This window comes from Dickeya sp. MK7 (assembly GCF_000406305.1).
Lineage (GTDB): Bacteria > Pseudomonadota > Gammaproteobacteria > Enterobacterales > Enterobacteriaceae > Dickeya > Dickeya fangzhongdai.
The window spans coordinates 526,059-573,669 of the sequence record NZ_CM001984.1 but is presented as its reverse complement, the minus strand read 5'-3'; the positions used below and the strand labels follow the sequence as shown (position 1 = coordinate 573,669).

General features: G+C 53.1%; 42 protein-coding genes and 2 pseudogenes (1 of these 44 running past the window's edge). 12 read left to right on the top strand and 32 right to left on the bottom strand.

Annotation, left to right across the window (positions count from 1 at the left end):
- Together DXXMK7_RS02685 and DXXMK7_RS02680 are read left to right on the top strand one after the other, a co-directional pair.
- On the top strand, window positions 1-206 hold a 206-nt coding region (locus DXXMK7_RS02685), incomplete at its 5' end, for a CcdB family protein (protein WP_038917754.1).
- Between the two features lie 90 nt (window positions 207-296).
- A pseudogene (locus tag DXXMK7_RS02680) lies at window positions 297-755 on the top strand (IS5 family transposase); the annotation flags it as partial.
- 382 nt (window positions 756-1,137) lie between these two features.
- On the opposite strand, the gene DXXMK7_RS02675 reads toward DXXMK7_RS02680, so the two are convergent.
- The 17 genes and pseudogenes from DXXMK7_RS02675 to DXXMK7_RS02595 form a co-directional block, all read right to left on the bottom strand.
- Window positions 1,138-3,018, bottom strand: coding sequence for a hypothetical protein (locus DXXMK7_RS02675; protein WP_038917752.1), 1,881 nt, complete (start codon window positions 3,016-3,018; stop codon window positions 1,138-1,140).
- Window positions 3,011-7,093 carry a hypothetical protein gene (locus DXXMK7_RS02670; protein ID WP_038917751.1) on the bottom strand — a complete coding sequence of 1,361 codons (4,083 nt, stop codon included), beginning with the start codon at window positions 7,091-7,093 and terminating at the stop codon, window positions 3,011-3,013. The genes DXXMK7_RS02675 and DXXMK7_RS02670 overlap by 8 nt, the downstream gene beginning before the upstream one ends.
- Window positions 7,094-7,099: 6 nt before the next feature.
- A pseudogene (locus DXXMK7_RS23225) lies at window positions 7,100-7,548 on the bottom strand (protein kinase).
- A gap of 158 nt (window positions 7,549-7,706) precedes the next feature.
- Window positions 7,707-8,198, bottom strand: coding sequence for a GNAT family N-acetyltransferase (locus DXXMK7_RS02660; RefSeq protein ID WP_038917749.1), 492 nt, complete (start codon window positions 8,196-8,198; stop codon window positions 7,707-7,709).
- Entirely contained in the window at window positions 8,195-8,488 is a 294-nt protein-coding gene (locus tag DXXMK7_RS02655; protein WP_038917748.1) for a DUF1778 domain-containing protein, read from the bottom strand. Before DXXMK7_RS02655 ends, DXXMK7_RS02660 begins: the two co-directional genes overlap by 4 nt.
- A 491-nt stretch (window positions 8,489-8,979) precedes the next feature.
- Window positions 8,980-9,480, bottom strand: coding sequence for a serine acetyltransferase (locus tag DXXMK7_RS02650; RefSeq protein WP_038917747.1), 501 nt, complete (start codon window positions 9,478-9,480; stop codon window positions 8,980-8,982).
- Window positions 9,481-9,506: 26 nt separating this feature from the next.
- Window positions 9,507-10,901 (bottom strand): DUF4832 domain-containing protein, encoded by a 1,395-nt coding sequence (locus DXXMK7_RS02645; protein WP_038917746.1) that lies wholly within the window; start codon window positions 10,899-10,901, stop codon window positions 9,507-9,509.
- Window positions 10,902-10,939: 38 nt separating this feature from the next.
- Window positions 10,940-11,347, bottom strand: coding sequence for a hypothetical protein (locus DXXMK7_RS02640; protein ID WP_038917744.1), 408 nt, complete (start codon window positions 11,345-11,347; stop codon window positions 10,940-10,942).
- Window positions 11,348-11,365: 18 nt separating this feature from the next.
- Window positions 11,366-12,478: a glycosyltransferase family 4 protein gene (locus tag DXXMK7_RS02635; protein WP_038917743.1), complete on the bottom strand. Its 1,113-nt coding sequence runs from the start codon at window positions 12,476-12,478 to the stop codon at window positions 11,366-11,368.
- Window position 12,479: 1 nt separating this feature from the next.
- The gene (locus DXXMK7_RS02630) at window positions 12,480-13,691 is read right to left on the bottom strand and encodes a glycosyltransferase family 4 protein (RefSeq protein ID WP_038920785.1); all 1,212 of its coding nucleotides are present in this window, start codon (window positions 13,689-13,691) and stop codon (window positions 12,480-12,482) included.
- Between the two features lie 9 nt (window positions 13,692-13,700).
- Complete coding sequence (locus DXXMK7_RS02625) at window positions 13,701-14,690, bottom strand: glycosyltransferase family A protein (protein ID WP_038917742.1); 990 nt, start codon at window positions 14,688-14,690, stop codon at window positions 13,701-13,703.
- On the bottom strand, window positions 14,683-16,065 hold the full coding sequence (locus DXXMK7_RS02620; protein ID WP_038917741.1) for a hypothetical protein: 1,383 nt from the start codon (window positions 16,063-16,065) through the stop codon (window positions 14,683-14,685). The genes DXXMK7_RS02625 and DXXMK7_RS02620 overlap by 8 nt, the downstream gene beginning before the upstream one ends.
- Entirely contained in the window at window positions 16,062-17,273 is a 1,212-nt protein-coding gene (locus DXXMK7_RS02615; protein ID WP_038917740.1) for a lipopolysaccharide biosynthesis protein, read from the bottom strand. The genes DXXMK7_RS02620 and DXXMK7_RS02615 overlap by 4 nt, the downstream gene beginning before the upstream one ends.
- A complete protein-coding gene (locus DXXMK7_RS02610) occupies window positions 17,270-19,402 on the bottom strand; it encodes a polysaccharide biosynthesis tyrosine autokinase (protein ID WP_038917739.1) in 2,133 nt (710 codons plus the stop codon). The genes DXXMK7_RS02615 and DXXMK7_RS02610 overlap by 4 nt, the downstream gene beginning before the upstream one ends.
- Window positions 19,403-19,404: 2 nt before the next feature.
- The gene (locus DXXMK7_RS02605; RefSeq protein ID WP_038917738.1) at window positions 19,405-19,962 is read right to left on the bottom strand and encodes a polysaccharide biosynthesis/export family protein; all 558 of its coding nucleotides are present in this window, start codon (window positions 19,960-19,962) and stop codon (window positions 19,405-19,407) included.
- Window position 19,963: 1 nt separating this feature from the next.
- Window positions 19,964-21,250 carry an outer membrane beta-barrel protein gene (locus DXXMK7_RS02600; RefSeq protein ID WP_038917737.1) on the bottom strand — a complete coding sequence of 429 codons (1,287 nt, stop codon included), beginning with the start codon at window positions 21,248-21,250 and terminating at the stop codon, window positions 19,964-19,966.
- The gene (locus DXXMK7_RS02595; protein WP_082170976.1) at window positions 21,240-22,646 is read right to left on the bottom strand and encodes an undecaprenyl-phosphate glucose phosphotransferase; all 1,407 of its coding nucleotides are present in this window, start codon (window positions 22,644-22,646) and stop codon (window positions 21,240-21,242) included. Before DXXMK7_RS02595 ends, DXXMK7_RS02600 begins: the two co-directional genes overlap by 11 nt.
- A 388-nt stretch (window positions 22,647-23,034) precedes the next feature.
- Here DXXMK7_RS02595 and DXXMK7_RS22465 point away from each other — a divergent pair, with 388 nt between their 5' ends.
- Window positions 23,035-23,220 carry a hypothetical protein gene (locus DXXMK7_RS22465; RefSeq protein ID WP_127353483.1) on the top strand — a complete coding sequence of 62 codons (186 nt, stop codon included), beginning with the start codon at window positions 23,035-23,037 and terminating at the stop codon, window positions 23,218-23,220.
- On the opposite strand, the gene DXXMK7_RS02590 is transcribed toward DXXMK7_RS22465, so the two are convergent.
- Window positions 23,208-24,407: an L-talarate/galactarate dehydratase gene (locus DXXMK7_RS02590; RefSeq protein WP_038668965.1), complete on the bottom strand. Its 1,200-nt coding sequence runs from the start codon at window positions 24,405-24,407 to the stop codon at window positions 23,208-23,210. The genes DXXMK7_RS22465 and DXXMK7_RS02590 overlap by 13 nt on opposite strands.
- 270 nt (window positions 24,408-24,677) lie before the next feature.
- Here DXXMK7_RS02590 and DXXMK7_RS02585 point away from each other — a divergent pair, with 270 nt between their 5' ends.
- Complete coding sequence (locus tag DXXMK7_RS02585; RefSeq protein WP_038917736.1) at window positions 24,678-25,700, top strand: LacI family DNA-binding transcriptional regulator; 1,023 nt, start codon at window positions 24,678-24,680, stop codon at window positions 25,698-25,700.
- A gap of 28 nt (window positions 25,701-25,728) precedes the next feature.
- Here DXXMK7_RS02585 and cadR read toward each other — a convergent pair whose 3' ends face one another.
- Window positions 25,729-26,160 carry a Cd(II)/Pb(II)-responsive transcriptional regulator gene (cadR, locus tag DXXMK7_RS02580; RefSeq protein ID WP_038662639.1) on the bottom strand — a complete coding sequence of 144 codons (432 nt, stop codon included), beginning with the start codon at window positions 26,158-26,160 and terminating at the stop codon, window positions 25,729-25,731.
- Window positions 26,161-26,230: 70 nt separating this feature from the next.
- Between cadR and DXXMK7_RS02575 the strand changes: the two genes are divergently transcribed.
- Complete coding sequence (locus DXXMK7_RS02575; RefSeq protein WP_038917735.1) at window positions 26,231-28,579, top strand: heavy metal translocating P-type ATPase; 2,349 nt, start codon at window positions 26,231-26,233, stop codon at window positions 28,577-28,579.
- 42 nt (window positions 28,580-28,621) lie between these two features.
- On the opposite strand, the gene hpxO is transcribed toward DXXMK7_RS02575, so the two are convergent.
- The 3 genes from hpxO to DXXMK7_RS02560 all read right to left on the bottom strand — a co-directional run bounded on the left by hpxO (window position 28,622) and on the right by DXXMK7_RS02560 (window position 31,973).
- Entirely contained in the window at window positions 28,622-29,776 is a 1,155-nt protein-coding gene (gene hpxO / locus DXXMK7_RS02570) for an FAD-dependent urate hydroxylase HpxO (protein WP_038917734.1), read from the bottom strand.
- Window positions 29,777-29,841: 65 nt separating this feature from the next.
- Window positions 29,842-30,840, bottom strand: coding sequence for a PDR/VanB family oxidoreductase (locus tag DXXMK7_RS02565; RefSeq protein ID WP_231348834.1), 999 nt, complete (start codon window positions 30,838-30,840; stop codon window positions 29,842-29,844).
- A gap of 98 nt (window positions 30,841-30,938) precedes the next feature.
- Window positions 30,939-31,973, bottom strand: coding sequence for an aromatic ring-hydroxylating dioxygenase subunit alpha (locus DXXMK7_RS02560; RefSeq protein WP_038917732.1), 1,035 nt, complete (start codon window positions 31,971-31,973; stop codon window positions 30,939-30,941).
- A 129-nt stretch (window positions 31,974-32,102) separates the two neighbouring features.
- On the opposite strand from DXXMK7_RS02560, the gene DXXMK7_RS02555 reads away from it, so the two are divergent.
- The 3 genes from DXXMK7_RS02555 (at window position 32,103) to uraH (ending at window position 34,111) form a co-directional block, all read left to right on the top strand.
- Window positions 32,103-33,041 carry a LysR family transcriptional regulator gene (locus tag DXXMK7_RS02555; RefSeq protein WP_038917730.1) on the top strand — a complete coding sequence of 313 codons (939 nt, stop codon included), beginning with the start codon at window positions 32,103-32,105 and terminating at the stop codon, window positions 33,039-33,041.
- A gap of 240 nt (window positions 33,042-33,281) precedes the next feature.
- Window positions 33,282-33,782, top strand: coding sequence for a 2-oxo-4-hydroxy-4-carboxy-5-ureidoimidazoline decarboxylase (gene uraD, locus DXXMK7_RS02550; RefSeq protein ID WP_038917729.1), 501 nt, complete (start codon window positions 33,282-33,284; stop codon window positions 33,780-33,782).
- The gene (gene uraH, locus DXXMK7_RS02545) at window positions 33,779-34,111 is read left to right on the top strand and encodes a hydroxyisourate hydrolase (protein WP_038917728.1); all 333 of its coding nucleotides are present in this window, start codon (window positions 33,779-33,781) and stop codon (window positions 34,109-34,111) included. Before uraD ends, uraH begins: the two co-directional genes overlap by 4 nt.
- On the opposite strand, the gene DXXMK7_RS02540 is transcribed toward uraH, so the two are convergent.
- Complete coding sequence (locus tag DXXMK7_RS02540) at window positions 34,096-34,776, bottom strand: DapH/DapD/GlmU-related protein (protein WP_038917726.1); 681 nt, start codon at window positions 34,774-34,776, stop codon at window positions 34,096-34,098. The genes uraH and DXXMK7_RS02540 overlap by 16 nt on opposite strands.
- 296 nt (window positions 34,777-35,072) lie before the next feature.
- On the opposite strand from DXXMK7_RS02540, the gene DXXMK7_RS02535 reads away from it, so the two are divergent.
- Window positions 35,073-35,903, top strand: a complete 831-nt coding sequence (locus DXXMK7_RS02535; RefSeq protein ID WP_038917725.1) for a DUF1868 domain-containing protein — start codon at window positions 35,073-35,075, stop codon at window positions 35,901-35,903.
- A 204-nt stretch (window positions 35,904-36,107) separates the two neighbouring features.
- Here the strand turns inward: DXXMK7_RS02535 and ahpF are convergent, their stop codons facing one another.
- The 5 genes from ahpF to DXXMK7_RS02510 form a co-directional block, all read right to left on the bottom strand.
- The gene (ahpF, locus tag DXXMK7_RS02530) at window positions 36,108-37,670 is read right to left on the bottom strand and encodes an alkyl hydroperoxide reductase subunit F (RefSeq protein WP_038917723.1); all 1,563 of its coding nucleotides are present in this window, start codon (window positions 37,668-37,670) and stop codon (window positions 36,108-36,110) included.
- A 73-nt stretch (window positions 37,671-37,743) separates the two neighbouring features.
- Window positions 37,744-38,307, bottom strand: coding sequence for an alkyl hydroperoxide reductase subunit C (gene ahpC / locus DXXMK7_RS02525; RefSeq protein WP_038917722.1), 564 nt, complete (start codon window positions 38,305-38,307; stop codon window positions 37,744-37,746).
- 103 nt (window positions 38,308-38,410) lie between these two features.
- Window positions 38,411-39,409 carry an iron ABC transporter permease gene (locus DXXMK7_RS02520; RefSeq protein ID WP_038917721.1) on the bottom strand — a complete coding sequence of 333 codons (999 nt, stop codon included), beginning with the start codon at window positions 39,407-39,409 and terminating at the stop codon, window positions 38,411-38,413.
- On the bottom strand, window positions 39,406-40,320 hold the full coding sequence (locus DXXMK7_RS02515; protein WP_231348869.1) for an ABC transporter substrate-binding protein: 915 nt from the start codon (window positions 40,318-40,320) through the stop codon (window positions 39,406-39,408). The genes DXXMK7_RS02520 and DXXMK7_RS02515 overlap by 4 nt, the downstream gene beginning before the upstream one ends.
- Before the next feature lie 74 nt (window positions 40,321-40,394).
- Window positions 40,395-41,234, bottom strand: a complete 840-nt coding sequence (locus tag DXXMK7_RS02510; RefSeq protein ID WP_038917720.1) for an ABC transporter ATP-binding protein — start codon at window positions 41,232-41,234, stop codon at window positions 40,395-40,397.
- A gap of 244 nt (window positions 41,235-41,478) precedes the next feature.
- Between DXXMK7_RS02510 and DXXMK7_RS02505 the strand changes: the two genes are divergently transcribed.
- On the top strand, window positions 41,479-41,721 hold the full coding sequence (locus tag DXXMK7_RS02505) for a hypothetical protein (protein WP_038662710.1): 243 nt from the start codon (window positions 41,479-41,481) through the stop codon (window positions 41,719-41,721).
- A gap of 74 nt (window positions 41,722-41,795) precedes the next feature.
- On the opposite strand, the gene DXXMK7_RS02500 is transcribed toward DXXMK7_RS02505, so the two are convergent.
- From DXXMK7_RS02500 to DXXMK7_RS02490, 3 genes are all read right to left on the bottom strand, one after another.
- Window positions 41,796-42,968 carry a M20 aminoacylase family protein gene (locus DXXMK7_RS02500; RefSeq protein WP_038917719.1) on the bottom strand — a complete coding sequence of 391 codons (1,173 nt, stop codon included), beginning with the start codon at window positions 42,966-42,968 and terminating at the stop codon, window positions 41,796-41,798.
- 352 nt (window positions 42,969-43,320) lie between these two features.
- Window positions 43,321-43,560 (bottom strand): hypothetical protein, encoded by a 240-nt coding sequence (locus DXXMK7_RS22975; protein ID WP_038917718.1) that lies wholly within the window; start codon window positions 43,558-43,560, stop codon window positions 43,321-43,323.
- Window positions 43,557-44,180, bottom strand: a complete 624-nt coding sequence (locus tag DXXMK7_RS02490) for an HD domain-containing protein (protein WP_038917717.1) — start codon at window positions 44,178-44,180, stop codon at window positions 43,557-43,559. Before DXXMK7_RS02490 ends, DXXMK7_RS22975 begins: the two co-directional genes overlap by 4 nt.
- Before the next feature lie 722 nt (window positions 44,181-44,902).
- Here DXXMK7_RS02490 and DXXMK7_RS02485 point away from each other — a divergent pair.
- Window positions 44,903-45,325, top strand: coding sequence for a flagellar protein FlhE (locus tag DXXMK7_RS02485; protein WP_038662723.1), 423 nt, complete (start codon window positions 44,903-44,905; stop codon window positions 45,323-45,325).
- 357 nt (window positions 45,326-45,682) lie between these two features.
- Window positions 45,683-46,204, top strand: a complete 522-nt coding sequence (locus tag DXXMK7_RS02480) for an acireductone dioxygenase (RefSeq protein ID WP_038917715.1) — start codon at window positions 45,683-45,685, stop codon at window positions 46,202-46,204.
- Between the two features lie 51 nt (window positions 46,205-46,255).
- Here the strand turns inward: DXXMK7_RS02480 and DXXMK7_RS02475 are convergent, their stop codons facing one another.
- Window positions 46,256-47,611, bottom strand: the 3' portion of a protein-coding gene (locus tag DXXMK7_RS02475; protein WP_038917714.1) for a methyl-accepting chemotaxis protein. Its footprint extends 363 nt past the window's final position; the window shows 1,356 of its 1,719 coding nt (coding positions 364-1,719); the start codon falls outside the window, past its right edge — the gene reads right to left on this strand; its stop codon occupies window positions 46,256-46,258.

The window sequence follows — 47,611 nt, the reverse complement described above, 5'->3', positions numbered from 1 at the left end:
TCCCGCTTATCGAATCGCATCACCTGTCTGAGAAAGTGAATAAAACGCTGTTCCCTCAGATCCGCATCGACGGCGAAGATTATCGGCTGATGACCACAGAGCTATCGAGCGTTCCCGTTGAGGTGATTGGTGAGACTATCGCGGATCTTGGTGAGTATGCGTATGAGATCAAGGATGCGATTAATCTTATGTTTTGGGGGATTTGAATGGGAATTCAATGCATTCACATTGAGCCTGATTTATCGCGTTATGTACAAGTATGCTGAAAATTTCTTAAAATGAATGGCTTTGTTTGACGGGATACTGACAGTTTTGGCACCAAAATCCATCTGGCGACAGACGCAGGCGGTCTCCCGCTAAACATTGTGCTGAGTCCCGGACAGGCTCACGAAAGCCAGTTCGCATTACGCCTGCTGGATGGGATTGGTGTTCAGCGTCAGAACGGCAGCATGAAGCGCCGTGGTTATGCGGTTCTGGCTGACAAAGCTTACTCAGGGCATGTGCTTCGTAACGAACTGAAACGAAAAGGGATAAAAGCGGTAATCCCCCGAAAATCTAATGAAAAAATGGCTTCTGACGGACGCTCACGGTTCGCCAGTGAAGTTTACCGCCGCCGCAACGTAGTGGAGAGATGTTTTGGCCGGTTAAAAGAGTACCGGCGTATTGCCACACGCTACGACAAAACGGCGAGAAATTATTTGTCGATGGTGAAACTGGGCTGCATCCGGCCTTTTTACAAGAAGTTATGCAATTAAGGGACACTGCCTAGTGTTGTGCGCTTTCTGTGCAGCTATCTTGGAAGTATTAGCAGCTAAGTGTAAAGACAAAATCTTGACACTTTTAGCTACAGAGTCCGCACAACTCAGGCTTCGCCAATACCCAACACTAAAAAATCTGGTATTGGAAAGCCGGTTATTTCTATCGAGAAGTTGATCTCATTTTTGCAAGATCTCAGTGAAGTAAAGTGCGTTTTCTTACTTCCAACTCTATCTCAAATCCGAATATTTCAACCCAACTGCAAGTCGTTTTCTGCTAGAATCCACTCACACCAAGGCCAAAAAAGAAAATGGCCCATTTTTTGAGGCAACTCTTTCATTTAGTAGCCCTCTCCCTCAAGAGGAAAACTAACAATGCGAATTACTTTCTACTCAGCATCTTAAATATGTCGAGGGCTTTTGAACAAGTGTAATATAAATAAGGTTCCAAGATGCAAAGCCTTTCAAGCATAGCCTCTATCCTCATAATTGCGTCTTCACTAATTGGCAGATATGCTAACTCTGTACACCATTGCCCTATAAATTCTGCCCAGCCATCTTTATCATCAAAAGCAGCTCCTGCCACAACACCTAATGCCAGATAGTTTTCTGGCTCAGAATCAACATCAATATAGTCCCGATATAAGCGGCTTAAAATTGTCACCGAGGCAGCAAGTTTTCTACTTCTGGTCATACAAGAAACCTGTGCTAACCCGTTTAATACCTGATAGACAGAGTCTTTGTCGTTTACCTCTGCCAACTTATGTTGTGCACTTTCGAGTAGAGAAACTGTACGTTCCAAATATTTATCATCAATTTTCCAGAAAGGCGTTGAATTCATCAAAACTCTGAAAGATTCTAGTGAAGCCTCACTACTAATATGCTTAGCAAGCAAACTCGCAATTTCATCCGGTACAACTGCTGGAATAGAATTACCTTCCAGTGGTCCAGGCAAGAACGAATTCATATTCAGTCGCGAACCAGACATAAGTTCCTTTTGAAGAAATTCAACAACCTCGCCTTTACCAGCCTCTTGACATGCATTGTTTACCCGCCCATAAAGCTCATTAATAAATTGCTCTGCTGTTAAGTATGTTGGTAACCATCTAGGCTCTTCTATTAGATCAATAAAACTTTGGCAGAAAAAATAAAGCCCCCTTTGCTGAGCAGCCCACTGCTCTACTTTGTCAAAGGCAATACTTTCATCCAGTATTACTTTAACAATTAAGGCTGATTGGGCAAATGAGGCAAGGCGCCGGTAGAATGCTGGCATGCCTCTGAATATCTGTAATCGCGCGAGTTCTCCATCAACAAAAATCGCCATAGAGCAAAATAGGCGTAGATTTTCTAATGTTTTTACAGAAGATATACATTCAAAGAGAGCCTTGATAGTCTTATCTGATGAATCAGCGAATTTCAAAACACCGATTTCAAGGCAAGATATCAAAAATATTGGATGGCAGGTTTCAATTGCTCGGTGTGCTATTGGTTGATACAAGGCCTCGTCAATGAGATCAATAGAAACGACTTTTGATATTGACTTATACATACAAAGCAATAAATCATTTTCAGTCATTCCATTTTCTATTCTTTTGTCGAAAAACTGCTTCAATTCATCATTACAATATTCCTCAATATTTATGCTCCCACAGTATTCACCTACAAGCCGTTCATAATAGAGGATATTGGTTGGAACCAGTGTAGAAACGTTATTTTCTGGGCTTTTAAACTCTTGCTTTAACAATTTCTCAATGTGACTTGGTGAGCAATCAAAATCAAGTAACAAGTCTGACACATCATCGTCACTAACTGCTTCTTTTGAAAGAACTACCTTCCAGTGCTCCAATTCCTCTTTCGAAAGTCGTCTATTTTTTGCTTCTGCCTCAAACATGTCTAATCGTATGTCGATATCTTCACAAAGTGGCCAAAAACTGCTATTAATTATTTGTGTGTTTCCATTGGTTAAAGAAAAGGTTGAATGCTCTCCCAAACGATTGCGTAAAGACCAAGTTTTACTACTAATATCGTCTACAAAGAATTCTTCCTCGACATTTTTAAAAGCACTTCGAATAGTCTTAAAGAGAGCTCTTCTGGAAAAGGCTATATTCTTATTACCAAAGCTGACCGTTGCATCTGTCGCTAGCTCTAGCCCTAGCTCTTCCAACAATTTAGTATCAGATGATAGTTCCGCTTTTATCAAATTGGGGAATAAATTGATAAAGTGTGAAGCTATATAAGCACGCGCCGAATCTGAGTTAGTCATCCAATTCTTCCTCCAATATTGATTTCTGAGAGATACTTTTAGCATGCTGCTTCATCGAATCGATCACATTCTTAAAGCTCCACGGATCACTATCTTTCAGCGGTGCCAAAACGAACTCATTCAACCATGCGTTGTAGTATTCCTTTCTCTCATCAGATAAAGACTCTGGAGCAATCAACATGGAATTCACCTTAAGAACTTCTCCTAAGTATGCCATTCCTTCATCCCCCCTTATTTGATGGGCTTGAGCCCACTCCCGATAGCCCATAAGCTCATAAAGCCAGCAAGATCTGGCACAGCTTAGTTCGAGCGGAATATCAGTCGACCACTGAGCCCTTATTGTATTTGCAATCGTTTTCATCGTCTCATTTAGCCACTGGGCATCTCTTGGGAGTTGGACTAGGCCGCTAATCCTTATCAAAAGTAGATTTTCCCTTAACAACCCCAACTGCCTTGTAGGTTTAAATTCACCATCTAACATAACGGATTGATTTATATGATACTCAAGCTCTTCATAGGAAATACTAACAAACTCAATCCCTAACTCCCGAAGCGATGTCCTGACATCAAGCTTCTGCTCTTTAGAAATATGTCCTTTATAGTGCAGGGTTTCAATAAAATCTAATGATGTAAAAATTGGCACAGCTCTTTCGTCAAATGTGATTGCCATATGCCGGTTCATAAATCGATCATCTATCAAAGCCGCATCACATACTTTAATCGCTTCAAAAATCTCTTCTGTAGGATTAGCAGCTACTCGCTCTTTATTGAGCGGAGTTTCAGCAAGAACCACTTTTCCGGACATAAGCGCACTGGAAAATAACCTTCTTATATTTTCTATTTTTAAATTTGCTTGCTCGATGGTTGAATCGTAGTTTATCAAAGACCTATATCTATCTCGTTCCCCCTTAAATACATACACTTCGAACCCTGCCTCACTGAGTTTGTCGAGCATATCAACGATCATTAAATAGGTAATCGATAATGAATCAAGATATAATTTTGCTCCGACTACCACCTTTAGATCGGCAGGCCACTCTTTCTCATGTTGGCGTAGATAGCTTAGGGCCTTATGACACTGAGCTTCGGTTATTACAGCCATGTCTCTTAGCCTTTTAACCAGCTGCGAGCATGAAATCAGATTGTGATGAAATGAAGACAGATCAACTTCTATCTCCCTGAAAGAGCCGCCGACCCTATACACAGGATAGGAACACACTACTAATGCCTGTGATTCATTTGCAGGATTCGCATGCACCTCTTCAAGCATAAACGCAAGTTCTTCACCTATATCCAGTACTAATTCAGGATTATTGATTTTCTTAGGATGAAAAACGGAAATCCTGCCGTCATAGACCAGTCGTTCAAAATATTTTGCTTTCTCAATTTGGCTCGGCTGGTGAAAGGCAACTTTTTGCTTTTCTTCAAATAACCAATGCATGAAAGAATGAGGAATAACAATTCTCTCAAAACAGTTAAACAAATGAGGCAGCAGCTCAACATTTTCCGCAACCAAAGCACTGGAGGCGTCTAAGGCAATAGTCTCTCCAGTAATAATCTGTGCAATTCTTGTACTATGAAATATTGGAACTAAGTTTTTCCGCCGTATATCCTTCGTCTTTTTGTTTTCAAGGGACTGAATAAGGTAAAAATCCGACGTGGTTCTGTTTAACAGCTCCGCCACTGTAAAAATTGGCGCATCACCGTCAAGATAGGCCTTATAAATCCTTTCATTTTTTTCCTTAGTTTCATACATTATCTCTTTTAAGTCTTCAAATGAAACCTTATGTAAGGGGCCATCATCATTGGAAAGAACAATCGCCTTACTGAGCCATTCTGATGTTTCTTGACTGTCCTCCCAACCCATTGTAGTTGCTGTAAAGTATGATGAAGCGAACACTTCGGGATCTTCCGGAAATTGACCTGTACAGTACTCTAGTATTTGCCTTGCTCGTTGAGGAGAAACTGCTTTAGCTAACTGGGCCGCCTGTAAAAGTTCGTTGGCCTTCAATTCCTCTCGACTATTCCAGCTATCTTCCACAAAAACACTAAGAGATTCCCAGTCACCTCCAAATATAGACAAGTTAATTTCAAGAGTTTTTAGGTCAGACTGCTGTGATTTAGATTTTTTTAATAGCGCAACTTGTTCATGGGCTCCACTTAAATCTCCCTTTCTAAATAATGACCATGCCCAGTGAGTTTGAAGACCTTCGCTTCTCTTGACGATGTCCATTCTATCAGCCAGAAATTGATGAAGCTCAGAAAACTTTCCAAGTGAAGAGGCCGCATTACAGACTCTGATAGCATCAGATTCTTGACCAGTATGATCAAAAAGCTCCCGGCAATATAAATAGTATTTGTCCCAGAGATTTCCTCTTTCTAGCAGATTAACCAAATGGGAAAGATCACTTGTAGACTTACTTTTTTGATATTGACTTATAGCCAACGCAATTGGATCTTTACCCTTAGCTGACTCAATTATATTTTTTAGATTTCTTATTTCAGTATCTGATGCGCCAGAATTTTCTACCTTTCTCAGAAGCAGTTCTGCATCATCCACCAATCCTGATCTTGCCAAAACTTCTATTTCAAGCATACTAATGGCAATAAAACTAATGGAACTTTCCATCTGTACTCTATGATCTGCAATATATTCAATTACTGCTGTTACTGGTTTTTTTGTCTGTGCTAATATAAACCTAGCTAGGCCAAGAACCCCATCATTATCATTCCTTAATGCCGTTTGTTTATTAACCTCATTTTCAATCGAATTAAAATCGATATCGATTTTAAATGAAAATGCTAAAGGGAAATACTCCAGTGTTTTTTGCGTGTAATTAACGAAATAACTCTGAAGCTCTATCTTTGCCTGCTCATGTTTTTCACTATCCCTAAGCTCTAACCACATCGCATATTTATCAGATGTATTCACTATATCCATAGCACCGAGATGCTGTGCCAGCCTGGAACATATTTTGAATAACTCTATGGCTCGATTTCTAAAAGCTATAGATCGAGTATCATCTGCAAGTGGAAATTTATCTGCAACCAAAGGAATATGAATTTTTATACTTTCACGCAACTCAACGGCTTTAACTGAATTTCCCAAGAACGTAAATGCAGCTAGTTGGGCCAATGCTGGCGACGTAGATATGGAATCATTGTTTATTTCATTAATAATATCTAACGCTTTTTCCCATTGGTGCTCTGAAAGAAATGCAGAAATTAAAGCAACCTTTCCATCATCATCAAATCTCTGAATGTTTAACGCCGTATTTTTAAACCAGTCCAACGCAGATCTGCTGCCTTCAACTTTATTTTTAACCATAAAGAAGGCTGCATAACTTGAGGGACTACTTATGTTAAGTAAAGCTGAAGCATCATCTACATTATTTGATCCGATTGCCTCAATAAATGCTCGAGCTATTTTCGCTTCTTCTGTTTGATGTAGCTTTAAAGAGTTTGATAACCATTTTTTCGCTTGCTCGGCTTTTTCCCCTACGCACAAGTATCTTGCAATTAGCGCTAGCGCCCTTGCTTTTGCTTGAGAGGTACCGCCGGACAAATCTCCATCAATAATTCTTTCTGCTAAAGCAGTCGCTTTTTCTTCCTTAGGGAACGAACCAAAAAATCGCAGCAAGGAAATTTCGTGGGTAAGTTTTTCTATTTTTTCATCTTGAAGGGGTTGAGCAGTAAAACCTGTGCTACGAATTTTATTGATGACCAGAGCAGCTGTTTGTTCTGGATGATCTTTAACGGTATCCAGTAGTTTTCTCTCACTGTCTTGGCGCATCGATTTAACTTGAAACCAAACCTCAATCAAGTAGATAAAAATGCTTAAAGCAATTAGTATCCACCCGAATACATCCTTTTGCGCGGAAATTGGCCCTGTAAATTGAGGAAGGAATTCTTGCTTACTCAAGATAAAATTTACGAAGTCCAGCCATATAGGTGGATTAAGGATACCTATTCCTGCCAACAGTAGCGGAACACTTAACGCTTTTGCTAATGAAGGTCTAATAAGTGCAACCAAAAATTTTATGTTTTTTCGCGCAATATCCCAATCAATATTCATGGTGTTCTAAACTCTCCCTGAAGGTGGAATTTCTTTGTCAAACGGCCGGAGGATTTTCGCAGTTTCAGTATTAGAAGGCAGCTCAGCTCTCTCTTGCGGGGCTTTATCAACGTTCGTCATTTGTATACCTTTCTGCCTCACGTGGAAGGCGATTTACTGCCAGCGGCGTAACCATTGAGCTTCTTTTCGCTTGTAGGCTTCTAGCTCCGCTTTTAGGCGGTCCACGAAGCCTGCGCTTTGGTTTTCACGAGACCACCCGACAGTGCTTGTTTGGCATTGTCATAAGCGGCTTTAATTTCAGACTTGGCTTGGAGTGACTGACGACTAAAGCCAAAACGTTCTTCGAGCACAGCCCAGCCGAGTTTTGAACCAAGCTCGCCGAGCGCCCAACGGTCCAAATCGGCAACGATTGTAGTGATGTCACTGTCGGACATGCGCCTGAAGCGCTTAACCATGCTCTACCTCGTTTAAATATTGTTCGGGATCTATGTATAAACGCACAGATCCTTTGCTTCAAATTTTTCCGTTTTATAAACCATCGTCTGAGAAAATTGTATGTGTGCCGATTTAAATCCACGCGTTGTTTGAGATATCTTCACTGTAAAGTGATATTTCAAATTACAGATCCCACCAAATCCCCCAACGTCACCATAAGCATCATCGGATCAATCGGAGAAGGCTCAAATCCCACCCGCAGGTAAAACTCCCGCGCTTCATCAGACAGCGCATGAACCAACATCCCGCGAATACCGATAGTATCCGCCACCTGAATCACCCGCAGCCCGGCATCGCGCACCAGCGCTCGGCCAACGCCTTGACCATGTAATGATTTATCTACCGCCAGACGACCCAGTACCACGACCGGAATAGGGTCGGGCATATTGCGGCGAAAACGTCCGGGAGCGGCATTCGTTGCCACAACACTGGAAGCCAATGAGTAATACGCCAACACTTTTGAATCATTGCAACTAACGAAAGTTCGTGATGCTCCAGTGACCTGATTTTTCATCGCCCGTTGTTTCAACCAGTTGTCCATAGACTCCACGCCGCAACAGAATGAAGATAGTACATGTTCGGCGCGGAGTGGCTCAGGGGCGGAAATCATTTTTTCTGTTCCCACGGTGCAGGTGTTTGCATGGTTTTACGCAGAGCGGCATTCGGTGAAGGAGCCTGATCTAGACGGGCAAGGAATTCCTGATAAGCATCGGGATCTGCCATGATGATGCGCTGATCTATCAACGCTTCCTCTGCGGCGGCACGCGCAGCCTCAAGGACAAAATCAGTACGATTTTTTCCTCTGGCCTTCGCAGCACGATCAATCAGATCGCGTTCGGCAGGCTTGATGCGTAAATTCAATGTTTCTCGTTTAACAGAAACGCTGTTCGTCGCTGGCATGATGTTATCCTCCGGTCTACTTTCTGGATATTAATCATACAGCAAACGTAACGCTAATGTCATTACGATTTATCGGCATCAATGGGGAATCGAACCAAAGGAACAAACCGAGAATTTTTTATCATCTGTGCCCCATCATTCTGATCTATCTATGAAAATACGGGTCAACCTACGGGTCTTGACAAGATACACGATTAAAATTTATGCTACATTTCAACTTAATAGAAAGCTGAATGATCCCGAGTCCGGGCACCACTAATTTAAAGAACCCGCCCGCAAGGCGGGTTTTTGCTTTTCAGCTTGCGGACACTCCATCGAACTGCGTTCGATAGCTCGCTTCTACGAAGCTCGCCCTACGGGCCAGCGCGATAACTGCGCTGTTCAACGCCTGCGGCGTTAGTCCGAGTCCGTCATCATTATTTAGCCCATAGACGATCACTACCGTCTGTAACCTTCCGTCTCATTACACCCGCACAAAAATAAGCACTCTCTCAATTCAATTCCCTGACCCCATACCCCACGACTATTTTATCCGCAGCAAGACTTTTGGTTACCACGGTTCCGGCGCCAACTTTTACGTTATCGCCTAATGTAATGTCGCCAAGCAGAATGGCATTGGCGCCAAGCTCCACCTGATTGCCCAGCACCGGACTTTTAGTGACCTGACCTTCACGGTTTATCACGCTGCCAATGGTCACCCCCTGCCGTAATATGCAGTTCGTCCCGATGATGACGTCGGAATTCACCACAATGCAGTGCGGATGATATATTTTCAGCCCAAAGCCGATTTGGGTTCTGTGCGGGATTTCCACACAAAACAGCCATTCATTAATCACTTTATTCAGAATCACAAAAGGAATGCTGATAATTTTCAGCAGCGCATTTGATGACTGGTAGAGGGTAGCAAGGCGAAACAGCAGTATTACCAGTTTGGCTTTAACACTGCCCGCCGTTTTTACTTCACGCCATACATGGCCGATATTGTTCAGCATATGAATATCTATTCTTAATTCCGTGCTCAGTGCACCGTTACCGTGGAAACCCGATACCAACCGTCGGCCTGTTTGCCCTCGTTGGCGAGATTAATTCGCGATACTCCCTTTGTGTCCAGTATCGCCACGTCAATATTATACAGCCCGGCTGGCAGTGCTTCCGGCATCGTCAGTTGGTAGACGGACGTATGCTGCCCCGGCAGCCAGGTGCGAATGTCATCCGCAGTTTTTCCCATACTCATCGCGCTGTTGTCATTATTCACCACGCGATAGGCCAAATCATATTTCAGATAAATAGGCGCTACGCCGTCATTAACCCACTGATTATTTAGTATCAGACTCTGCCCTTGCGCCAATTCGGACTCATGAGTTAAAGAAGCCAGGCGGAAACGATAGCCGAGTTTGGTCAACGCGTTATCCACGATGTCCCGATACTCCGTCGGCACGCTGCGCGATTTTAAATTAATGGTGCTGGCGTGTTGTGCCAGCGCCCAGTCAAAGGTCGCCTGCACTTGCTCACGCGTATAATGCTGAATGCTCTGCCACTCCGACATATAGCCACAGATTTCCAGACTCACCGGCGCACGTTGCCACACCGTACTAAAGTTTGGATAAAGCGCCGCCGCGTTTTGCAGCCGCTGCGGATAATCATCTTGCATGTGACTCCACGTCGTCGAAAAATTATGCCAGTCGCCCAAGCAGTCGGCGCGCCATCCCGCACCTTGTTTCACGGCGCTTGCCAGAGTGTCGCCGCCGTTAATCAGCATGATTTTTGGGCAGTTGGGAAACGCGGCAAAATACATTTTTACGTACTTATCTAACTGGGCTGAGGTATAACGCTCAAGCAGCGGCTTAATGGTCGGGAAATTACTGTTGTGCCACTCTCCCCATGACCCCACCAACCCAATATCGATATAAGCCAGATTCAAATTACCGTCATAGCGCTGACCAAAAGCGTTAAGCAAACGCTGGCTATATTCGATAAACAACGGATCGTCCAGATCCGGCACAAAGGTTTTTTTGTCCGGCGTCCACTCGCCCTTGATCCCTTTTTGGATCAACCAGTCAGGAATCTTCGAGCCGCTGGCAGGCTCATCAAGCGCCATAAAGCGCAGCCCCACGTTCATCGCCGGTTGATGCTGGCTAGCCAGTTCGAAAATAGTATCCACAAGTTGAAAGTTATACTGGCCTTCGACCGGCTCCAGTTCACTCCAGTACAGGCGATCATATTCAATACCGGTGTCGGGATAATCAGCCAGCGATAGCGTAGCGCCATTACCCTTGTTAAAGCTGGCAACGCCATTGCCCGGATTCGTTAACGGGCCATTTAGCCCTTTGGGAGTGACGGTCGTCATCGTGCCTCCAGCCACACCCACTATAGAAAATAACAAACCTCCTACCGCAATCATTTTAAGATTCATCTAAGACTCCTTATTTCCACGTCAGTAGAAACCGGAGGTCAGTGATCCTTCAGTCTGAGCCACCAATCCCAAATCCCTAAGTGGAAATGTGGGAAAATATCAATACCCAAGGCAGACTTAATCATGTACAGCGTCAATAGCGCCGCAAGCGTACAGAACAGGCAGGTAAACAGGATCAACGCGGTCAGCAGTATGCAAAACAGCGTTGATTCTTTACGGGGACGTTTACGGTGATCCTGGCCAAATAAAAAGACGAAATAATAGCGTCGGCTAAAAAAAGGGAAACTCTTACGCACGTCGACCCAGTGCATTGAAGCCGCTGTGATCGACAACACCGCCTGTTCAACGGCCTGCCGTTGTTCCAGGGTAAGTTCTGCGTCAATGTTCCCATCAAGGGCTTCATAGAAGCGTTCAATGACTAACGGACGTTGATTCGATTCGTTCACTATTTACCTATTGATTTATTAACTCATTGGCCTATTGACTGAGGTATAAACCGCCATCGTTTGTTGCGCGATTTTTTTCCAATTATACCTTTGTAAATATTCAGAGTAATCAACAGCAAACGATTTAGAGCGCTGTGTAATCTTTTCGGATAAATCCGCCACGTCTCCAACATTAAAATAGGTGTCTGGCGCTAATTTCACCTCCAGATTAGCGGGAATATTGCTAACCACGACAGGCAATGAAAACGACATGGCCTCCAGCAGCGCAATGGGTAACCCTTCATGATATGAAGGCATCACAAAGAGTTTAGCCTGTGAAAAGACAGTTTGCAGTTCATGACCTTTTAAAAATCCGGTCAGGACCACATTAGGGGTGTCATGGGCTAACTGTTTTAAGCGCATACTATACGCAGTGGGGTGATCGGCATCGCCAACCAAAACCAATGGCATCGTGATACCTGATTGCTTATAGGCGGTGATGAGATCGTGCAAACCTTTTTCTTCCACAAAACGGCCAACCGCAACCAAATAGTTTTGTGGCTGAAGAGAAAAACGCGCCAACGTTTGATTGATAACTTCCGGTGTTAATTGCTGAGATAAGTTCACGCCGTTATAGATAAGATGAGCATCATTTCGTCCATATTTCTGCTTGATCATATTATTAATAACTTCGGAGATTACAATCACTTCATTGGCATATTTCACGGCCACCTTTTCACCCAGCAACAAAACTTTTTTTGCCAGGAACCCCCACTTCTGGCGGTCATAGTCCGGGCCATGATGAGTAAAAACCACTTTTTTACCCAGCAGACGCAGAAGCGGCACCACCAGCCCTGGGCCAATAGCGTGGACATGTACTACCGTGGACTGATCAAAGCAGGTGATAAATGCCGCCAGTACCGAATGGACTATTGCTTCTAATGAACGTTTTTTCGGCGCTAATAAAGCGCGAGTCGTTACTCCCTGATACTGTGATTCTTTATAATTAACATAAGGTGAACGTGCGAGAACGCAAATATCCACATCAAATTGCTGTTTAATAGTCGGGTATAAATTTTGACAATGTGTTTCCACACCGCCTAACACGTTTGGAATGCCACGTGTTCCCAGAACGGTAATTTTCGTAGTCATATTATTTATCGTTTAATAATTCCTGATAAAGCGCCAATAAAGATTCTGTGTGTTTACGTAATGAATATTTTTCGCTAAGACGCTGACGCGCATTCAATCCCATTTCTCTGGCTTTTTGCGGATTCAACGCCAGGTCATCCAGCACATCGGCTAATGCCTGTACATTACCTGGTTCGAATAAAACGCCGTCTACATTATCGCGAATTTGTTCGGGAATGCCGCCAATACGCCCGCCCACTACCGGTTTGGCGAACGCCATCGATTCCAGCACCGACATTGAACAGTTTTCATAATATTCGGAAGGAACCACCACCGCGCGCGCATATTTAATAAGCTGGTTAAGTTCTTCGCCCTGCTGTTTATAGCCCAGGAATTCCGCATTCGGAAATTGCGCGACCAGATCGTCATACAGCGGCCCGCTGCCTGCGATTTTTAACGGAATTTTATTGCGCATTTGCTGATGCGCTCTGGCCAGCGTAGCCACGCCCTTTTCCCGACTCAGGCGGCCAATAAAAAGGAAATAGCCGTCGTCTTCAACATCCTCCACCGGCAGGCTGTCATTAATGCCGTTCACAATCACGTCAATACGGGAATTCGGCAGCTTGCGAATTAATTGACTACGTAGAAATTCGCTGGGCGAAACAATCGCGTCCAACGCCTGATAATTTTTGGCAATATTCTGCCAGGCGCCTTCTAACGAAAGCAGCAGGCTTTTCGAAGCGGAGCCTTGCTGGCAACGATATTTAAAGGCGTTAAATACCGAGCCGGTTAAACAGGCATCACAGACTTTGCCATCGCGCAACATGGTGTACGACGGGCAGATAATCTTGTAGTCATGGGCCGTTAATACTGTTTTACACCCAAACTGACGGGCAATTTTAATCAACGACGGCGTGAGCTGATGATAGATATTATGGAAATGAACAATATCCGGCTTTTCTTTACGCAATAACACCAGCAACTTCTTACATGCCTCAGCGTTATGAATAAAGTTCACGGCCGTTTTAACTGCTCCGATCACGCCGCTGCGCTGATGATAATCCACATTATCAACAAAATAGGGAGAGTAATCTGACGGGAAGTTATTTTCATGCTGCATTGAGAAAGCGATAACCTCAACGCCAGCCTTTTTCAGCATATCGCTTTCCTGAAAATAAACCGTTTCCGCGCCGCCCTTGATATAGAAGAATTTATTGACTAATAAAACTTTCATCATACCTGCCTATTCATGAATAACCTTGCTGTCTGGCGGCGTCATGGGATCGCGCACGGGTCTGGTTAACCCTTTGACCAATCCGGCAGAAAATACAGCCAGGTTCATCACGCTTTGTAGTCCGTTCAGCAGTGAACGGTTTTTCATCGTTTTTAAGGCAATAAAAGCGAGTAGCGGCAGCAACGCCACGCCAATAATATCGGCGTTAAACGTCAACAAACTCATCAACAGCGCCAGCAGATAAACCGCAAAGACCGCCTCGTTTTTAACGATGTGTAACGCCTCGCGGAAATAAGGCATGCCCCATGCACTGCGTAAAAGTTCGCCCGGCGCCCAGAGAAAACCGCTCGTCCAACGGTATTGCAGCATTTTATATGTTGGCATGGTGTATGACGTGTGGCGGAAATAAGGTACGTTAAGGCGATGTAATTTATATTTGGCATAGCGCAGACGAATGCCTAATTCCGCCTCCTCATAACCATGTAAGCTACGGTTGGTGAGATAGCCTATTTTTTCAATTGCCGAACGGCGATATAAGCCCCCGCCGCCTAAATGCCCACAGTCGCCCAGCGGATATATTTTATGAAGACGTTGTTTGCGCGATTTAAACTCATAGTTCGCCGCGCCATCCATCTCTACCGTTCCAGCTACGCCGGCGTAGTCTGGATGCGCCGCTAAAAATGCGATGCCCTGCTCAATAAAGCCATCTTCCAGCACCATATCGCCGTCCATCAGCAGGAGATAATCCCCCTGACTGTACAGATAGCCAAGCTGATGCCCCACGCCGCAGCAGCGTTCAGACGGCTCAGTCAGCGACACCACGGTTACCCCTTTGGCGCTGGCAAGCTGCTGAGTGTTATCGGTCGATAAGCTATCGGCAACAATAATTTTATGGGGATAATCCGCAATATGGCGACGAATACTGTCGATGGTTTGCTCGATGCATTCCGCCTCATTAAATGTCTTAATACTCACTGAAATAAAAGGTTTCTCACTCATACAATTTTCCGGTATAACGGCAGACAGAATGGCGAATCACCAGACTTGAGCCCAGAGACAAATAAAACAGGAATTGCAGCATGGGAATAATCATCAGGATCTGGCTATAAGGCAGACTCAGCAGGCACCCAACCGCAAAAACATTAAAGGCCGGAGAAAAACTCAGCAATTGCAGATCCTGTTGGTCTACTTCATTACGCTCCAGCATCGGCTTTGGTCGCGCAATAATTAAGATATAAATAATTAACCCGATAAAAAATAACGACCCAATGACGCCCACTTCCCATAGCAGCACACTTAGCGAAGTCGAATCGATAATCAGGTTGTAGATAATATTTAAAAAGCCAGGAGAAACGGCGCTTCCGCTATTCGTCGCATTTAAACCGTAGCCAAATAACGTACCGGAAAGCCCCCACATATCGTGATTTTTTAGCCAGAAGAATATCGTCGTAAGACGGCCAAGCTCACCTGATTCCATAATATAGTTGGTATCAAAAATATAGCCCAGCGAATCCATAAATACGCTTAACGCACTTTTCGTCGGGTCACCGCCAAACGCCGAGGAATAACCCGAGGCCAAAATGGTAATCGCGACGGTAATGAGTAACGCCATGCCGCTAAAGATCAGCAAAATCGCTTTCAGGTTTACGTTATTCATGCCTTTGATGTAGCTCGGCATTAACCAAACCCAGGCCAGCAATAACGGCGAAACCAGAATCACGAATTTCACTTCTCCCAGAATACACAGGCCAAACCCCAAAACGATATGCACCGCCATGGATTTAAACGACGTTAAACCATGTTTAAATTCCGAGACTTTCAGCAGCATAATCAGCAGACAGAACAGCCCCATCGCCGCGGTATTGCCCCCGCCCATCGGGTCGCCGCCAAACGTGCCGACCACGGAGTCCCATTTTTCATCTTCGCCACGAAGCGCCACACGCCGCGGCAACACAAACAACACCTGATAAATCACGACAGGAAACTGCGCGTAGAACACCCAATACAAACTGCGGGTCACGCGGTAAATTTGTGATTCACGACAAAACCCCAGCAGCAGGCAAAACATCATCAACGACAAGGCAATCTCGTTTTTAAAACCAACGATCGTGACCGTTATTCCGCCCTGCAATAGGGTAGACACTCCCGCCATCGCCAGAAAAGAGAGATACAGCGTGAGCACCACCAACTCCTGCGTATCCAAATGCAACGCATCGTAGCGGGTCTGCATAATCAGCAACCCCACCATGATTAAAGCCAAAATAAAAGGCAACCACAGCACCGCCAGCAGGCCGGTGAAATACTGCGTCAGCCCGCAGAATACCAGCGTAATGACGACATAAATCTGCAGGTAAAGCCCGGTATTCAAAATCATGACGCTATCATCATGCTTTTCAGCAAATTGGCGCGTTTATTGACCTTGAGATAAATAAACGTGTAGCGTACAAACGTCAGCACGGAAAACAGAATCATGGACGTGGCATAGTGATTATAAAAATAAGGCACAATCACAAAAGCGACTAATACAACCGCCAACTGTTCTAACTGAATACGCAGAAAGTAGCGATGAGAACCAAATATTAGCTCAATCACCGTCAGCGGACACACCGCCAGCGCAGGGAATAAATAAGGTAGCATATAGCGAGACGTTGGAATGGAGTTAATCCACTCTTCGCTAAAAAACAGGTGCATCACCAGCGGATAGAAAATAAATACCCCCAGCGTGCAGACAACCCCACACATCAATAATACCAGGCGAACTTTTTTGAATTCCTCATAGTTGAAGCGCTTATTTCTGAAGTCGACAGACCACGTTGAAAAAATAGAGTTACGCACCGCATTACCGATGATCACCACCGGAGCCAGACAAAAGCGGCTCACCACCGAGAAATAACCCGCCGTCAACGCGGAGAACCAAAAATTAATCAGCATCACAGGCAAATTACTATTGACCATCGCCAGCACTTCGGCGCTGCCAACCCGGGTGAGATGGTGAACATGCTGATGAAAGAAAGCCACATTACGCTGCGGGCTAAAATTTCTGAGCGTAACGGTGTGAATATTGAACGAGTACACTATACAACCGCTAATAAGCGTCATCATGGCGCAGGCCCAGGACCAATAAAATGCGGCGGCATGTGACGTGAACACCACCGAAAGCACCACCACCGCCGAGACGGCGAGTCGCTGAAAGGCCAGAAAACGATAGTTACCCTCGCGCAACGATAAATTCTCCGCGATCAGCACCCACGCATAGGCCAGTGTCAGCAGGTAGAGAAAGAACACATTTCGCTGGAACAGCCATGCGGTCAGCATCGCGTAAGGCACCGCGGTAAGCAGACTTTGCAGCACGCTGAACACCACGCTCTGCGCCAGTTCACTGTCTTGCTGTTTTGGAATCAGCAGTTGCGATGCAAAGGTACAGACTTGCGCTCCCACCAACACGATGCTGTAACTCAGCGCGTAGATTCCCACCTCGGCCATGTCGTATTTATGTGAAATCAGCCAGATAGACAGCGCGCCAATCAGTTGTGAAAGCACCGACGACCCCGCAATGGTAGAAACGCTTTTTAATAAACTCATAGGTGGCCCGTACTGTTGATTAGCGCATTCATGTGTTGATTCAGGGAGCGAACGCCCTCTTTGGTTTCGAGGTTCTTATCCGCCACCCGATTTATTACCGCGCCAATCAGCACCGCGCGGTGGTGCTTCACTTTCTCAATGGCATTAAGCACATCGCCCGCACGCCACGCGCCGGCTTTCAGCACAAAAACCACCCCGTCTATCACCCGGCTAATCAATTGAATATCCTGCGTTTGATTCACCGCGGCCACGTCAACGATAATTCGCTGATAGCGCGTTTTCAGTTCAGTCATCAACGTCACAAAATGCTCGGACGACAGCATCAGTAAAGAAGACGTCGAGGCATTACCACGCGGCAGGAAGCTTAAATGTTCATTGATTGTCACCAGCGCGGCATCCAGCGGTGATTGACCTTGCAGTAGCTCCGCCACGCCAACCGCGGCAGGATGCGCCAACTCTTGCGTCAGCCCGCCGTCGTTAAAGAAATCCAGATCGATAAGCAGCGTTTTTTGATCAGCGCTGAAGGATGTCGCCAGCAAATGCGCCAGCAACGATCGTCCTTCGCCATGCTCTGTCGAGCTGACGGCAAGGGTTTGGCAGGAGGGATGCGATAGCAAAATGTGGGTTCGCATGCTGTGGACAATATCGACATCCAGCGGCGATTCGGTGATCAAACGCACCACCTGCGAGCGCCTCACTCCATTGGCAAAAGTGCGAATTTCACCCACCGGCGCCACATTCAGGCGCTTTTTCATCTGGCTAATGCTGTTGATTGAATTATCCAGCGCGGCTCTCACGATGAAGTAAACCACGGAGAAAATCAGGGTTAGCATGACAACCATCACCAGCAGCATCGCTTTATTGGGCTTCGACGGATGGTCAGCCGGCACCGCCGGGTCATAAAGTATCGCGTCCGGCTCTAAATAGTTACCCGCGAGCGTCTGCTCCTTCGTGCGCTGATAGAGCGCCTTATACAGTTCTTTGGTTTTATCCAGCGCCGTGGTCAGGTTGTTGTATTCATCACGTTTAGACGCCAGCGTTTGAAAATCCGCTTTCTGTTGATTCAACAGCTGCTGATAGTATTTTTCATCCTTCAACGCCGCCTGATACTGCTTATTCAGCCCGGCTTCCAGTTCGAATAACACGGTGTGGGTCTGTTCCTCAATCGCCTGAACCTGGGCTTCGGCTTCCAGGATTTTGGTATGTTTCAGCCCATAGCGTTTACGTAAATCATATAAAGAGCGCCGGGCCTGAATCAGCGCGATGCGCAAATCCTGAATCTGGGCATGATTAGAAATATCGGGCAGAGAAATCACGTTTTCCAGCGACTTACCCGCGTTCAAACGCACGCTGTTGTAATTCGTTTCCGCCCTGATGCGACGCTGGGTAGCATCAGCCAACTTAGTGGTGACGATCCCCAACTGTTCAGTCTCAAAGCCATCCACGCCACGGAACGTGAGCAACCCTTCTTTCTTCAGAAACTGGTCGATGGCAGCCTGTTGCTCAACGACTTGCTGCCATATCTCTTCCATCTGTTTTTGGTTCAACGCCTTGGCTTTCAGCGTCTTGAGGTGCTTTTGCTTAGCCGTATAGTCAATAAACGCCTGCGCCACGCCGTTAGCGATGTCGGCCGAAAGCGCAGGCGATGCCGATTCGTAGGAGATAGTGGCGAGGTGTGTGGTGCGAACGCCGTTGATAGTGAGGTTTTTCACTATCGCATTCAGCGCGTTATCGACCCGCTGTTGCTCATCGGCGCGTTTATCCGCGCTTTTGTCGGCATCGCCGTTAAACGCGGGGTTTTGGTCCAGCCTGATGTCCCGCACGGCTTGTTCCAGCACAATACGTGACTGCATCAACGCATACTGGGTTTCGTAATAGCCGCTGCGGGTGGAATCATAGCCATCGACCTGCGGCAACGGCGAAACGTTATCCTGTTGCGCTTTCAGCAGTACCGTTGCCGTCGAAACATATTTGGGTGTGATCATGCTGATCAGCGGGTAAGCCACTACCGCGCTAATCAGGCCTGCCAGGATGATCTTCCAACCGTTCTGTTTGATCTTTTGGGCAAATCTGGAGAAATCGATCGTGCTTTCCAGTTTTCTGCCATTTTCCACTATAGATAGACTCATGGTCAGAAAAAGCTCATACCGACAACCACGGTGTCGCCTGGGTGAACAGCGCGTCTTACATCAACATTTTCAATCAGTTGATTGCTATTCGACAGGCGAAGACTCACATCCTTGCGGTCTGCGCGATCGGTAAATCCGCCGGCCAGCGCCAGCGCTTTTTCAACGGTTAAGCCCGGCTCGTAGGCATACCCGTTCGGCTTCTCAACTTCACCGGTGATATAGAATTTCCGGAACTCGGCGATGCTGACCGTCACCATCGGGTTTTGCAGATAATCACCGCGCAGGCGATGGGCCAGTTCCTCGCCTACCTGCCCCGGCGTTTTCCCTTTCAACACCAGTTGACCGATGTAGGGGAAGTTAATCGCGCCGCTTTTATCCAACATAAATGTCATCGTCATCTCCGGCTCGCCGTATACCAGAATATTGACAGCATCGCCTTCGTCTAACTGATAACCGGTTGTTTCATTCTCAGTTTTGTCCAGCTGTTGTGGGCTTGATGAGGTGCATCCCGCCAACCAGACGCTTAGGCACAGAAAAATGCACAGTTTTATTATTTTCACGTTAGATCTGTACCTTAGCTGTAAACATAATCAGGGAGTTATCGCGGCCCAACATTCTGACGACCTGGCGATCGCCGTCAGGGCCAATAAAGAAAGAATCGGTATCTTGATTGGAACGCAGCGTATTCAGTTGATACTTTAATTCAACGTTAATCGAGGGCCTGAAGTTATAACTCATAGCGAAGGTGAACACCCTATTTCTGTCTTTGCGATCCTTCGGGTAATTCTTGTAACCCTCGGCCAGGTATGAATAGTCAAACGTGGTGGAGAAACGATCGGCTAGCCAAAAATGCTGATAGGAGATGCCGTATTTAGAAGCCATGATATAGCCGCCGACTTCCGACGGATCCTTGATATGCTGCGACGTATGTACGGTAAAAACGGATTGTTCGAGCGGTTTCCACTCGGCCTGAATATCCCAGTTTACCCCGCTAAAATCCCTGGCGTTTGGGTTATTATCGAATGTCTTATATAGCCAGGCCACGTTCGCATCCACGCGGGTTTTGCCCGTAAGCTGCGATTTAATACCGTATTCCAGGTAATACTCATCATTGTCTTTTTGCGAATCGACCTCATAACGACGCTGATTGTTAATAAAGCGGTAGCGAAAGCGTGTTGTCCGTGAGTATTGGTCAGATAATTCGGCGATCAAACCGTTCTCGTGCCATTCCTGCCCACGAACATAGTTATAAAAATCAATATCGGTATTTTTAATATCGTCCACATGGCCTAAACGCAACTTTTTAAACAGCAGAGCGACTTCGGCTTTACCGCGCCCTTTCGGAGCGCCATAGCTGTAACGTAATTCGCTGTTAAACAGTTCGCTGCTCAGCGGCGAATTAATACCGAAATCGCTGAACTGTTGTGGTCGAAAACCTTCGGAAATACCACGCCCGCGCGCCTCGTGCCCGAGAGAATCTTCAAGACTGAGCGTTAACCCATGCTTTAGCCCGTAGCGCCATGCGCCATTAAAGCGAAAGAAATGATCGGTGTAATTATCCGCCGAATCGCGGTCGTAACGACGATAATCACCGGAATACATCAACAGATATTGGTCCTGATAACGCGCGCCAATGGCTTTAATCATCGGCCTGACGCTCTGAAAATCAGAACTCACCGCGTCTTGATCATAAGCCTGATAGGTCACGTTATTCTCATGCCCATAATCCAGACCAACCTGGCTTTGAAAATCAATACCCGCAATGCCGATATGCGATTTCGGCGTCAGGTCAGCCCAGGAGGGATGCGGCATAATCATTCCAGCGGCGATGATCAATTTAGTACGCATTTTCACCGATAAAACCTTTGAAAATGGTTCTAAAGATAATCTTGATATCCAGCCAAAGCGACCAGCTCTGAATATAGGCAATATCGTAGTGAACCCGTTTTTCCATTTTATCGAGGGTATCCACTTCGCCACGATAACCATTAACCTGCGCCAATCCTGAAATACCAGGCTTCACTTTATGGCGAATCATGTAGTTTTCGACCAGTTGCCGATACTGCTCGTTATGCACCACGGCATGAGGACGCGGGCCAATAATCGACATCGTGCCTTGCAATACATTGAAAAATTGCGGCAGTTCATCCAGCGAAGTACGGCGTAAAAATGCGCCAAAACGCGTAACGCGCGGATCGTTTTTAGTCGCCTGCGTCACAACGCCGGCGTTTTCCATCACGTGCATCGAGCGGAATTTCCACACTTTGATTTTGTTGCCGCTCAGACCGTAGCGATCCTGCTTGAATAACACCGGTCCACGCGACGTCAGCTTGATACCAATCGCAATCAACAGCAGCAACGGCGAAATCATCAGCGTAATCACGCCGCCAATCACTAAATCCTCAACGCGCTTAATAAAAGAACCAATACCATCAAACGGCGATCTGAAAATACTGATGGTCTGAATGTTATTGATGGAACGAAACTGCGATACATATGAGCTGTAGGAATAAAGGTCAGGAATGATGTAGGTATCAACCGTAGTATCAGACATCATCGACAGAAAATAGCGAATGCGTTTCAGCGCAATCATCGGCAGTGCAATATAAATCTCATCCACCCTGCCCGCTTTGGCTTCTTCAACCAGCGCACTCACATTGCCTTTAAACGGGCTCTTAGTCAGATAACCGCAACGGGATGGGCTGCGATCGTCGTAGAAAGCCAATTCCAACTGCATATTGGCATACTCTTTGAGCAATGCTTTTTCCGCCGCTAACCCACCGGGCGTTAAGCCCACAATAGCAATCCGAATCCGTTTTTTAGCCGTACATTTAAACGTAATAAAACGCGTGAGATAGAGGCCGCATAACGAAAGAGTATACCAATACAGCGTCGCGGAAAAATATATGTTATCGAGATGATGTAATAGCCCTAGCGAATACAGCGTGCCGGCATATTCCCTGACCACCTCAACAAACATGACGGACAACAATGCGGAACCCCACAGTTTTCTCTGCCCGCGAAATTGCATATTCTTAAGCCCATTATGATATAAGCCGGTATATTCTCCAATAAGTAAAAAAGAGGTGGAAAATAGCAAACTAATCATAATGACATCATCGAAAGCGCCCATTAAAAATAGCCTGGCGCTGACTATTAATGTTAAATTAATTGATAAGAAATCCATCAATTTAATAACAAAAAAGTCATTCCCATAGGAAATCTTTATCTGATTACTAGACACTTTTTAATCATAATCCATTAAGTTTTTATTATTGACGCCTCTCCGAGACGGATAATATATCACCTAAACGAAATTTAAAATGACAATCAGAAGAATCTCAAAAAAAATTTATTAAAATACAAAAAATCTCAGTATTTTCCACAATGATTATTAATTTATAAAATATAAATGTTCACGTTAGTAATTTAACTGCAATTATTTATTATATTATTATTTATATAATAATATTTATAATTAATAATTATTTTTACGTGATCGATAAAGAATAAAATTTCACCAATCATGCTGCGGTAGCCAGGAGGTGCAGAAAATGATTCGGGTCTGGTCATATCTGTAATCTGCACGCGCCACTCGAATTATTTGGGGTATAGCCGCTCAGATACAAGTGATGGATAAACGCTACATTCGTCTCGATATTCATGATGCCATCGCCGGTTTTCTTCCCTATCCAGCGAATCAGGAAAGAAAACCGCAGGAATACGCATCGTTTCGTTCGTCTGCCGCCCCCCGGTTGCTATGTGTCGGCGGCACATCAAACGTCGCCGGCAACAGCGCCATACGTTACCCGGCATAGTTGCCGAATTCACAGCTCAGTTGCGTCCATTTGCGAGCCTGCTCGCTCAGGGTGAAGCCCAGACCGTGACGATCCGACACCCACATGCGCCCGTCGCGCAGTTCAAGCTGCTCGTTAAACAGTGGGTTGAGCCATTCAAAATGTTCCAGCCAGGGTTCCAGCGGGTAGGCGGCGGCCAGATGCAAATGCACCTCCATCGCAAAATGCGGCGCCAGCTTACGGCCGTGTTTCGCCGCCAGATCCATGATTTTCAGGAACGGCGAAATCCCGCCCACGCGCGGCGCGTCCGGCTGCACAAAATCGCTGGCGTTGCCCAAAATCAACTGCTCATGTTCCCGGAAACTGGTGAGCATTTCCCCGGTGGCGATCGGTGTGTCGAGGGCCGCAGCCAGCTGCGCGTGGCCTTCCACGTCGTAGGCGTCCAGCGGCTCTTCAATCCAGATCAGGTTGAAAGCCTCCATTTTGCGCCCCATGCGGATCGCGGTTTCACGATCCCACTGCTGGTTGGCATCCACCATTAACGGGAAATCATCGCCCAGCGCCTCGCGGACCGCGGTCAGACGGCGGATATCCTCCGCGGTGTTGGGCTGTCCGACTTTCAGCTTGATGCCGCCGATGCCGCTCTCCCGCGAGAAAGCCACGTTCTTCAGCACCTGTTCCAGCGGGGTATGCAGAAAGCCGCCGGAGGTGTTGTAGCACTGAACGGAATCCCGGTGCGCGCCCAGTAATTTCGCCAGCGGCAGCCCCGCGCGCTTGGCTTTCATGTCCCAAAGCGCAATGTCGATAGGAGAAATGGCCTGCACGGCCATGCCGCTGCGCCCCACCGAGGCGCCGGCCCACAGCAGTTTGCTGTAGATTTTATCGATATCGTTCGGGTCTTCCCCCAGCAGATTATCGGCAATCTCTTTCGCATGCGCATAAATCCCCTGGCCGCCCGCACGCTTGGAGTAACTGAACCCGACCCCTTCAAACCCATCGCGGGAACGAATCTCCGCGATGATAATCGCCACTTCGGTCAGGGGCTTCTGGCGCCCGGTAAGCACCTTGGCGTCGCTCACCGGCGTCGCCAGCGGCAGCAACGCCAGCGACAATTTAACCCACTCAATACGGTCGCCGGTTTCCGCCGCGGTTTTGACGCCGGTAACGCTGGCATAGGAAACGGCATCTGAATTTGCGCTTAACGACATGGCATGGCCCTCATCAGGTAAAATGTTTGCGCTAACATCAATAGCGAAGATACCGATAAAGCACCACTGCATTGAATCTATTTTGTACAAACGATCACAATCCGGATATTTATGGCAAGTTGCACAATAAAATGATAGCGCCAACACCAAGCCTTGCCGCGTAATATCAGGTGCGGGCGCGTGCCGCCGCGCCGCGCTGGAAAAAGCACACGGCTTCACCAATAATCCACGAAACGGACGCCACCGAATAACACAAGGGTCAGGCTCACTGTGAGTACCAAAAAAACACCCCGACATGCCGCCGCAACGCGCGCGCCAACGCTGGATGACGTCGCCCGGGCGGCGGGGCTCTCTTCCATGACGGTCAGCCGCGCGCTCAACACCCCGGCGCTGGTGCGCGCCAAAACCATCGAAAAGGTGCAGGAAGCGGTGCGCGCCACCGGGTATATTCCGAACGCGCTGGCGGGCGGGCTGGCCTCCCGGCGCAGCAAACTGATCGCCGTTGTGGTGCCGCAAATCAATAACAACATGTTTGTCGATACCATTCAGGCCATCAGCGACGAGCTGGCGCAGCGTGGTTATCACATGCTGCTTTGTGTGGCGGGATACACGCAACAGGCCGAGGAGGAACTGGTGGCGACGCTGCTGTCGCGCCGCCCTGACGGCGTGGTGCTGACCGGCATCCATCACTCGCCTGCGCTCAGGAAAATCATGCTGAACGCCGCGGTTCCGGTGGTGGAAATCTGGGATCTCACGCCAACGCCGCTGGATATGCTGGTGGGGTTTTCTCATGAAAAAGTCGGGCTGGCGATCGGCGAGTATATCCGCCGGAAAGGGTATCAACGCCCGGGTCTGATCTGGACGGCAGACCCGCGCGCCGCGAGGCGCAAAACCGGTTTGTGCGACGCACAGGCCCGCGACGGCGCGCCCCAACCAGCCTGCATCGACGCGCCCCTGCCCGCCACGCTGGCATTTGGCCGGCACGGGGTCAGCCAGTTGCTGGCGCAGAGTCATCCCGACATTGTCGTCTGCAGTTCGGACACGCTGGCGCAGGGCGCGATCATGGAAGCGGAAAGCCGTGGCCTGCGTGTTCCGCAGGATCTGGCGGTGATGGGGTTCGGCGATCTGGATTTTGCCGCCAGCAACCGTCCGTCGCTCACCACGGTCGGTATCGACAGACGGGAAATGGGCCGGCGGGCGGCCACCTTACTGGCAGACAGCATCGCAGGAGATGACCGCAACGGCGCCATTGTCGACATCGGCTTTCAGCTTATCGAACGGGAGTCGGCGTAGCCCGGCCAACGGCGCGCAGCGGCTAGGTTCACCCCAAATGCGTATGACCGGTGCCGCTGTCCTCCGGCTCCAGCACAGACAAGCCGTGCAGGATGCCGCAACCGTCCACCGTCTGCGTGACCTGACAGCGCTGGCTGATGTGCATCAGTTGCGCTTTCAGTTGCTGCAACTCCGCAATGCGCGCCTCCACGTGCCCCAGATGTTCGTTCAGCAACACGTTCACCCCCTCGCAACTGGCGGCCGGTTGCTCGCTCAGCGCAATCAGGGCGCGAATTTCATCGTGGTTCATGTCCAGCGAGCGGCAGTTGCGGATAAACCGCAGCCGGTCGACATGAAACTGATGGTAGTAGCGGTAGTTCCCTTCGGTTCGCTCCGGTTCCGGCAATAGCCCTTTCTTCTCATAAAAACGAATGGTTTCCGGTGTGGTGTTGGCCACTTTCGCCAGATCGCCAATTTTCATGTGATTCCCCCTTGACCCTGTAGTTGCTACAGGGTTTTTACTACAACAAAACCCCGAACAGGAATCAACCATGTCAGAGAAACATTCACCCACTTCTCCGCGTCAGTTCCAGCCTGTCGCGCTGGAAAAACCGGGCAAGGCCCTGTTCCGATCACACCCGCACGCTCACGCCGGACTGGGTCAGGCCGCGCTAAAAACCGCGGGTAACCCGCAAAGCGGGCAATCGTGCGCCAATCACTGCTGCGACCATCCGGCACCGGCCCAGCCGACCGCAACGCTGGCTGGCGCGGAGCGCATCGGCGACCAGCAGCGTACGCCGATCCGCATCATGCAGATGGACTGCCCGACCGAAGAAACGATGCTGCGTAAAAAACTCGACACCCTGCCGGAAGTGAGCGCGCTGGAGTTCAACCTGATGCAGCGGGTGATGACCGTCACCCACCGTTACGACGCGCTGGATAAGGTGCTGGCCGCTATCCGCACGTTAGGTTTTGAGCCCGAAGTACGCACCGGGGACGACCGTTCGCCCCTGCCGCCGGAGCCGAAAAAGTCCTGGTGGCCGCTGGGGCTGGCGGTGGTGGCCGCCGCCGCCGCGGAGGCGGTGGAATGGACCGGGCTGCCCGAATGGTGGGCCGCGGTGCTGGCGATTCTCGCCGTGGCGGCCAGCGGGCTGACCACCTACCGCAAAGGCTGGATTGCCCTTCGCACCGGCAACCTGAACATCAATGCGCTGATGAGTATCGCGGTAACCGGCGCACTGTTCCTGCAACAGTGGCCGGAAGCGGCGATGGTGATGGTGCTGTTTACCCTTGCCGAGCACATCGAGGCGCGCTCGCTGGACAGAGCCCGTAACGCCATCGCCGGGCTGATGAATCTGGCGCCGGACACCGCCACCGTACAGCAGCCGGATGGCGACTGGCGCGAGGTGGAGGCCAAAACCGTCGCGCCGGGCGACATCGTGCGGGTGCGGCCCGGCGAGCGTATCGCGCTGGACGGCGAAATCACCAGCGGCCACTCCGCCGTCAACCAGGCGCCGATTACCGGGGAAAGCCTGCCGGTGGATAAACGTGTCGGCGACAGCGTATTTGCCGGCACCATCAATGAAAGCGGCTCGTTTGAATATCGGGTGACGGCGGCGGCGGCCAATACCACGCTGGCGCGGATTATTCACGCGGTCGAACAGGCGCAGGGAACCAAAGCGCCGACGCAGCGGTTTGTCGACCAGTTCGCCCGCGTCTACACCCCGCTGGTATTTCTCGGCGCGCTGCTGGTGGCGGTGCTGCCGCCGCTGTTTACTGACGATAGTTGGCTGGACTGGACTTACAAAGCGTTGGTGCTGTTGGTGATCGCCTGTCCGTGCGCGCTGGTGATTTCCACCCCGGTGACCATCGTCAGCGGGCTGGCGGCGGCGGCGCGACGCGGCATTCTCATCAAGGGCGGGGTATTTCTGGAAAAAGGCCACGCCCTCTCCTGGCTGGCGCTGGACAAAACCGGCACCCTGACCCACGGCAAACCGGTGCAGACCGGCTTTGAAGCGGTCGCCGATCTTGACGATGCCCGCTGCCGACAACTGGCCGCCAGTCTGGCCAGCCGCTCCGACCACCCGGTATCGCAGGCGGTGGCAAGAGCCGCGCAGGAAGCCGGCACGCCGTTGCTTGATGTTATTGATTTCAGCGCCGTCGCCGGACAGGGCGTCACTGGATCGCTTGAAGGACAGCGTTATTTTCTCGGCAACCTGCGGCTGGCCAGACAGTGGCTGGGCGATGCGGCCGCCGGCATTACCGATCGGCTGACCGCGCTGGAGCAGGCGGGCAACACCGCGATCATCCTCGGCGACGAGCGACAGGTTCTGGCGCTGATGACGGTGGCCGACACGGTGAAACCCTCCAGTCAGGAAGCGATCAACACGCTGCATCAGGCCGGTATAAAAACCCTGATGCTCACCGGCGACAACCAGCACGTGGCGCAGGCTATCGCCCGCGACGTGGGGATTGATGAAGCGCGCGGCAACCTGTTGCCGGAAGACAAGCTGTCGCAGATTGAACGGCTGTCGGCGCAGGGCGTGACCGGCATGGTAGGCGACGGCATCAACGACACCCCGGCGCTGGCGCGCGCGGATATCGGTTTCGCGATGGGGGCGATAGGCACCGACAGCGCGATTGAAACCGCCGATGTCGCGCTGATGAACGACGATTTGCGCAAGATCCCGGAATTTGTGCGCATTTCTAAAGCCACCCGCGCCATCCTGATCCAGAACATCGTGCTGGCGCTCGGCATCAAAGCGCTGTTCCTGACGCTCACCCTGCTGGGCATGGGCACCATGTGGATGGCGGTGTTCGCCGATGTCGGCGCCAGCCTGTTGGTGGTGGGCAACGGCCTGCGGCTGCTGCGTCAGGCGCCGGCCGCCGCGCACGCCTGACCCGGCGACGCCGGGGCGGGTCGCTCCGGGATGGGATACGCCCTATCCCAGCGGGCCGCCCTGTATCGTGTCGCGTAACCCGGCGATGATGCGATCGCCGGTTTCCTGACGCAGTTCCTGATACCACGCCTGCGTCTGTTCCCACACCTTACCGTGGGTCAGGTCACAGCGTTTGCGCGCTTTCAGCACCAGATCGCGCACGCGATCGAGGCGTTGGCGCTCGTACTGCCGCAGCGCCGTCTCTATCGGGTGATGCCCCGCCAGGGCCTGCCCCAGCACCACCGCATCCTCCATCGCCGCGCAACCGCCCTGCCCGATATCCGGCGTAGTGCTGTGCCCGGCGTCGCCCAGCAACGCCACCCGACCGCGTACCAGCCGTTCCACCGGGTCCATGTCGTGGATCTCAATCCGGTTGATGACACTGGGTTCAAGCTGTGCGATCAACCGTTGCACCGGCGCGCACCAGCCGTCGAAATAGCGCCGCAGATCCTGACAAGCGCTGTGGCGATCCTCCGCCAGCCCGGCGGGCAACGGCACATCAAAGAAGAAATAGAAGCGCCCGTTCGCCACCGGCATCAGCGACACCCGTTTGCCTTCGCCGACAAAAGTGGTCCACTGGCGGGCCGGCGCGATGCTTTCATCGATCGCCACCAGTCCGTTCCAGTTGACGTACCCGGCGTAACGCCGTGCCGGCGCATGCCCCAGCACATACGGACGCACCGCGGAATGGGCGCCGTCGGCGGCAATCAGCAGGTCGCCATGAGCCGCCGAGCCATCGGTAAAGGTCGCGCGGACCATACCGCCCTGTTCCTCCACCTGACAAACACGCTTGCCGAACTGAACCCGGTCGCGCCCCCAGTGATCCAACATCTGCCCCTGTAATTCGGCGCGCGCCACCGGACAAGGGCGTTCCCCCACCTGATCGACCAGCGGCTGCAAACTAAAGCGGGTCAGCGTGTCGCCTCGTCGCCCATCCTGATAGGCCATGTCGTGCATCGGGCCGCCGCCGCAGTCCAGAATGTCGCCCATACCGAGCGACCGCATACACTTCACGCCGTTCGGCCACACCGAAATGGCCGCGCCCACCGGTTTGATGTCGGTGACCGCTTCAAATACCTCGCACTCCATGCCGGCTTTTTTCAGCGCCGCCGCCGCGCACAACCCGCCAATCCCAGCCCCGATTACCAGCGCTTTCATTTGCGTTTCTCCTTACGATCGCGGTAAACGCACCGCCCACGGTAGTCAATCGCTGCCTTCAGCCACTACAATTCAATCACCAGATGTGCCGATCGGCTGCGGGAACAGCACAGCGCAATCTGTTGTTGCGGCGCGCTTTTTTCCGCGTCCGACTGCACGCTGTCACGGTGATCCGGCCTGCCGTCGCGCACCGGCGTCAGGCAGGCGCCGCAAATTCCCATCTCGCACGACAGCGGCACCGCCACATCATGCTCCAGCAGTACGCTGGCAATGGTTTTCTCCGGCGGCACGGTGAACGTGCGGCCGCAGGACGCCAGTTCGACGGTAAACGTCCGCCCGTCGGCGTCATCAGCATGAGTCTGCGCCGGGGCGCAAAACGCTTCGGCGTGAATGGCGGACGCTGGCCACTGATGCGCCAGCGCCTCGTTGGTTGCATGGGTCATGAACCCGGCCGGGCCGCACAGATACAAGCGTCGGCCCTCAGCACCCTCATACAGGCTGCCCGGCAGGCGACGGCGCGCGCTATGCCCTTCGTCAGCGCACCAGATCTGACAGTGACCGTGGCGGAACCCCTGACTGAGCCGCTCACGAAACGCCAGCTCACACCGGCGACGAACAAAATAATGCAGCTCGAACGGCTGACCGGCCTGATCCAGCGCGTGCGCCATTGCCAGCAGCGGCGTAATGCCGATCCCGCCCGCCAGCAGCAGATAGCCGCAGGCCGGCGCCAGCGCGAACGCGTTGCGCGGCGGGGAGATCGCCAATGTCTGCCCGACCCGCAACGCGGTGTGCACGTAACGGGAACCGCCGCGCGACGCCGCATCGTGCCGCACGCACAACAGATAGTGACTGCGATCCGCCGGGTCGCCCGTCAGCGAATAGGGGCGTACCACGCCGCCCGGCAGATGCACATCGACATGCGCGCCCGCCTCGAAGGCTGGCAGCAACGGCTGGTCATCAGGCGCCACCAGCCGCAGCGCCACGTTGCCCTCGCCCTGACGGGACAGCGCATCGACCACCACGGTCATGGTTTTTACCGCGGTCATGGTGTTTACCAAGGTCATAGTGTTTGCCACGGTGATAGTTTTTATCTCGCCCGAAATGTTTATCTCGCCCGCAGCGTTTATCCGGCCCGGTGTATCCATCGCCTTTCCTCCCGCGCTCATACCAGAAAGAACTCGCCATACCCCAGCTTTTTCAGGCCGCGACGATAGGCGATCGAGCTGCGATCCGCCGGAATGTGCGCTTCCAGCGTCAGGTCCAGCGGCAGATGCTCCGGTCGCTGGCTTTCCACCATCGCCCGATCCTCCTCGAACACCCGCAGGTTGAAGGCATGCACATCCTCCACCGGAATGTGCAGATCGAAATTACGGGCGATCGGCACAAACAGGCGGGTTTTGCGCGCCGAAACCGGCGAAGCGGCATTCATGATCACCAGCCGCCCGTCATCCGGGAAATGGATGGTCAACGTGGCGGTAAACGGCAGGAACATCTCGAAATGACGCAGCCAGGCGAACCCTTCCGGCGCCTGCCGTTCGGAACCGCGGGCAAAATTCGACACCGAACTGACGTAGTCCACGCTGAAACCATACGGCGTTTCCATCGGCTGATAATCGGGAACTTGTTGATTGTCCGGGTCGGCAAAGGTGTCGGTATGCACCCAGGCAAAGTGGGCCACATCAAGAAAGCCTTCAATCTGGCGACCGGCAAACCCGGCGATATCAAACGACGGGCAGACAATCTGCTGGAAACCGGCGTCATTCCAGTGCGGCATGAACGGCAGTTCCGGCAGAATGCCGTCCGGCGGCGCCAGACACACCCACACCAGCCCATACTGCTCGCGCGCCGCAAAAGTATTCAGATGCAGCTTGGCGGGAATCGGCTGCTCCGGGCTGGCCGGCACGCGGTTGCAGCGCCCACCGGCGCCGAAACGCAGCCCGTGGTAGGGGCAAACGATGCCCTCGCCATCGTGCGATCCCATACTGAGCGGCACGCCGCGGTGCGGGCAAATGTCACGCGCCGCCACGATCTCGTCACCGATTCGGTACACCACCAGTTGCTCATCCAGCAGCGTGACCTGCGTCGGCGCGGGGCCGACGTCGCTCGCCAGCGCCACCGGGTGCCAGCAGCGCGCCAGACGGATCCAATCTTCTACCTCGAAGGAACAGTGTGCAGGGGGTGTCAGCGTGGGTTTCATCACATCACCTTGTATGCCGTCGGCGGCCGGGAAAATTAACAGGTGAGGTTATTGTGGATAACAGGAAGTGTTGCAGTCCATAATAGATTTTTAACATCTTCGCTGCAAAAATTCGTACAGGTGAAACCGATGGACCCCTTTTCCCGCTTTTCCCACTATTTTATGGCGGTCGCCCGCACCGGCAGCCTGCGCAAGGCGGCCGAGGCGCTGCACGTTTCCAGTTCCGCCATCAACCGGCAGATTCTGCTGGCGGAAGCGATGATGGAAACGCAGCTATTTGAACGGCTGCCTGCCGGACTGCGGCTGACCACCGCCGGCGAATTGCTCTACAGCGACCTGTGCCGCTGGAAAAAGGAGTACGCGCTCACTCGCCAGCGCTTCGACGACCTGCAGGGGCTGCGGCGCGGTCATGTGTCGGTGGCGATGATCGCCGCACTAAGCGACGGGCCGCTGATACAGGCGCTGGCGACGGTAAGCCGCCAGTATCCTCACCTGACCTTCGATATTCACACCCATGAAAGCCATATTATTAACGGGCTGGTGGCGGAGGCAGAGGTGGATATCGGCCTGTTGCTCGACCCGCTGGAAAGCCGGGGCATTGAAGTGCGTGCGTTCACCGAAATTCCCATCGGCGCGGTGATGCGCCCTGACCATCCACTGGCTAGTGAGCGGGCGCTCACTGTCAGCCAGCTGGCAGCGGACCGGCAACTCTTACCCGCCGCACCGCTGATGGTGCATGAGCGTACCGAAGGGCTGTACCACCGGCATAACCTGACCCCGGCGCAACACATGGTGTGCAACGACCTGCGGGTGATGAAGTCGCTGGTGCGTCAGGGCGTGGGAGTCGGCGTGCTGAGTCTGCTGGATGTTTATAGCGAAGTGCGCGAGGGGTCACTGGCGTTCGTGCCCTTCACCCATCAGGCGGTGCGGCCGCTGACCCTGGCGCTGTGCGTTGCTCCCAGCCGCCAGTTGTCGCGCGCTGCACAATTAGTGATTACTCACTTTACTCAGGCGATCGAACAACTGGATGCAGAGACAACCGGGCGGCATTCCCCTTCACCGACGTGACGCCGTTCCGGTGCGCCGGACCGATTATCCTGCAATTGCACCACAAAAGTGCAGTGCGTTGCGCCACCGTGAACCGGTTGTATGCGCCAGACTACACCGGTTTCCGAGCCGTCGGTCGAATTACGGCTGGCATGTTAGTTGCAAGTGGGTTGCAAAAAGAAAAATCCTATCCTGTGAAACCGGCGTGACAACAGGGAATTTGCGCCGTATTGCGTCAATACAACCGAACAAGGAGCGACGATGATCACGTTAGAACAGTTTAATCTGCTCAGTGTCAGCGAAGCGGTGGCGCTGATAACGCCGTGCGTGACCCTGCCCGGCTGGGCAAAGCAGGTCACCGCCGGCCGTCCCTACGGCAACCGCGCGGCGTTGCTGGCGGCCGGATTACAGGCCACGCAAGGCTGGCAGGAAGAAGAACTGGCTCAGGCGCTGCGCACGCACCCGCGTATCGGCGAGCCGGCGCACGCCCCGACGCCGGAGGCCGGCCTATCGCGCCAGGAACAGGCGGCGGTACGGACCAACGATGACACGCTGACCAACGCATTACGGGCGGGCAACGCCCGTTACGAATCCCACTTTGGCCGGGTGTTTCTGATTCGCGCCAAAGGCCGCAGCGGCGAAGAAATCCTGCAAATTCTGCACCGCCGGCTGCAAAACACCCCCCAGCAGGAAACGGCGGAAGCGCTGGAACAGTTGCGCCAGATTACCCTGCTCAGACTGGAAGGAACTATCGGCGAATGAGTACCCTCAGCACCCACATTCTGGATACGGCGCTGGGCCAGCCGGCGACGGGCATCCTGGTTCTGCTGGAGCGACGCGTGCATGACAGCTGGCAACCCGTGGCGCAGCATCAGACCAATGATGACGGCCGCATCGCCAGCTTCACGCCCGACCCGCTGCCCGCCGGTCACTACCGCCTGACGGCCGATATCGGCCGTTGGTTTGCCGCCGGCAACCGGGAAGCGCTGTACGTGAGCGCGCAGATTGACGTGCGGCTGGGCGACGTCGGGCATTACCACCTGCCGTTTCTGATTTCGCCCTGGTCGTGGTCTACCTATCGCGGCAGTTGATCAGACGGCGTCGGGAACGACGCGTCGCGATAGAAATAGTCGACGAACGTGGTCACATCCTGCTGGAACAGGTGTAGATGATCGCGAATTTTCTCGTCCGGCCAGTCCCACCAGCGCAGTTGCTCCAGTTTTTCCGCCACCGCCGGGTCTTCAAAGCGCGGACGCAGCACCCGCGCCGGGTTACCGACCACCACCGTCCAGGCCGGCACCGGCTTGGTTACGATGCTGCCTGCGCCGACGATAGCGCCGTTGCCGATGGTCACGCCCGGCAGCACGATGGCGCCGTGGCCGATCCAGACATCATGGCCGATCACGACGTTATCCTGCTGACGCCAGGTGAAAATTTCCTCGTCCACCGCCGCCGGGTTATCGCTCAGGCGGTATTTGCCGGGGCGATAGGTGAAATGATGCAGCGTCGGCCGCCACCACGGGTGATTGCTGGGATTGACCCGCACATGCGAGGCGATCGAGGTAAATTTGCCGATGTGGGTAAACATCAGGTCGCAGTCATTCATGATGTAGCTGTAATCGCCCAGCGAGACATGGTTGAGCACGGTACGTTCAGCCACTTCCGTCCAGCGCCCCAATTCGATATGGTGGGCTTTTACATCACTGGCAAGGCGGGGTTCCGGGCTGAGCACCGGCGATGGCGGTTGAGGACGCATAATCGGTTTTCCTGGTGCGGTGAAGTCAATGAAGAAATGGCGTCAGCAAGCGTGACGAAGCAAAAAACTCATGCTGTCACCGGCCGATGACAGCAACATGTCAGGCCCGGCGCGATTAAGATCCGCTTACAACTTCATGACTGCGTGAAATTTACCCGTCATCAAAGTGCGCCTAACCTAGGCAAACGCATGTCGATACCCCCAATAATTCGGGCTGATGCAAGCCGCATCACACAGCCCCCTCCTGCCATCTGAAGCATGAAGGGTATGTCAATCACCAACCACTCGGAGGAATCATGAACCCGTTACGCCGCCGCTTCGTCTTACAACTGCCGCTGCTGGCTTACGGTATGTCGTTGTTCGCCAACGCCAGAGCCGACGACACGTTCAGCACCATGCGCCCATCCGGTTCCCTGGTGCCCACGCCGCGCGACATCGGCGGTAAATTCAACCCCGACGGCAGCGTCAGGCGCTTCCCCGGCAACACCATTATTTCCCACATCCCACTGGGTTCCAGCGCGTCGGATGCCTTTACGGCGGTGCGTGATACGCTCAGGCAACAGGATTTCAGCCACTGCCTGACCTTCACCCCGCCCTCCAGTTACCACATGACGGTGTTTGAAGGCGTGACCGAATCCAAACGCAGACTGCCATTCTGGCCGGCCGACCTGCCGACCGACGCGCCGCTGCAAGCCTGCAGCAGTCATCTGGTACGCAAGCTGGCGGGATTCGATTTGCAGGCCACGCCGCCGTTTAAACTGCGCATCACCGATTTCAACGCTCGACAGGACTCCGGCGCCACGCTACGCCTGACGCCGCTGGACGACAACGAGGAACGCAAGCTGCGCACCCTGCGGGATCGGCTGTCCGAACGGCTGGCGATCCGCGCGCCGGACCACGATAGCTATGGCTTTCACGTCACGCTGGCCTATCTGGTGCGCTGGATGACGGAAGAGGAATCGCAAGCGTATCTGCAAGCCCAGCAGGCGTGCCTGCGTTATTTGCAGCAACAGGTGCCGGTGCTGGAACTGGGCGTGCCGGAATTCTGCGTCTTCAACGACATGTTCGCGTTCGATACCCAGTTGAAAGTCGGTCAGCCGGTCACCACCGTGCCCTTGACCGTCTGACCGGCGTTAATAACGAATTTTCGGGAGAAATTTTTGACGTCGCAGCGCGGCGGCCCGCAGAGTAGTGGTCTGGAGCACGCCATAAAAAAACCCCTTCAGACATGCTGAAGGGGGTCGGGTCGCCTGAAAGTTCAGGTTAATGTATGAGGGTAACAGCCCGAAAGCGGCCGGTCAGGCCACAGGATGGAACAAGGTTCGGAGCTATCAAGCCTGGGTTCTGATCAAATAATCAAACGCGCTCAGGGAGGCTTTGGCCCCTTCGCCGGTGGCGATAATGATCTGCTTGTAAGGCACGGTGGTGCAGTCGCCCGCCGCAAACACGCCTTTCACGCTGGTTTCGCAACGGGCATCGATCTCGATTTCACCGATGCGGTTGCGGTCAACCGCGCCTTCCAGCCAGCCGGTGTTGGGCAGCAGGCCGATCTGCACGAAAATCCCTTCCAGCGCCAGCTTGTGAACGCTGTCAGTAACGCGATCTTTGTACTGCAGGCCGGTGACTTTCTGACCGTCGCCCAGCACTTCGGTGGTCTGAGCATTCACGATCACGTCCACGTTCGGCAGGCTACGCAGTTTGTCCTGCAACACCGAGTCCGCTTTCAGCTCCGGCGCGAACTCCAGCAGGGTAACGTGTTTCACCACGCCCGCCAGGTCGATGGCCGCTTCCACGCCGGAGTTACCGCCGCCGATCACCGCCACGTGCTTGCCTTTGAACAGCGGGCCGTCGCAGTGCGGGCAGTAGGTCACGCCGCGGGTGCGGTACTGATCTTCGCCCGGCACGTTCATGTTGCGCCAGCGCGCGCCGGTGGCAATGATGATGCTGCGGGATTTCAGCACCGCGCCGGAGACGGTTTCAATCTGGTGCGGTTGACCCGGTTCGGAAGCCGGAATCAGTTTCTGCGCGCTTTGCAGATCGATAACGTCGACATCGTAGTCGTCCACGTGGGTTTTCAGCGCGGTCGCCAGTTTGGCGCCTTCGGTCTTCGGCACCGAAATGTAGTTTTCGATATCGACGGTATCCAGAATCTGGCCGCCGAAACGCTCGCCCACCAGACCGGTGCGGATGCCCTTACGGGCCGCGTACACGGCGGCTGCCGCGCCCGCCGGGCCGCTGCCGACGATCAGCACGTCATACACCGGGCGGCTATTCAGTTTGTCGACCACGCGGGCGTTGGCGCCGGTGTCTACCTTGCCGACGATTTCCCCCAGGCTCATGCGGCCCTGGCTGAAGTGTTCGCCGTTCAGGAATACCGTGGGCACACCCATGATATTGCGGTCTTTGATCTCATCCTGAAACACGCCGCCGTCAATCGCGGTGTGGGTGACGTTCGGGTTCAGAACGGACATTAAATTCAGCGCCTGCACCACATCCGGGCAGTTGTGGCAGGTCAGCGAGTAATAGGTTTCAAAGTGGAATTTGCCGTCCAGATCGCGAATTTGATCGAGTAATTCTTTCGCTTCTTTCGACGGGTGACCACCGGTCTGCAACAACGCCAGTACCAGCGAAGTAAATTCATGCCCCATCGGCGCACCGGCAAAACGCGGCCCGTTGGCCGATCCCGGATTGGTTATCAGGAACGAAGGTTTACGCACCGGCAGATCGTTATTTTCAAAGAAACTGACTTTGTCGGACAATCCGGCGATTTCGGTCAGCAATTCCCGAACTTCAGCGGATTTGGCTGAGTCGTCCAGCGTCGCCACTAACTCAACAGGTTTGGTTAATTTTTCCAGATAGGCTTTCAACTGGAGCTGCATGTTATTGTCGAGCATAGATTATCCTTGGCGTTGGCGTAAAAAATCGGGTGCAACGCACCCGATAAAAGCATCAGAGGGAGAGTCGGACTTAGATTTTGCCAACCAGGTCCAAAGACGGCGCCAGCGTGGCATCGCCTTCTTTCCATTTGGCCGGGCACACTTCACCTGGGTGAGACGCCACGTACTGGGCGGCTTTCACTTTACGCAGCAGGTCGGACGCGTCGCGACCGATGCCTTCCGCCGTGATTTCCACCGCCTGGATGATGCCTTCCGGGTCAACGATGAAGGTGCCGCGGTCAGCCAGGCCCTGGTCTTCACGCAGGTTTTCGAAGTTGCGGGTCAGCTGGCAGGTCGGGTCGCCGATCATCGCGTATTTGATTTTGGCGATAGTGTCGGAGCTGCTGTGCCAGGCTTTGTGAGTAAAGTGGGTGTCGGTGGACACAGAGTAGATGTCTACGCCGATTTTCTGGAATTCATCATAGAAATCCGCTACGTCGCCCAGTTCGGTCGGGCAGACAAACGTAAAGTCAGCCGGATAGAAGAAGAACACGCTCCATTTGCCTTCAATGTTTTTCTCGGTCACTTCGATGAACTGACCCTCTTTGAAAGCCTGATTTTTAAACGGTTTAACTTTAGTATTGATCACGGACATCTCGTTTTCCTCATCGGTTCAATGTGTTTGGCTTGAGATGTAAGGTACAAAAATGTGATGCATGTCGCTAATGCGTTGTCTGTATCAAATCGATAAGCAATACCTAACGTTTTGCCAGCAGGGCAATCACGAAGCAGCCCCCCAACCCGGCGGTCACAATCCCCACCGGCAGTTCCTGCGACGGCAGCAGCACCCGGCTGAGGGTATCGCCGCCGCACAGCAGCGCCGCCCCCAGCAGGCCGCACAGCGGCACCAGCCGCCGGTGACGCGCCCCGGCAAGCGGGCGGCACAAATGCGGCACCATCAGCCCGACAAACCCGATTACGCCGGTCAGCGACACCAGCAATGCCGTCGCCAGCGCGCAACACAGAAACACGTCGACCCGCAACCGGTTGACGTGAACCCCCAGCGACGCCGCCGTCTGTTCCCCGGCCAGCAGGCTATCCAGCGCCCGCCAGCGCGCCAGCAATAACCCGAGCAGCAATAGCAGGCTGCACAACGCCACCGGCAGATTCTCCCAGCGCGCCAGCCCCAGCCCGCCCAGCGACCAGAACAGCACCGAACCGGCGGCGCGCTGGTCGCCGGAAAACACCAGATAGCTGGTGAGCGCGCCAAACAGAAACGAAATAGCCAACCCGCAAATCACCAGGTGCTCCGCCTGCCGCCCCTGTCGCAGGAAAAACAGCGCCATCACCGCCAGCGCCGAACAAATGCCGCCGCCAAACGCCGCCGCCGGCAGGGTGAACGCGCCGAACCACTCGCCGAAACGGGTAATCACCAGCACCGCGCCCGCCGACGCGCCGGAGGACAAGCCGAACAGAAACGGATCCGCCAGATCGTTGCGGGTGGTGGTTTGCAGCAACGCGCCGACCATCGCCAGCCCGGCGCCGGTGATGGCGGCCAACAGAGTGCGCGGCAGACGCAGTTCCATGACGATGCGGCGCACGCTGTCCGGCGCGTCGCCGTGATTCGGCGTCAGCGCCGCCAGCACCTGCGCCAGCGGAATACGAATCGCGCCCACCGCGGTGCTGACCAGCATCATCGCCAGGAGCAGAGCCAATACCAGCAGGCAGATCAGCGCATAATGGCGGCGCGCCCTCATTGCGCCGCAGCCGGATAAAGCGCGTGCGCGAGTTTTTCAATCGCGGTGATATTGGCCGGCCCCGGCGTCAGCTCGGCGTATTGCAGCTTCAGGTAACGCCGATGTTCCACCGCCGGGGTGTGCTTCATCAGCGGGTGGGACGCCAGAAAATGCTGCAAGGCCGCCGCGCCGCCGCCGTTCTGGTAATCCAGCAGAATGATCAGATCCGGCTCCGCCGCCGACACCGTCTCCCAGGAGGTGGTGGCCCAGCTCGCCGCCATATCATCCATCACATTACGGCCGCCGGCCGCGTCGATAATGGCGGTCGGCATGGCGTAAACGCCGCTGGTAAAGGGTTTATCCTCACCGGAGTCATAGACGAATACCTTGAGCGGCGCCTGACCCGACGGCGGTTTAGGCACCGCCGCCAGCCGCGCCTTCCACTGATCCACCAGCGCCTGCGCCTGTTCCGCGCGGCCGAAAATTTGCCCCAGCGTCAGCACGTCGCCGTACAGCAAATCCATGCTGGCGCGCGGGCGATGGCGGTCTTCAAAAATACAGCTTTCACTCAGCACCAGCGTTTTGACGCCGTATTTCGCCAGCGTGTCAGGCGTGACTTCGCCGCCTACTTTCATGCCGTAGTTCCAGCCGGCGAAGAAAAAGTCCGGGTTAGCGCCCAGCAGGGTTTCCAGCGACGGGTATTTCGGCGACAGCTCCGGAATCGCCCCCATTTGCCGGCGGAATTCCGGCGTCATCTTGTACCAGCCGCTGATACCGGTCAGGCCGACGATCTGCGGTTGCAGATGCAGCGCGAACGCCATTTCGGACATGTTGAGATCGTTGATGACGGCGCGCTGCGGCGCCTGGGTGAAGGTCAGCGGCTTGCCGCAACTCTGCACGGTAACCGGAAACCCCGATGCCTGCGCCGTCATGGCGCTGAATCCCAGCAGCAGGCTAATCAGCCCGACAGAACCGTTGAATGGCGATACGCCGCCGAATGATATTTTCATAGACTTCCTCTGGTGGTGAATGCACACGCGCCCGCGGGCACGTCAAACAAGCGGAACGGGAGGCCGGTTTGCGGATGGGGAACCGTGAAGCTGCGAATGCCAAACACCGGATATAGGCAATCGCTGGCAAGCGCCTGGGATGGCGCGTCCCAACACACTTGCCGGCCCCGGCACAGCACCAGCACCCGGTCGGCGAACGGTTCCACCAGCGACAGATCGTGTAATACCGCCACTACGGCGATGCCGCGCTGTCGCACCAGCGCCAGCAACGCCGCCCGCCCGAGCGGATCCAGATGGTTGGTCGGCTCGTCCAGCAGCAGTACGTCCGGACGCTGCGCCAGCGCGCGCGCCAGAAACGCCCGTTGGCGTTCGCCGCCGGACAACGCCGCCAGACTGCGCTGCCGTAATGGCGACAAGCCGGTCTCATCCAGCACCTGTTCCACCGTGGCCTGTTGTGCCGACAGCGACAGCACATCCGCATGCGGCAGGCAGCCGAGCGACACGTATTCCGCCACCGTTAACATCAGGCTGGGGGAGTCATGCTGGCTCATCAGCGCGATACGTCGTGCTCGTTGCGCCCGGGACAGCTGCGCCAGCGGCTTATCGCCCAGCCAGATACATCCGCCTGCCGGCGGCGGGTCATGCAGCAAGGCGCGCAACAGCGTGGATTTGCCGCTGCCGTTGGGGCCGACAATCGCCAGGCATTCCCCGCTCCCGACCGTAAAATGAATATCGGTAAGCAACGGCTGACCGGCGGAATGCGCCACATTCAGATGTCCCAGATGTCCTACCCGCAGATGTTCTACCCGCAATAAAGGCGGCATGGCCTGCCACATTTGAGCGCACCTCCCGAATTATGTATGTTATGTTATAACATAACATATTGGAGGTTTAAAAAAGAACCCCAAAAACACCATCCAACCTGCCGCCGGATACGCCGGTATAACCGTCATGAACGCTTACAAACTGTACGATTGTGGGACGAGAACGAGGGATGCGAAGCGAGAAAGGTTATGTTATAACAAGCCGTCATTATTCCTTCGCAACATGATTTGCTTTGCAACCCACAGGCGGTCTGTCATGAAACTCAGGATGTCGCTGGTTTTTCTCTCATTTGCAGCAGCCAACGCTTCGGCGTTTCAGGCCAAACTGGCACCGGTCAACCCGGATGACGCCATGAAACTGGCGCAGGTGGAAACGGCGTTCAGTAACGGTCACGTCGCTACCGGCCAGAAAGTCGGTCAGCTGGGGATCTGCGATGCGACGTCGGTCAGCGGTTGCAACTGCCCGTTCTGCACCCAGTTGAGAAGTATCGGTCGTTGACTATCAGCGCCAGCCGCCGTACACGTATTGCAAAGCGCTATCCGCCTGAATACGCCGGGCCGGCTATATCGTCGTTATAAATCGGCATCGCTTGCACGCAACGATCGTTCCACCAGCGCCACCCACACCTGAACGCCGTTGGCGATAATCTCATCGTTAAAATCGTATTCCGCATTGTGCAGCGAAGCCGATGGCGATGCGCCGTCCGCGCCCAGCCAGAAATAAGCGCCGGGGCAAGCCTGCAGCAGGTAAGAGAAATCTTCCGCCGCCATTGAGGGTGGCTGATTCCAGTGCACCCGCGAGGCGCCCAGCGCCGCGATCGCCGCTTCGCGCACCGTCTCGGCCGCGTCGGGCTGGTTCTGCGTTACCGGATAGCCAAGACGCCAGTGCAACTCGCTTTGTACCCCCATCGGCTGCGGCACCGCCTGCACATACTCGCCAATCAACTGCCGCGCCCGCTCACGCGTGTCCGCCGTCAGGCAACGCAACGTGCCCGCCAGCGTGACCTGACCCGGAATAGCGTTGACGGCTTCTCCGCCTTCAATGCGGGTGATGCTGATCACCGCCTGTTCCAGCGGCGACAACCGGCGGGCGGTAATGGTCTGTAACGCCAGAATCAGCTGGGCGGCGGCCACGATCGGATCGGTGCCGCGCTCCGGCATCGCGGCATGGCATCCCACACCGGTCAGGATAATGCGGAAGCTGTCCTGCGAAGCCATCATCGGACCAGGGTTAACCGCCACCTCGCCCGCCGCCAGACCCGGCCAGTTGTGCAGCGCATAGATCGCCTGCATCGGGAAACGCTCGAACAACCCTTCCCGCACCATCATTTTGCCGCCGCCGGCATTCTCCTCCGCCGGCTGAAACACAAAATGCACCGTACCGCGAAAGCGGCGGGTTTCGCTCAGATAGCGCGCTGCCGCCAGCAGCATCGCGGTGTGGCCATCGTGTCCGCAGGCGTGCATGCGGCCGTCGGTACGAGAACGATGGGAAAAAGCGTTCAGTTCCTGAATCGGCAGCGCGTCCATGTCTGCCCGCAGGCCGATAGCCGGCCCGTCGCCGTGGCGCAGCGTCCCGACGACGCCGGTCTGCGCCATCCCCTGATGCACGTCCAGCCCAAAAGACTCCAGCAATTCGGCCACCCGCGCCGAGGTGCGGTGCTCGCGCAGGCCGATTTCCGGGTGAGCATGAAAGTCACGCCGCCATTCGATGGCCTGCTCAATAATGTGCCGTGGGATCTCCGTCATCAGGCGTTCCTCACGTCATGTCCGCGTCACAACAGCAAGCGCCGTCAGACGCGACGGCCCCGGCAATCAACCGATCAGACCCGTGACATAACTTCATATTTCCTCCCAGCCGCCGACGATAAATGGAACAGATTGCGTTCACTCATCATAGGAGGCGGAAAAGGCGACAGCGAATCACATTTCATCATGAGTTATAATGAAATCAATATAAGGCGCGAATAATTAATTCCCTCAAAGAATAAAAATAACGTCTTGAAAAAATCACCCTGGCGTTATTTCCGCCCTGTTTCGGGTATATTTCAGCACACGTGAATCGATAAAAAGCGGGGAAATAATCTGATGACCAATGAGGTTATTCTGACTCAGCAGGCCGAGATTTCTGACCGGCGGCCAGAGTCTTACTATGACTGGTATGGGAATAATTAACCGGTAAATATCCCAGCCCTTCGCCGGGCAGCCGGAATTGATTGGCGCCGGACTGAAACTCCTCCCGCAACCGCTGCAGAAAACGGAAGCCTTGCCGCTGACTTTCGGCAATCAGCGTCGCCAGCGCGTCCGGCAATGCCCCGACACGCACAATCCGTACGCTCACGCCAGTTCCCGCGTTCGCGCCAGCACCACGCTCAGCGGCAGATGGGCTTCGTACTGTTGCCATAACTGCTGATACCAACCTTCATCGCCCTGTGCGCGGTGAATAGAGAGAATCGTGTGATCGCACTGGCGGGTCGCGACGTCGTACAGCCTCGGGTCGCCCTGCGTCAGCACCGCCAGCAAGCGGCGCATCTCCACCATGTACGGACGGGCGAACACCGGGTCATGTTCCAGCACACTGCGACTGTTATCAATCAAATCGCACAGCTTGATGCTCTGCGCCTCCGGGCAGGCGACCGCGCTGTGCAGCAGATTGGCGTTTTTGCGGTGAATGCGCTCGCCGCCGGCTTGCCGGGTGCGCACATCGGTCAGCATTTCCACATAACGCGCCACCGGCGCGCCAAACAATTCGGCCACCAGTTCCAGCGTTACGCCGGTATCTTCCACCGTGTCATGCAGCCAGGCGGCGGCAATCATTTCCGGCGATGGGTCAATCTGCATCAACAGGGCGACCACCGCCGCCGGGTGAACAATATAGGGTTCGCCGGTATATTTCCGTTTCTGCTCGCAGGCGGCATGCGCCGCGGTAGCGAAGATCCTGGCTCGTTCAGTGAGTGTCATTTTCGCGCTCCTTAAATGGAGTCAATGCCTATCGTCATGCATTCGCAGCGCCATCACAACAACCCTGTTGCAGCCCCTGATACACGGGGCACAACGATCATGATGCTGGAAAACGCCATCAGGCTACGGCTAGCTTATTATTTAAGAATAAACTATTTTTTTATTGAAGAATAAACTCCGGGGGGTGAACTCGAAAAATAGGTGGTGACACACGCCCTGCTCGTTGCACTAAAGCACGATTGATAGCCCGCCGCTCATCCCCAGACAGCGCCTTCGTCGCCATGCGAACGCCGACTCAGGCGCCGCCGACACGTGTAATTTTTCCCGCCTCCCCACCCCGACCATCCGGCTTGCCGCGGTGTTGTTCACCTGTTTTTTTCACCGGCATTGTTCAGGTGATTTTTCGTCCTATTTACCCATCGTCAGAAATAAATATCAGTAGAATTATTTCCGCCTTTTTATTTTCATATTTAAAACGCAGTTAATAAATATAAAATTGACATCAATGACTAATTATTAGAATGTAGCGACGGCCATTCCAGTTCTCACCTCTGGGGAATGGCGTTCGTCGACAGAAAATAACCATCTATTTATCGGCAGGTATTATTTACACTACCGAAAAAACGCTCTTTCATGGTCTGGTTGAGCCATAAAATAGCCAGCATGGACAGGCATAACCTATTTTCTGTCGGTCAATTTATCTCATATTGAGAGTTATTTATATGAAACGGAAATCAGTTTTCACGCGCCTTGCTCTGGGCGGCGCGCTTCTGGCGGCTTCACTTTCTCAGGCGGCCATCGCGGCAGGCAGCTACACCTCCAGTGTGGTTCTTCCCACCGTATACGCTCGTAATTTCCTCGAAACCGTTGATGTCCCGGTTAAGGGCAATCCGCCGGCCAACGGTGCGATTACCTACGTAAGCTGGACCTGGAATGTGGCAGGTTTTCCCGATGGCCTAAATGTTTATCTGTGTCAGGGCAGCACCAGTAATTGTGTTGATGTTTCCCGCACAAGAAGAATGTCAACCGAAGTATTTAAAGGCAAAAGCCCGGCGCTGCCGTTCTTCTTTGCCATGCGCGTAATAAGTGGCGGAAAAATACCGGTTTCCGGCCAGCAGGCGCAAATCATCGTGAACTGGCAATAAATATTCAGGCCGCAGGGAAGTATATCGCTTCCCTGTTTTATTCTTAATTAATACAAAATAAATAATAAAATAGAAAATAAATAACAGCCCATATTAATAACATCTCAAAAGAATAGATTATGCGGCTGGTGCAGCCAGAGAACGCCCCAAATATCCTCAACCGGAATAAACGCGGGAACGCTCCCCAAAAAGCGTGATATCACTAATCCCTTCCACGCGGTTAAGCAAAGGTAAATACTGTTTTACACGCTCGTATCAAAAAAAGATCTGGTAATAAGATATAAATAAAGCATCTTGTTTTTTAACCATGCAGAGTGAAAGGTTAACGCCATATCCCTTTTACTGAGAGTAACCACCATGACCACACTGGCGATTTTCCACCGTCCTCACCTCGAATATCCCACTCAGCAGTTCGACGAATTCGACCAGATTGCCGCCCTGCTGGCGGCGGCGGGCCTGCAACTGGAGCGCTGGCACACCGGCGACACCCCTGCCGACGTTGACGGCGACGCGTTGCTGGCGCGTTTTCGTCAGGATATCGACCGGCTCAGTCAGCGCGAGGGTTATACCTCGGCGGACGTCATCAGCCTGACCCCAGAGCACCCGGACCGGGCGGCGCTGCGGGAGAAATTTTTGCAGGAGCACACCCACAGCGAAGATGAAGTGCGTTTCTTTGTCCGCGGCAGCGGCACCTTTTTCGTTCCGGCGGGCGAACAGGTGTATCGCCTCACCTGCCAGGCCGGCGACCTGTTGCGGGTGCCAGCAAATACTCCACACTGGTTCGATAGCGGCGAGTTTCCCGATTTCACCGCCATTCGCATTTTTACCAATCCGTCCGGCTGGGTCGGGCATTTCACCGGCCGCCCGACCTTTCACTAAAAGAAAACGGGTAGCCAAAGGCTACCCGTTAACGGCTTTCACCTTTGTAACTCAGAAGGTTTCCCAGCCGTCGTTGCTGCTTTTAGCTTTCTTCGCGCCGGGGAGCGTTTTGGGCAACGCCGCCGGCGAAGAAGCCGGACGGGCCCCGATGCTGATGGCCGGGCGGCGTTCCGCGCCGTCGATACGAAACGCCGACACCGCCTCATTCAGCCCGGCGGCCTGTTCCGCCAGCGACGTGGCGGCAGCGGTAGCCTGCTCCACCAGCGCGGCGTTCTGCTGGGTGACATTATCGATAGAGTTAATCGCCTGCCCGACCTGATCGATGCCTTTGCTCTGCTCCTGCGACGCCACCGAAATTTCCGCCATGATATCCGTCACGCTGGTAACGGCGTTGACGATATCCTGCATGGTTTCCCCGGCGCGGCTGACCTGACCGGAGCCGGTTTCCACCAGCGCCACGGATTCGGTGATCAGCCCTTCGATCTCTTTGGCGGCCTGGGCGCTGCGCTGCGCCAGCGAACGCACTTCGCCGGCCACCACCGCAAAACCGCGGCCCTGTTCGCCGGCACGCGCCGCTTCCACCGCGGCGTTAAGCGCCAGAATGTTGGTCTGGAAAGCGATGCCGTTGATGATATTGGTGATTTCGGAAATCTTCTTCGAACTCTGGTGGATGTTGCCCATGGTTTTCACCACGCCTTCCACCAGTTCGCCACCCTGACGCGCCTTGCCGGAAGCGTTGCCGGCCAGTTGGCTGGCGTGGTTGGCGTTGTCGGCGTTATGACGCACGGTAGAGGTCAGCTCTTCCATGCTGGAAGCAGTTTGCTCCAGCGCCGACGCCTGCTCTTCGGTGCGGGAAGAGAGATCGCTGTTGCCGGCGGAAATTTCGGTAATACCCTGATAAATGGCTTCCACCCCGTGACGTACATTGCTGACGGTGCGTGCCAGCGACTGCTGCATGTTCTGCAGATAGTGCCCCAACTGGCCGATTTCACCGCGTCCCCACTGCGCCAGCGGCATGGTGAGATCGCCCGCGGCGATATGTTCAATACGTTCAACCAGCGAACGCATCGGTTTGATGATCACCCGGCGCAGACACAGGTAGGTAAACAGCGACACCAGCACCGCCACCACAAAGCTGGCGGCCATCACGCTGTAACCCAGCACCGACTCCTGCTGCGCCTCGTTGTTGAGCGCTTCCGCCCGCTGGGTGCGAATCGCCACCACTTTCAGCAATACCTCGTTATAGGCCAGATCGAGCTTACGGGTCTGTTTCCATTCGGTCGCCACCACATCGTCGTAACGACCGGCTTTCACCGCATCCAGCATCGGCCTGACGCCATTATTGACGTAGTCGTTGTAGCGCTGTTGCAGCGCGTCATCCAGCGCCAGATCGGCCGGGGTTTTCAC

Bases quoted from the DNA above. Each gene is read 5' to 3' on its own strand.
- uraD (WP_038917729.1), top strand. From the start codon at position 33,282: ATGATCACGTTAGAACAGTTTAATCTGCTCAGTGTCAGCGAAGCGGTG.
- ahpC (WP_038917722.1), bottom strand. From the start codon at position 38,307: ATGTCCGTGATCAATACTAAAGTTAAACCGTTTAAAAATCAGGCTTTC.
- DXXMK7_RS02510 (WP_038917720.1), bottom strand. From the start codon at position 41,234: ATGTGGCAGGCCATGCCGCCTTTATTGCGGGTAGAACATCTGCGGGTA.
- DXXMK7_RS02485 (WP_038662723.1), top strand. From the start codon at position 44,903: ATGAAACGGAAATCAGTTTTCACGCGCCTTGCTCTGGGCGGCGCGCTT.
- DXXMK7_RS02660 (WP_038917749.1), bottom strand. From the start codon at position 8,198: ATGATTTCCGCCCCTGAGCCACTCCGCGCCGAACATGTACTATCTTCA.
- DXXMK7_RS02540 (WP_038917726.1), bottom strand. From the start codon at position 34,776: ATGCGTCCTCAACCGCCATCGCCGGTGCTCAGCCCGGAACCCCGCCTT.
- DXXMK7_RS02600 (WP_038917737.1), bottom strand. From the start codon at position 21,250: ATGCGTACTAAATTGATCATCGCCGCTGGAATGATTATGCCGCATCCC.
- DXXMK7_RS02535 (WP_038917725.1), top strand. From the start codon at position 35,073: ATGAACCCGTTACGCCGCCGCTTCGTCTTACAACTGCCGCTGCTGGCT.
- uraH (WP_038917728.1), top strand. From the start codon at position 33,779: ATGAGTACCCTCAGCACCCACATTCTGGATACGGCGCTGGGCCAGCCG.
- DXXMK7_RS22465 (WP_127353483.1), top strand. From the start codon at position 23,035: ATGGATAAACGCTACATTCGTCTCGATATTCATGATGCCATCGCCGGT.
- DXXMK7_RS02575 (WP_038917735.1), top strand. From the start codon at position 26,231: ATGTCAGAGAAACATTCACCCACTTCTCCGCGTCAGTTCCAGCCTGTC.
- DXXMK7_RS02505 (WP_038662710.1), top strand. From the start codon at position 41,479: ATGAAACTCAGGATGTCGCTGGTTTTTCTCTCATTTGCAGCAGCCAAC.
- DXXMK7_RS02610 (WP_038917739.1), bottom strand. From the start codon at position 19,402: ATGAGTCTATCTATAGTGGAAAATGGCAGAAAACTGGAAAGCACGATC.
- DXXMK7_RS02620 (WP_038917741.1), bottom strand. From the start codon at position 16,065: ATGATTTTGAATACCGGGCTTTACCTGCAGATTTATGTCGTCATTACG.
- DXXMK7_RS02515 (WP_231348869.1), bottom strand. From the start codon at position 40,320: ATGACGGCGCAGGCATCGGGGTTTCCGGTTACCGTGCAGAGTTGCGGC.
- DXXMK7_RS02590 (WP_038668965.1), bottom strand. From the start codon at position 24,407: ATGTCGTTAAGCGCAAATTCAGATGCCGTTTCCTATGCCAGCGTTACC.
- DXXMK7_RS02630 (WP_038920785.1), bottom strand. From the start codon at position 13,691: ATGAAAGTTTTATTAGTCAATAAATTCTTCTATATCAAGGGCGGCGCG.
- DXXMK7_RS02560 (WP_038917732.1), bottom strand. From the start codon at position 31,973: ATGAAACCCACGCTGACACCCCCTGCACACTGTTCCTTCGAGGTAGAA.
- DXXMK7_RS02625 (WP_038917742.1), bottom strand. From the start codon at position 14,690: ATGAGTGAGAAACCTTTTATTTCAGTGAGTATTAAGACATTTAATGAG.
- DXXMK7_RS02675 (WP_038917752.1), bottom strand. From the start codon at position 3,018: ATGACTAACTCAGATTCGGCGCGTGCTTATATAGCTTCACACTTTATC.
- DXXMK7_RS02490 (WP_038917717.1), bottom strand. From the start codon at position 44,180: ATGACACTCACTGAACGAGCCAGGATCTTCGCTACCGCGGCGCATGCC.
- DXXMK7_RS02615 (WP_038917740.1), bottom strand. From the start codon at position 17,273: ATGAGTTTATTAAAAAGCGTTTCTACCATTGCGGGGTCGTCGGTGCTT.
- DXXMK7_RS02520 (WP_038917721.1), bottom strand. From the start codon at position 39,409: ATGAGGGCGCGCCGCCATTATGCGCTGATCTGCCTGCTGGTATTGGCT.
- DXXMK7_RS02645 (WP_038917746.1), bottom strand. From the start codon at position 10,901: ATGAATCTTAAAATGATTGCGGTAGGAGGTTTGTTATTTTCTATAGTG.
- DXXMK7_RS02555 (WP_038917730.1), top strand. From the start codon at position 32,103: ATGGACCCCTTTTCCCGCTTTTCCCACTATTTTATGGCGGTCGCCCGC.
- DXXMK7_RS02635 (WP_038917743.1), bottom strand. From the start codon at position 12,478: ATGACTACGAAAATTACCGTTCTGGGAACACGTGGCATTCCAAACGTG.
- DXXMK7_RS02670 (WP_038917751.1), bottom strand. From the start codon at position 7,093: ATGAATATTGATTGGGATATTGCGCGAAAAAACATAAAATTTTTGGTT.
- hpxO (WP_038917734.1), bottom strand. From the start codon at position 29,776: ATGAAAGCGCTGGTAATCGGGGCTGGGATTGGCGGGTTGTGCGCGGCG.
- cadR (WP_038662639.1), bottom strand. From the start codon at position 26,160: ATGAAAATTGGCGATCTGGCGAAAGTGGCCAACACCACACCGGAAACC.
- DXXMK7_RS02480 (WP_038917715.1), top strand. From the start codon at position 45,683: ATGACCACACTGGCGATTTTCCACCGTCCTCACCTCGAATATCCCACT.
- ahpF (WP_038917723.1), bottom strand. From the start codon at position 37,670: ATGCTCGACAATAACATGCAGCTCCAGTTGAAAGCCTATCTGGAAAAA.
- DXXMK7_RS02655 (WP_038917748.1), bottom strand. From the start codon at position 8,488: ATGCCAGCGACGAACAGCGTTTCTGTTAAACGAGAAACATTGAATTTA.
- DXXMK7_RS02650 (WP_038917747.1), bottom strand. From the start codon at position 9,480: ATGCTGAACAATATCGGCCATGTATGGCGTGAAGTAAAAACGGCGGGC.
- DXXMK7_RS02565 (WP_231348834.1), bottom strand. From the start codon at position 30,840: ATGACCTTGGTAAACACCATGACCGCGGTAAAAACCATGACCGTGGTG.
- DXXMK7_RS02500 (WP_038917719.1), bottom strand. From the start codon at position 42,968: ATGACGGAGATCCCACGGCACATTATTGAGCAGGCCATCGAATGGCGG.